The 57,671-nt window shown below is 63.9% G+C and carries 45 protein-coding genes (2 of these 45 running past the window's edge); 29 read left to right on the top strand and 16 right to left on the bottom strand.

Annotation, left to right across the window (positions count from 1 at the left end):
• The 3 genes from L0U84_RS32580 to L0U84_RS32570 form a co-directional block, all read left to right on the top strand.
• On the top strand, positions 1 to 161 hold the end of the coding sequence (locus L0U84_RS32580; protein WP_233856162.1) for an ATP-binding protein. 3,868 nt of this gene lie to the left of the window's left edge; only the last 161 of its 4,029 coding nucleotides appear in the window; its start codon lies beyond the left edge, outside the window; its stop codon occupies positions 159 to 161.
• A gap of 350 nt (positions 162 to 511) precedes the next feature.
• Positions 512 to 1,189 (top strand): heavy metal response regulator transcription factor, encoded by a 678-nt coding sequence (locus L0U84_RS32575; protein ID WP_233856161.1) that lies wholly within the window; start codon positions 512 to 514, stop codon positions 1,187 to 1,189.
• Positions 1,189 to 2,604, top strand: coding sequence for a heavy metal sensor histidine kinase (locus tag L0U84_RS32570; RefSeq protein WP_233856160.1), 1,416 nt, complete (start codon positions 1,189 to 1,191; stop codon positions 2,602 to 2,604). Before L0U84_RS32575 ends, L0U84_RS32570 begins: the two co-directional genes overlap by 1 nt.
• Here L0U84_RS32570 and L0U84_RS32565 read toward each other — a convergent pair.
• The 3 genes from L0U84_RS32565 to L0U84_RS32555 are packed head-to-tail and all read right to left on the bottom strand — an operon-like array spanning position 2,579 to position 8,509.
• Positions 2,579 to 4,057, bottom strand: coding sequence for an efflux transporter outer membrane subunit (locus tag L0U84_RS32565; protein ID WP_233856159.1), 1,479 nt, complete (start codon positions 4,055 to 4,057; stop codon positions 2,579 to 2,581). The genes L0U84_RS32570 and L0U84_RS32565 overlap by 26 nt on opposite strands.
• Positions 4,058 to 4,072: 15 nt before the next feature.
• On the bottom strand, positions 4,073 to 5,293 hold the full coding sequence (locus L0U84_RS32560; RefSeq protein ID WP_233856158.1) for an efflux RND transporter periplasmic adaptor subunit: 1,221 nt from the start codon (positions 5,291 to 5,293) through the stop codon (positions 4,073 to 4,075).
• Positions 5,294 to 5,302: 9 nt separating this feature from the next.
• Positions 5,303 to 8,509, bottom strand: a complete 3,207-nt coding sequence (locus L0U84_RS32555) for an efflux RND transporter permease subunit (protein ID WP_233856157.1) — start codon at positions 8,507 to 8,509, stop codon at positions 5,303 to 5,305.
• 269 nt (positions 8,510 to 8,778) lie between these two features.
• Here L0U84_RS32555 and L0U84_RS32550 point away from each other — a divergent pair, with 269 nt between their 5' ends.
• Positions 8,779 to 9,108, top strand: coding sequence for a DUF4148 domain-containing protein (locus L0U84_RS32550; protein ID WP_233856156.1), 330 nt, complete (start codon positions 8,779 to 8,781; stop codon positions 9,106 to 9,108).
• Between the two features lie 109 nt (positions 9,109 to 9,217).
• Here L0U84_RS32550 and L0U84_RS32545 read toward each other — a convergent pair whose 3' ends face one another.
• The 3 genes from L0U84_RS32545 to ptsP all read right to left on the bottom strand — a co-directional run bounded on the left by L0U84_RS32545 (position 9,218) and on the right by ptsP (position 15,408).
• Positions 9,218 to 10,807 carry an aspartate:alanine exchanger family transporter gene (locus tag L0U84_RS32545; RefSeq protein WP_233856155.1) on the bottom strand — a complete coding sequence of 530 codons (1,590 nt, stop codon included), beginning with the start codon at positions 10,805 to 10,807 and terminating at the stop codon, positions 9,218 to 9,220.
• 235 nt (positions 10,808 to 11,042) lie between these two features.
• A complete protein-coding gene (ptsG, locus tag L0U84_RS32540) occupies positions 11,043 to 12,839 on the bottom strand; it encodes a PTS glucose transporter subunit IIBC (protein WP_233856154.1) in 1,797 nt (598 codons plus the stop codon).
• 22 nt (positions 12,840 to 12,861) lie between these two features.
• Positions 12,862 to 15,408 (bottom strand): phosphoenolpyruvate--protein phosphotransferase, encoded by a 2,547-nt coding sequence (gene ptsP / locus L0U84_RS32535; RefSeq protein ID WP_233856153.1) that lies wholly within the window; start codon positions 15,406 to 15,408, stop codon positions 12,862 to 12,864.
• Between the two features lie 714 nt (positions 15,409 to 16,122).
• Between ptsP and L0U84_RS32530 the strand changes: the two genes are divergently transcribed.
• On the top strand, positions 16,123 to 17,361 hold the full coding sequence (locus tag L0U84_RS32530; protein WP_233856152.1) for an MFS transporter: 1,239 nt from the start codon (positions 16,123 to 16,125) through the stop codon (positions 17,359 to 17,361).
• 87 nt (positions 17,362 to 17,448) lie between these two features.
• On the opposite strand, the gene L0U84_RS32525 is transcribed toward L0U84_RS32530, so the two are convergent.
• From L0U84_RS32525 to L0U84_RS32495, 7 genes are all read right to left on the bottom strand, one after another.
• Entirely contained in the window at positions 17,449 to 17,787 is a 339-nt protein-coding gene (locus L0U84_RS32525; protein WP_129960091.1) for a ribbon-helix-helix domain-containing protein, read from the bottom strand.
• A 66-nt stretch (positions 17,788 to 17,853) separates the two neighbouring features.
• Positions 17,854 to 19,440: a GMC family oxidoreductase gene (locus L0U84_RS32520; RefSeq protein ID WP_233856151.1), complete on the bottom strand. Its 1,587-nt coding sequence runs from the start codon at positions 19,438 to 19,440 to the stop codon at positions 17,854 to 17,856.
• A 16-nt stretch (positions 19,441 to 19,456) separates the two neighbouring features.
• Positions 19,457 to 20,068, bottom strand: a complete 612-nt coding sequence (locus tag L0U84_RS32515) for a tat (twin-arginine translocation) pathway signal sequence (protein WP_233856150.1) — start codon at positions 20,066 to 20,068, stop codon at positions 19,457 to 19,459.
• Positions 20,069 to 20,131: 63 nt separating this feature from the next.
• Positions 20,132 to 20,530 carry a VOC family protein gene (locus tag L0U84_RS32510; RefSeq protein ID WP_129960088.1) on the bottom strand — a complete coding sequence of 133 codons (399 nt, stop codon included), beginning with the start codon at positions 20,528 to 20,530 and terminating at the stop codon, positions 20,132 to 20,134.
• Between the two features lie 11 nt (positions 20,531 to 20,541).
• On the bottom strand, positions 20,542 to 21,120 hold the full coding sequence (locus L0U84_RS32505; RefSeq protein WP_233856149.1) for a DJ-1/PfpI family protein: 579 nt from the start codon (positions 21,118 to 21,120) through the stop codon (positions 20,542 to 20,544).
• A 323-nt stretch (positions 21,121 to 21,443) separates the two neighbouring features.
• On the bottom strand, positions 21,444 to 22,436 hold the full coding sequence (locus tag L0U84_RS32500) for a LacI family DNA-binding transcriptional regulator (RefSeq protein ID WP_233856148.1): 993 nt from the start codon (positions 22,434 to 22,436) through the stop codon (positions 21,444 to 21,446).
• Positions 22,437 to 22,639: 203 nt separating this feature from the next.
• Positions 22,640 to 23,092: a MaoC family dehydratase gene (locus tag L0U84_RS32495; RefSeq protein ID WP_233856147.1), complete on the bottom strand. Its 453-nt coding sequence runs from the start codon at positions 23,090 to 23,092 to the stop codon at positions 22,640 to 22,642.
• Positions 23,093 to 23,316: 224 nt separating this feature from the next.
• Between L0U84_RS32495 and L0U84_RS32490 the strand changes: the two genes are divergently transcribed.
• The 5 genes from L0U84_RS32490 to L0U84_RS32470 all read left to right on the top strand — a co-directional run bounded on the left by L0U84_RS32490 (position 23,317) and on the right by L0U84_RS32470 (position 28,712).
• Positions 23,317 to 24,927 carry an acyl CoA:acetate/3-ketoacid CoA transferase gene (locus L0U84_RS32490; RefSeq protein WP_233856146.1) on the top strand — a complete coding sequence of 537 codons (1,611 nt, stop codon included), beginning with the start codon at positions 23,317 to 23,319 and terminating at the stop codon, positions 24,925 to 24,927.
• Positions 24,924 to 25,748, top strand: coding sequence for a shikimate dehydrogenase family protein (locus L0U84_RS32485; protein ID WP_233856145.1), 825 nt, complete (start codon positions 24,924 to 24,926; stop codon positions 25,746 to 25,748). Before L0U84_RS32490 ends, L0U84_RS32485 begins: the two co-directional genes overlap by 4 nt.
• Positions 25,748 to 26,416, top strand: a complete 669-nt coding sequence (locus L0U84_RS32480; RefSeq protein WP_233856144.1) for a hypothetical protein — start codon at positions 25,748 to 25,750, stop codon at positions 26,414 to 26,416. Before L0U84_RS32485 ends, L0U84_RS32480 begins: the two co-directional genes overlap by 1 nt.
• Before the next feature lie 13 nt (positions 26,417 to 26,429).
• Complete coding sequence (locus tag L0U84_RS32475) at positions 26,430 to 27,296, top strand: fumarylacetoacetate hydrolase family protein (protein ID WP_233856143.1); 867 nt, start codon at positions 26,430 to 26,432, stop codon at positions 27,294 to 27,296.
• A 135-nt stretch (positions 27,297 to 27,431) separates the two neighbouring features.
• On the top strand, positions 27,432 to 28,712 hold the full coding sequence (locus L0U84_RS32470; protein ID WP_233856142.1) for an MFS transporter: 1,281 nt from the start codon (positions 27,432 to 27,434) through the stop codon (positions 28,710 to 28,712).
• Positions 28,713 to 28,791: 79 nt separating this feature from the next.
• Here L0U84_RS32470 and L0U84_RS32465 read toward each other — a convergent pair whose 3' ends face one another.
• Positions 28,792 to 29,277, bottom strand: coding sequence for a MarR family winged helix-turn-helix transcriptional regulator (locus tag L0U84_RS32465; protein WP_233856141.1), 486 nt, complete (start codon positions 29,275 to 29,277; stop codon positions 28,792 to 28,794).
• A 222-nt stretch (positions 29,278 to 29,499) separates the two neighbouring features.
• Here L0U84_RS32465 and mhpT point away from each other — a divergent pair, with 222 nt between their 5' ends.
• Positions 29,500 to 30,729 (top strand): 3-(3-hydroxy-phenyl)propionate transporter MhpT, encoded by a 1,230-nt coding sequence (mhpT, locus tag L0U84_RS32460; protein WP_233856140.1) that lies wholly within the window; start codon positions 29,500 to 29,502, stop codon positions 30,727 to 30,729.
• Positions 30,730 to 30,801: 72 nt separating this feature from the next.
• Here mhpT and L0U84_RS32455 read toward each other — a convergent pair whose 3' ends face one another.
• Positions 30,802 to 31,686 carry an amidohydrolase family protein gene (locus L0U84_RS32455; protein WP_233856139.1) on the bottom strand — a complete coding sequence of 295 codons (885 nt, stop codon included), beginning with the start codon at positions 31,684 to 31,686 and terminating at the stop codon, positions 30,802 to 30,804.
• Between the two features lie 290 nt (positions 31,687 to 31,976).
• Between L0U84_RS32455 and L0U84_RS32450 the strand changes: the two genes are divergently transcribed.
• From L0U84_RS32450 to L0U84_RS32430, 5 genes are all read left to right on the top strand, one after another.
• A complete protein-coding gene (locus L0U84_RS32450) occupies positions 31,977 to 32,804 on the top strand; it encodes a p-hydroxycinnamoyl CoA hydratase/lyase (protein WP_233856138.1) in 828 nt (275 codons plus the stop codon).
• A gap of 38 nt (positions 32,805 to 32,842) precedes the next feature.
• Positions 32,843 to 34,294 (top strand): aldehyde dehydrogenase, encoded by a 1,452-nt coding sequence (locus tag L0U84_RS32445; protein WP_233856137.1) that lies wholly within the window; start codon positions 32,843 to 32,845, stop codon positions 34,292 to 34,294.
• A 112-nt stretch (positions 34,295 to 34,406) separates the two neighbouring features.
• A complete protein-coding gene (locus L0U84_RS32440) occupies positions 34,407 to 36,287 on the top strand; it encodes a feruloyl-CoA synthase (protein ID WP_233856136.1) in 1,881 nt (626 codons plus the stop codon).
• 17 nt (positions 36,288 to 36,304) lie between these two features.
• Positions 36,305 to 38,089, top strand: a complete 1,785-nt coding sequence (locus L0U84_RS32435) for an acyl-CoA dehydrogenase family protein (protein ID WP_233856135.1) — start codon at positions 36,305 to 36,307, stop codon at positions 38,087 to 38,089.
• 268 nt (positions 38,090 to 38,357) lie between these two features.
• Positions 38,358 to 39,437: a porin gene (locus tag L0U84_RS32430; RefSeq protein WP_233856134.1), complete on the top strand. Its 1,080-nt coding sequence runs from the start codon at positions 38,358 to 38,360 to the stop codon at positions 39,435 to 39,437.
• 40 nt (positions 39,438 to 39,477) lie between these two features.
• On the opposite strand, the gene ppk2 is transcribed toward L0U84_RS32430, so the two are convergent.
• The gene (ppk2, locus tag L0U84_RS32425; protein WP_129960080.1) at positions 39,478 to 40,293 is read right to left on the bottom strand and encodes a polyphosphate kinase 2; all 816 of its coding nucleotides are present in this window, start codon (positions 40,291 to 40,293) and stop codon (positions 39,478 to 39,480) included.
• A 235-nt stretch (positions 40,294 to 40,528) separates the two neighbouring features.
• Here ppk2 and L0U84_RS32420 point away from each other — a divergent pair, with 235 nt between their 5' ends.
• The 13 genes from L0U84_RS32420 to L0U84_RS32360 all read left to right on the top strand — a co-directional run.
• Positions 40,529 to 41,209, top strand: a complete 681-nt coding sequence (locus L0U84_RS32420) for a hypothetical protein (protein ID WP_233856910.1) — start codon at positions 40,529 to 40,531, stop codon at positions 41,207 to 41,209.
• A 322-nt stretch (positions 41,210 to 41,531) separates the two neighbouring features.
• Positions 41,532 to 42,119, top strand: coding sequence for a BPSL1445 family SYLF domain-containing lipoprotein (locus tag L0U84_RS32415; RefSeq protein WP_442794068.1), 588 nt, complete (start codon positions 41,532 to 41,534; stop codon positions 42,117 to 42,119).
• Between the two features lie 1,408 nt (positions 42,120 to 43,527).
• The gene (locus L0U84_RS32410) at positions 43,528 to 44,643 is read left to right on the top strand and encodes a PAS domain-containing sensor histidine kinase (RefSeq protein WP_233856133.1); all 1,116 of its coding nucleotides are present in this window, start codon (positions 43,528 to 43,530) and stop codon (positions 44,641 to 44,643) included.
• A gap of 5 nt (positions 44,644 to 44,648) precedes the next feature.
• Positions 44,649 to 45,272 (top strand): response regulator transcription factor, encoded by a 624-nt coding sequence (locus L0U84_RS32405; RefSeq protein WP_233856132.1) that lies wholly within the window; start codon positions 44,649 to 44,651, stop codon positions 45,270 to 45,272.
• Positions 45,273 to 45,434: 162 nt separating this feature from the next.
• Positions 45,435 to 45,821 (top strand): response regulator transcription factor, encoded by a 387-nt coding sequence (locus tag L0U84_RS32400; RefSeq protein WP_129960076.1) that lies wholly within the window; start codon positions 45,435 to 45,437, stop codon positions 45,819 to 45,821.
• A 214-nt stretch (positions 45,822 to 46,035) separates the two neighbouring features.
• Positions 46,036 to 46,428 carry a hypothetical protein gene (locus tag L0U84_RS32395; protein ID WP_233856131.1) on the top strand — a complete coding sequence of 131 codons (393 nt, stop codon included), beginning with the start codon at positions 46,036 to 46,038 and terminating at the stop codon, positions 46,426 to 46,428.
• Positions 46,429 to 46,444: 16 nt separating this feature from the next.
• Positions 46,445 to 47,731: an efflux RND transporter periplasmic adaptor subunit gene (locus tag L0U84_RS32390; protein WP_233856130.1), complete on the top strand. Its 1,287-nt coding sequence runs from the start codon at positions 46,445 to 46,447 to the stop codon at positions 47,729 to 47,731.
• An 11-nt stretch (positions 47,732 to 47,742) separates the two neighbouring features.
• On the top strand, positions 47,743 to 50,961 hold the full coding sequence (locus L0U84_RS32385) for an efflux RND transporter permease subunit (protein ID WP_233856129.1): 3,219 nt from the start codon (positions 47,743 to 47,745) through the stop codon (positions 50,959 to 50,961).
• Between the two features lies 1 nt (position 50,962).
• The gene (locus L0U84_RS32380) at positions 50,963 to 52,477 is read left to right on the top strand and encodes an efflux transporter outer membrane subunit (RefSeq protein WP_233856128.1); all 1,515 of its coding nucleotides are present in this window, start codon (positions 50,963 to 50,965) and stop codon (positions 52,475 to 52,477) included.
• Positions 52,474 to 53,754, top strand: coding sequence for a paraquat-inducible protein A (locus tag L0U84_RS32375; protein ID WP_233856127.1), 1,281 nt, complete (start codon positions 52,474 to 52,476; stop codon positions 53,752 to 53,754). The genes L0U84_RS32380 and L0U84_RS32375 overlap by 4 nt, the downstream gene beginning before the upstream one ends.
• Entirely contained in the window at positions 53,738 to 55,351 is a 1,614-nt protein-coding gene (locus tag L0U84_RS32370) for a PqiB family protein (RefSeq protein WP_233856126.1), read from the top strand. Before L0U84_RS32375 ends, L0U84_RS32370 begins: the two co-directional genes overlap by 17 nt.
• Before the next feature lie 59 nt (positions 55,352 to 55,410).
• On the top strand, positions 55,411 to 55,977 hold the full coding sequence (locus tag L0U84_RS32365) for a PqiC family protein (RefSeq protein WP_442794091.1): 567 nt from the start codon (positions 55,411 to 55,413) through the stop codon (positions 55,975 to 55,977).
• A 274-nt stretch (positions 55,978 to 56,251) separates the two neighbouring features.
• A protein-coding gene (locus L0U84_RS32360; protein WP_233856124.1) for a DUF3141 domain-containing protein crosses the window boundary here: on the top strand, positions 56,252 to 57,671 show its 5' portion. The gene runs 917 nt beyond the window's last position; 1,420 of the gene's 2,337 nt are visible here — the first part of the coding sequence; the start codon lies at positions 56,252 to 56,254; its stop codon lies off the right edge, out of view.

Here is a 57,671-nt window from a genome sequence, read left to right as displayed (position 1 = left end):
TCGTACGGAAAGCCTACGCTAATCAGGGCGCACCGACTGCCGACAAGGGCTACTGGGAATACTTGAAGTGGGCGGAGGATCGCTTTCCGGACACCCGAGACTGCCAGGATCTGGGCAACATGATGCGGCGTGCGATATGTGAGCTGCAGGCCGCCCGTTGATGCCGAGCACCAACCGCTACGATCATTGATCAGGACCGCCGAGGCGGTCTCGGCCGTCGCGAGATTGTTATCCGACGCACGAGCGAACACACGCGTCGCGCGCCACATCACCGCGCGCAGAGTACACGCAAAGAGCAGCATCGCAGCGTACGCTTCAAGATTCGCGCCGACATCAACTGCGCCACCAGGAATGTCTTCAACACTGCGTCCGCCAGGTCCACTCATGAACGCGTATCGGCTTGAAAGCGATCAATTCGTGTCGTAAGCGACTTGAATTGATGAACTCCACAAAGCCCATCGCTGAACGGACCGCATACAATCGTACCGAACACACTGAAAGTTGAACGACAATGCGCATCCTTGTGATCGAAGACGAGCCGAAAACGGGCGCCTACCTGAAGAAGGGCTTCGAGGAATCGGGCTACGCGGTGGACGTCGCGGCGGACGGCGCGGAAGGCCTGATCCTCGCGAAGGAAGCGGCGTACGACGTGATCGTGCTCGACGTGATGCTGCCTTCCATCGACGGCTGGACGGTGCTCAAGACACTACGCGCCACGCAAACCACGCCCGTGCTGTTCCTCACCGCGCGCGACGACATCAGCGACCGCGTCAAGGGCCTGGAGCTGGGCGGCGATGACTACCTCGTCAAGCCATTCGCGTTCGTCGAACTGCTCGCGCGCGTGCGCACGCTCGCCAGACGCGGTCCGCCGCGCGAGAGCGACGTGCTGTCGCTTGGCGATCTCGAAGTCGACGTCACACGCCGGCGCGTGAAGCGCGGTGCCACGCGCATCGATCTCACGCCGAAGGAATTCTCGCTGCTGCAACTGCTCGTGCGCCGCCAGGGCGAAGTGCTCACGCGCACGCAGATTGCCTCGTACGTGTGGGACATGAACTTCGACAGCGACACGAACGTGGTGGAAGTCGCCATTCGCCGCCTGCGCGCCAAAGTGGACGACGAATTTCCCATCAAGCTGATCCACACCGTGCGCGGCGTGGGCTACGTGGCCGAAATCAAAGAGCCCGCCTGATGGCCGCGCGTTCGCTGACCGCCACCCTTGCGCTGAGTTTCGCCGGCACGACGCTGGCCGTGTTCGCGCTGGTAGGCAGCACGCTCTATTTCACGCTCGATCGCGAGGTCAAGCGGCAGGACGATCTCGACATCGTGCTGATCGCGCGGCATACGCGGCGCCTCGCGGAGGAACTGCACAGCGCGCAGGACGTGCGGGAGCACGCGGAGAGGCTGACGAGTCAGGTGCTCGGCCATGCGGCGCTATCCATGAAAATACTCGACGCGGGCGGCACGCAGCTGATCGAGCACAACACGCAAGGCATCGCCGATGCGGGATTTGCGCAAGCCGCGCTCGCGCGGCGTCTCGGCTCGGCGCAACGCATTACCGAAGGCGACGTGGTCGAATGGCACAACGCGCGCGGCGTTCCGGTGCGCGGACTCGCCACGCAAGCGGCGCTCACCGACGGCACGCCGGTGACCATCGTCATCGCGCGCGACATGACCGACCGCTGGCTGCTGCTCGACCGCTATCGCGAGCGGCTCTACGCGTTCGGTTTCGCGGGCATGCTGCTCGCGTTCCTGATGAGCTGGCTGCTGGTGCGCGAGTCGCTGCGTCCGCTGCGCGAGATGGCGGCGCGGGCCGCCACGGTCACGGTCGACCGGCTCGATACGCCCATCGAAATCGAGCGTGCGCCGAGCGAGCTGCAAGCACTGACGAAATCGCTGAACGCGATGCTCGACCGTCTGCACGGCGGCTTCGAGCGCATGTCGCAATACACGGCCGATCTCGCGCACGACATGCGCACGCCGCTCGGCAACCTGCGCGGCGCGACCGAAGTCGCGTTGACGCGCGTGCGCAGCACGGCCGAATACGAGGCGTTGCTCGAATCGAATCTGGAAGAGTGCGAACGGCTTTCGCGCATGATCGAGAGCGTGATATTCCTTGCGCGCGCGGAGCACCCGCAGTTCATGACGACGCTCGGAGAGTTCGATGCCGAGGAGGCGCTCGCGCAGATCGCCGATTATTTCGAAGGTCTCGCGGAGGACGCGGGCGTGCGGATTCGCGTCGACGGGCAAGGTCGCCTGCGCGCGGATAAGGAGCTGTTCAGGCGCGCCGTCGGAAACCTGCTTGCCAATGCGTTGCGCTATACGCCGCGCGGCGGCGAGATCACGATGAGCGTTCGCCAGACGCAAACGACGGTCGAGGTCACGGTGACGAATCCGGGTGCCCCGATCGACGCCGAGTTATTGGAGCGCATCTTCGACCGCTTCTATCGCGCCGACGCCTCGCGGCGCAACGAATCGCGCACGGGCGCTTCGGCCGGGCTGGGGCTCGCCATCGTGCGCACGATCATGGCGCTGCACGGCGGCTCGGCGCGCGCGGAAAGCGATGCGGCGGGCACGCGATTCATCCTGACGTTCGCGCGTCTTTAGGCGTCGTACCCGGGTCGGCCAAAGCCGCGCGATCCCATCCGCCACCCAGCGCCTCGAGCAGATGCACGCTCGCATCGAGCCGTCGACCGGCGATCTGCTGTTCGTTGCGCTCGTTCGTGAGCGCAATGGTCTGAGCCGTCACCACGTCGAGATAGTCCACCGCGCCTGCCTGGTAGCGATTGGTCGTCAGCTTGAGCGAGAGTTGCGCGGCGGCCGTTGCGCGTTGCTGGCTTTCGGCTTCGTCGGCTAGCGTGTTCAGCGCGCTCAGGTTGTCTTCGACCTGCTGGAACGCCGTGAGCACGGTCTGCCGGTAGCCGGCCACCGCCGCGTCGTATTGCGCGTTGGCGCCTTTGAGCGTGGCATGGCGACGGCCGCCGTCGAAGATCGTGCCCGCGAGTTGCGAGCCGAGCGACCAGAACAGGCTCGGCGCGCTCAGCCACGGCGCGAAGAACGTGCTTTCGAGGCCGGCCGAAGCGGAGAGTGTGAGCTCCGGATAGAAGGCGGCATGCGCCTCGCCGATTCTTGCGTTCGCGGCCGCCACGCGCCGCTCGGCCGCGGCGATGTCGGGGCGCCGTTCGAGCAGCGCCGCGGGCATGCCCGCCGGAATCGGCGGCACGACGACCGGCTCGACCTGGGCAGGCAGCGCGAACGACGAGGCGGGCACGCCGATCAGCGTCGCGATCGCGTGCTGGCGTTGCGCGCGTTGCACGTCGACGTCGCTGTCGGCCGTGCGCGCGCTTTCGAGCTGCGTTTGCGCCTGAGCGACGGCGGAGGCGTCGATGGCGCCGTCGGCGAGTTGCTGCTGCACGATGCGCAGCGCGGCGGCGTAGGCCGTAACGGTGTCATCGAGCAGTCGTTTCTGGCGATCCAGCGTGCGCAGATCGAAGTAGTCCGTAGCAAGCTGGGTCGCGACCGAGAGGCGCACCGACTCGAGATCGGCTGCGCTGGCCTGCGCGTTGGCGTGCGCCTCGACGGTGGCGTCCTTCACCCGTCCGAAGAGGTCCGGCTCCCAGCTAGCCGTAACGCCCGTCGAATAGTCGGGAACCGTCTGGCCCGCGAGCGAATGGTCGATCAGATTCTGCGAGGTGCGGTAACGCTGCGCCGCCACGCCGGCCGTGACGGTGGGCGCATAGCCCGCGCGCTGGTAATCGACCATCGCGCGCGCGGCTTCGAGGTTGGCGACGGCCTGACGCACGGTCTGGTTCGACACGTCGACGCGCGCTTCGAGCGTATCGAGTTCGCTATCGCCGAACAGCGTCCACCAGGGGCCGCGCGGGTTCGCATCGGCGGGCGAAGCCACCGCCCAGCCGGAGGCGGCGGATTGCGTCGCAAAGTGCGTGGGCACTTCGACCGAGGGCACGCTGTAATGCGGCAACGTCGTGCACGCGGCGAGCGAGGCTACCGCGCATGCGGCGACGATTCTGCGCAGTGACGTGACAGGGCTGTCGAACATGATGGATCTCATCGCCTAAGCCTTGCTGTCCGGGGCGGCCGTTGTCGCCACGCGCACGCTTTGGCCGTCGGCGATCGCGTCGCCGGGGTTGTCGATCACGCGCTCGCTCGCTGCGAGTCCCGTTGCGACCTCGACGTAGGTGCCGAAGTCGCGGCCTATGGTGACCTTGCGAAGCCGCACCTTGTCGTGAGCGTCAACCACCGCGACCGTCACGCCATCCGGGCGAAACAGCAGCGCGCTCACGGGCAGTTCGAGCGCGGGCATCGCCGTGGTGAGCGCGAGATGCACCTGCGCGTAGGCGCCGGGCATCAATGCGCCGTCGTGATTGTCCACATCGACTTCCACGCGCAACGTGCGGCTCACCGGGTCGATCACGTTCGAACTGCGTGCAATGCTCGCCTCGAAGCGGCGGCCCGGATACTGTTGCGTCGTGACCGACACCGCCGTGCCGGGTGCGACGAGGCTCGCGTCGTCCTGCGGAACGTCGACGTAGACGCGCAGCCGGTCGGTCTGGGCAATGTGGAACAGCTCGCCCGGCATCGTGGCGAGCCCCGGTGTGCCGCCCGCCGTGACGAGCGCGCCCACCTGCACGTTGCGCGCCGTGATGACGCCGTCGAAGGGTGCCGTCACCAGCTGGTACGAAACCAGTTCCTGCAGGCGCGCCACGTTGGCCTGCGCCGCCTGGAGCGTGGCGAGTCTGGCGGCGGCGTCGCTCGTTTTCGCCTGCGCGTCCTGCTGCGACACCGATTGCGTCTGCAGCATCGTTTGCCAGCGCTGTGCCGTGCTGCTCGCGAAGCGATAGTTCGCTTCGGCCGTCGCTTCGTCGGCGCGCGCCTGTTGGAGCTGCGCGTCGAGTTCGGGAGTGTCGATCCGGGCGAGCGTCTGGCCGGCCTTCACGTGCGCGCCGATATCCGCGTACCAGTGCTGGACATAGCCACTCGTGCGCGCGTAGATCGACGCGTCGGCCCAGGAGGTGACCGAGCCGGGGAGCAGCAGGTCTTGCGTCGTCGGCGCGCGCGTAGCGGTGACCGTCGAGACGATCAGCTCTCGTTGCGCTGCGACCTGATGTGCCTGCGTCGTACGGGCTTCGAGGCGCGGTACGATGCCGGCGGCGAGCAACACCACGGCGACGCAGGCGAGGCCGATGGCGAGCCCGGGACGACGCGCCGCGGATCCGGCGCGCGCATATTGCTGTGCCGTGGCGTCGCGAGCCTCGGGCGGAATAGGCGGGTTCATCTGAAATCCTTATTCAACGTAAGTGGTTGCGGCGGCGCGCGCATCGTCTGTGGCGTCGCGCGCGGCGCGGCGCTTCGCGAGCCAGCCGTGCACCATGCCGAAGATCACCGGCACGAACACGAGCGTCGAAAGCGTGCCGATCGCGAGACCGCCGATCACGGCGCGCCCGAGCGGCGCGTTCTGCTCGCCGCCGTCACCGAGGCCGAGCGCCATCGGCAGCATGCCGATCAGCATCGCGAGCGCCGTCATCAGCACAGGCCGAAAGCGACTGAAGCCAGCGTCCAGCGCCGCGGCGAGCGGCGCCATGCCGGCGGCGAGCGACTCGCGCGCCGTGTTGATGACGAGAATGCTGTTGGCCGTCGCGATGCCCACGCAGAGGATCGTGCCCGTCAGCGCCGGCACGCTAAGGGTGGTTTGCGTGACGAACAGCATCCATGCGATGCCGGCCAGCGACCCCGGCAGGCCGCTCACGATGATCAGCGGATCGAGCCACGACTGGAAGTTCACGACCATCAGCAGGTAGACGAGCGCGATCGCGAACACGAGGCCTGCGGCGAGGCCGCTGAACGACGCGTTCATCGATTGCACCTGGCCGCGCATCACGATCGACGAGCCCGGCGGCAACTGCGCCCGCGCGGCATCCACGAGGCGGTTCACGTCCGACGCGACGCCGCCCAGGTCGCGCCCTTGCGTCGACGCGAAAATGTCGAGCACGGGCTGCACGTTGTAGTGCGACACGACCGCTTGCTGCGAACTGCGCGACACGGTTCCGAGCGTGCCCAGCTGGTTCTGCGGATTGACCGACACGGTTTGCGTGGTCACCGGAATATTGGCGAGCGTTTGCAGCGAATGGACGTCGTATTGCGGCACCTCGGTCATCAGCGGATAGCTGACGCCATTCTTCGGATCGAGCCAGAAGTTCGGCGAGGTTTGCGAGCTGCCGGACAACGCGATGAGCAGGTTCTGGGCAACGTCGCGCTGCGTGAGGCCGGCTTGCATGGCCTTGGTGCGGTCGACGTTCACGTTGATCGTGGGCTCGTCGCCGGGCTGCTGGATGCGCGCGTCGACGAGCCCGCGCACGCCGCGCATTTCATCGAGCAGGTGGTTCGCGACTTGCCGGTTCTGCGCGAGCTGGTTGCCGACGATCTGCACGTCGATCGGCGCGGGCAGGCCGAAGTTCAGGATCTGACTGACGATGTCGGCGGGCAGGAACGCGAAGCTCACGCCGGGAAACGCCGCGTCGAGCACATTGCGCAGCTTCGCGACGTATTGCGCGGTGGGCTCGTGCTTCGGCGCGAGCGTGACGAGGATGTCCGAGTCTTCGGGGCCGATCGGATCCGAGGAATCGTAAGTGAGGTTGATGCCGCTCACCGGCACGCCGATGTTATCGAGGACCGAGGCCTGTTCGGCGGCCGGAATGACGCTGCGGATTTTTGCTTCGACCTGATCGGTGATGCGGGCCGTTTCCTCGATGCGCGTACCCGTCGGCGCACGCAAGTGCAACCGGATCTCGCCGGTATCGACTGCCGGGAAGAAGTCGCGCCCAGTGAACGGCAACAACACGAGCGAGCCGAGACAGAGCGCGAGCCACAGCACGACGAAGCGACGGCGCTGCGCGATGGCGGCCTGCAAAATCGCCCGGTAGCGGCTGCGCAGGGACTCGAAGCGCTTCTCGAAGCCGCCCTGGAAGCGCGTCATCGCACCGCTTATACCGCGTGCGGGTACGGTGTTCCGTGAGCGCGCGCGCAGCAGATACATCGCGAGCGTGGGAATCAGCGTGCGCGAGAAGAAGTACGAGGCGCACATGGCGAACACCACGGCCTCGGCCATCGGCACGAACAGATAACGCGCGACACCGGAAAGCAGAAACATCGGCACAAACACGATGCAGATCGACAGGGTCGAGACGAAGGTCGGCACCGCGATCTCGCCGGAGCCGTTGAGGATCGCGTCGTGCAGCGGGGCGCCGCGTTCCAGATGATGCGTGATGTTCTCGATCGCAACGGTGGCGTCGTCGACGAGTATGCCGACGGCGAGCGCGAGCCCGCCGAGCGTCATGATGTTGATGGTTTCGCCGAGCGCCGCAAGTGCGATGAGCGAGGTGAGCACGGCCAGCGGAATCGTCACGGCAATGATGAGCGTGGCGCGCCAGCTGCCGAGAAAGAGCAGGATCATCGCGGCGGTAAGGCACGCGGCAATGAGCGCCTCGCGCACCACGCCCGTAATCGCCGACTTCACGAACACCGACTGATCGCCGAGCGGCGTGATCTTCAGCGCGTGCGGCAAGCCCGCGGCGATCTTCGGCAGCATCGCCTTGACCTGGTCGATGATCGTCAGGGTCGAGGCGCTGCCGGTTTTCTCCACGGTGAGGAGTGCGGCACGCTTGCCGTCGGCGCGCACGATATTGGTTTGCGGCGCGTAAGCGTCGATCACGTGTGCGACATCGCGCACGTACACCACACCGCCGTTCACGGTCTTGATGGGCAGATCGTTGAGCGCGGCCACCGTTTGCGTGCTGCCGTTCATCTCGACGTTGTACTCGCGCGAGCCGATTTTCGCGGTGCCCCCCGGCAAGATCAGGTTCTGCGCGTTGACGGCATTCACGACGTCTACCGGCGCGAGCCCCTTCGCCTGCAGCGCCTTCGGGTCCAGCTGCACCATGATCTGCCGGATCTTGCCGCCGTAGGGCAGCGGCACCGCCGCGCCTTGCACCGTGGCGAGCTGCGTGCGGATGAAGCTGTTGCCGAGGTCATAAAGCGACTGCTCGGGCAAAGTCGTGCTCGACAGGCCCAGTTGCAGCACGGGCACCGTCGAGGCGTTGTACGTGATGATGTTCGGCGGCAGCGTGCCCGGCGGCAGGACGCGCAGAATCGACGCGGAATTCGAGGCCGCCTCGGCGATCGCGCGGTTGATGTCCGCGCCCGGATGAAAGAACACCTTCACGACCGACACGCCGTTGAGCGACTGCGATTCGATGTGCTCGATGTCGTCCACGTCCGAGGTGAGGGCACGCTCGTAGTTCGACGTGATCCGATGCGCCATGTCCTCGGCGGAGAAGCCGTTGTAGCTCCAGACGATGCTGACCACCGGAATGTTGATGTTCGGAAATATGTCGGTGGGCGTGCGCATGACGGCGAGCGGGCCGAGGATGAAGAGCAGCACGGCGAGCACGATGAACGTGTACGGCCGCCTGAGAGCCAGTTTGACGATCCACATGACTTGTCCGGGTTGAGGCAGGGAGAGCCGCGCTCGAGGCGGCAAGGTTGGCGCAAGTATCGGGATTGCGCGCTTACCCGGTGCTGACCTCGACATTACGGATTTGACATCTATGGACGTGACGCCCAGATAACGAACTCGTAATCAACAGGTCAGCTTTGGGTCAGCGCCGCGAGACCAGAATGCAGCCAATCCTTCGCGACATCGCCGAGGGCGGCTGAGGCGGCATCACTTCCGATGCGGCGGCCATTCATTGAGAGGTGAACATCATGAAAGCACTCGTTTCCGCAATGCTCGTTGCCTGCGCGCTGGCCGCACCGGTTGCCGCGTTCGCACAGACCGCCGACGCGCCGGTGACGCACGCCCAGGTAGTGGCGGATGCCGTTCGTCTGGAGCAGGCGGGTTATCGGCCTTCGGCTTCGGAATACAACTATCCCGCTGACATTCAACATGCCGAGGGCATCGTCGCGCAGCAGCAGGCTCAACAGGCGGTGCCGGGAAGCGCCTCGGTTGGTGGCGTGTCGATGAAGGGCAGTTCGGATTCGGGTGCGCCGGCCGTGGCCTCCGCTGGCGGGCGTTCGATTTATGCGGGGCATTGAGCGCGAGCACGGCAGGTCTCGCGACGAGGCCTGTTGCGGCTTTTTCGCATTTGACAGTGGCGGTGCGCTCTCATGCGTGCCGCCGATGTCGGGTGAGGCGCAGGCGCGTCTACCCGGCTGCGATCGCGATGGCGATCTGCACGAAGAGCACCTTGACGATGGTCATCGACGGAAAAATCATCGCGTACATCACGTCGGGCTGATCCGTCGGCGCGATGCGGTTGGCGAAGGCGAGAATCGCGGGATTGCCGGTCGCGCCGCAGATCACGCCGACCGACGTGTCGAAAGACAGTTTGAATACCCACAGGCAGCACACGGCCGTGACGCCGACGAGCACCAGCAGCGTGATCACGCCAAAAAGCAGCAGCAGCGGTCCGGCGGTGCCGACGGTCTCGACGAACTTCGGTCCGCAAGAGAGGCCCACCTGCGCGAGAAAGATCGTGAGCCCGAGATTGCGCAGCACGAGATTCGCCGAAAGCGGCATCACCCAGACGAACGGTCCGTTGCGGCGCGCCTTGCCGAGACACAGCGCGACCAGCAGCAACGCCGCGAGACCCATGCTGAACGCGCCGAGGCCGGGCATGCGCAGCGGGATCGCGCCGACCAGCAGCCCCGCTGCCGCGCCGATGCCCAGACAGATGAAACTGAGGTCGGCCGTGCCCTTGATCGAATCGCCGAAGAACGCGCGGACCGTCGCCCGATGCGCGCTATTGACGAGCAGGCCGACGCGGTCGCCTGCTTCGAGAATGAGCTCTGGCGTCGACAATAGATCGGCGTCACCGCGCCGCACGTGCGCGATCGCGCAGTTCACGCCATCCGGAAAGCGTAGATTGCCGAGCGCCGTGCCGACGACCGACGGACTCGACGCGAACACGCGCATATAGTCCAGGTCTTCCCGATGACTCGTCATACGCCCAGGCTGTAGCTCGCCGCATAGCGCCGTTGCTTCGTCGAGCAGGCGGCGCTCGGTGGCGGTGGCAAGCAGGACGTCGTCGGCGCGCAGCGTGAAGTCGTCGGTGGGCAGCTGATTGTGATGCGCGCGCCGCACGGCCGCTATCGCTACGCCGGTAGGCAAGCGTGTAGATAGTTCCGACAGCCTGAGACCGAACAGACTGGCGTTGCGCAGCGCGATTTCCGCAGTCTCCAGCAATTTCGCGGGCGGCTTGGGTATCCTGGCTTTGAGCGTCGCGTTCAGCAGATAGAGGAATAGAATCGGCCCGGCCACGCCGAACGGATAGGTGACGCTATAAGCCACGGCGGCATTGCTGCTCTTCATCGACGCGATGGCAACCTGCAGGCTCGCCGTGCTCGTGCCGCTGCCGGCGAACATCCCGAGCGCGTCGGCTAGCGTGATGCCGAAATGGATCAGGGCGCACGCGACGAGACCCGAAGCGATGACACCCAGAAATGCGGCCGTATTGGCCTTCGCGCCTTCCCGGCTCGTAAGTCCGCGAAAGAACTGCGCGCCGTACTGAATGCCGATGCCATAAAGAAACAGCAGCAGACCGAGCGTGCCCAGCAACGCCGGCGGCGCGGATTTCGGCGCGAACGCGCCGAGCGCCAGTCCGACGAACAGCACGGCCCCGGAGCCCAGCGCCACACCCTTGATATTGATTTCGCCGATCAGGTAGCCGAGCGCAATGGTCAGAAAAAGCGCGATCAGCGGCTGATTTTCGAGGAAGGTTCTGACTGCTTCCATGCCGCCCCCTATAAGTAGACAAAGCAACGCGACTTCGCGCATCCACGAGGCAGGTATCGCGTTCGATGCGCTATTCATCAACCGGAACAAGGTCCCGCGAACCTGAACGCGACCCGGCGCGTGGCCCGGCGCGTGGCCCGGATCGCGGCCCGGATCGCGCCATGCGGACGCGTCGAGCCCATCTAGCTGCGAGGCGGTGCAGCGCGCGGCACGTGTCGACGATACCTGCCTGCTCCTATCGCATTGCGCCTGCGAGATTTCCCGCGCCAAGACCCACGATCAGATCGACCGCGCCGTTCTTCAACGCTTGCGTTGCGACCACGCCCGCCGCTTTCAATGCGGCCGCGTCGATGCGCGACGCGTCCGATAGCTCGACTCGCAATCGAGTGGCCGCCAGCGCGTCGAGCTTCCTGATGTTGGCCGCGCCGCCCAGCGCCGCACGAATCTTTTCCGCCTGCTCCGATTCTTGCGGCGGGCTTTGCGCCGCGCTTTGCACCGAGGCGGCCGCAGTCGCTGGCGCCGTCGCCGCCGCGCCTTCCACGTGAGGCGCGCCGGCCGCCGGCAGATCCGCGTCGGCGCCCGCTGTCTTCAGATAGTCCTGCATGTCGGTTTTCATGTTCTCCGACAATGGCCCGAAGATCGCCTGCACGCCGTTGCCCACGCGCACCACACCCGCGGCACCGAGTGCCTTGAGCTTGTGTTCGTCGACGCGCGCCGGGTCTTTCACGGAGATGCGCAGCCGCGTGATGCACGCGTCGAGACTCGTGATATTGGAGCGGCCGCCAAAGGCGAGCACGAGTTCGCGCGATCGTCCGCCCGCGCCGCTCGCGACAACCGGCGCCGTGTCCGCGGTGTCGTCTTCGCGGCCGGGTGTCTTGAGGTTGAAGCGCGTGATCACGAAGCGGAACACGCCGTAATAGATCACCGCGTAGATCGGACCGAGAATGAACACGTACCACGCGTGCGTGGCCTTGCCGCCGATCAGGTTGAACATCAGAAAGTCGATGCCGCCTTGCGAGAACGTGAAGCCCATGCGCATGCCGAGTGTGTTCGCGACGAACTGCGCCGATGCCGCGAGGCATGCGTGAATCAGGTAAAGCACCGGCGCGACGAACAGGAAGGCGAATTCGATCGGCTCGGTGATGCCGGTGAGGAAAGAAGTCAGCGCGGCCGACACCATCATGCCGCCAACGGCCACCTTCTTCTCCGGCTTCGCGCAATGCCAGATCGCGATCGCCGCGGCCGGCAGGCCGAACATCTTGAACAGGAACGCGCCTGCCAGGATGCCCGCGGTTCGGTCGCCCGCGAAATAACGGGTGATGTCGCCGTGAACCGTCTTGCCGGTAGTCGGGTCGAGGTAGCTGCCCATTTCGAAGAAGAATGGCACGTTCCAGATGTGATGCAGACCGAACGGAATCAGCAGACGTTCGACGAAACCATAGACCGTCGCGGCGGTGCGCGGGTCCGAAACCGCGGCCCAGTGAGAGAAGGCCTTGATCGCGCTGCCGATCGGCGGCCACACGAAGGACAGGATCGCGCCGAGCACGATCGAGCCGATCGCGGTCACGATCGGCACGAAGCGCTTGCCGGCGAAGAAGCCGAGATACGGCGGCAACGTGATCCGGTAGTAGCGGTTGAACATCCATGCCGCCAGACCACCGGCGAGGATGCCGCCGAACACGCCGGTCTGGATCGACGGTATGCCCATGATCGTGTCGGGTTCGATGCCCTGTATCTTGGCGATTACGCCCAAGGTGGCCGTCATCACCAGATACCCGATGGTTGCGGCGATGCCCGAGACGCCATCGTTCTCGGTGAAGCCGAGAGCGACGCCGATCGCGAAGATCAGCGGCAGGTTGCCGAAGATCACGTCGCCCGCATTCTTCATCAGCGCGAGCACGACGGCCGGCACGTAACCGTGAAAGTCGGTGGCGCCGAGACCGAGCAGCAGGCCGGCCACGGGGAGCACGGCGACGGGCAGCATCAGCGATTTGCCGATCTTCTGCAAAACTCCGAAGGCATGCGAGAACATGGCTGATCTCCTGTTGATCCGCTCAGTCGGCAAAGCGCGACAGATGCGCGCGGACTTCCGCGGCGGTGCCCAGACGCAGCACCTCCGCGGCGAGCTGCTTGGCTTCCTCGGTCGTCACGCGCGCAAGCTGGGCCTTGATCGAACCGACCGCGGGAATGCTCACGGAAAGCTCGTCGATGCCAAGGCCGACGAGCACCGGCACCGCCATCGCATCCGATGCGATGCCGCCGCAAATGCCGACCCATTTGCCGTGCTGGTGCGCACCGTCGACCGTCATGCCGATCAGACGCAGCACCGCCGGGTGCAGCGCGTCGGCCTGCTTGGCGAGCTGCGGATGGCCACGGTCCATCGCTAGTGTGTATTGCGTGAGGTCGTTCGTGCCGATCGAGAAGAAGTCGACTTCACGTGCGAGCGGCTCGGCGATCAGCGCGGCCGCGGGGACTTCGATCATGACGCCCACCTTCACGCTCGCCGCGCGATCGCCGGCCTCTTCGAGCAGGATCTTGCGCGCCGCGCGCACTTCCTCGACCGTGGCGATCATCGGGAACATCACGTGCAGATTGCCGAGCGGCGCCGCGCGCAGGATCGCGCGCAACTGCGTGCGGAAGATGTCGGGACGCTCCAGGCTCACGCGCACACCGCGCAGACCGAGAAACGGATTGTCTTCCTTCGGCAGCGGCAGATACGCGAGCGGTTTGTCGCCGCCGACGTCGAGCGTGCGGACCACGAGCGTCCGCTCGCGGCCGAGCGCTTCGGCGACGGCGCAATATTCGGTGGCCTGTTCGTCTTCGGTTGGTGCGGTGTCGCGCGCGTCGAACAGGAACTCCGAGCGCAACAGACCCACGCCTTCGGCGCCGGCCGCGACCGCGTCGCGCGCTTCCTGCGCATTGCGGATATTCGCGACGACTTCGACGCGGTGGCCGTCGGCCGTCATCGCGAGCTTGCTTGCCGCGAGCTTTTCGACTTCCCGTTTGGCGGCCTGGCGGCTGATGCGTTCGCGCGCCTTGTCGAGTTCCTCCGCGTTCGGGTTGCGCCGCAAGCTGCCGCGCGAACCGTCGAGCACGACGGGCGTGCCGTCCGCGAGTTGCAGCGCGCGCGCGTCGATACCGCAGATCGCCGGAATGCCGAGCGAACGCGCGAGGATCGCGACGTGGCTGGTCGCGCCGCCGGTCGTCGTGCAAAAGCCGAGCACCTTGCTGCGATCGAGCGACGTGGTGTCGGACGGCGAGAGTTCCTCGGCAATCAGGATCGACTCTTCCGGCACGTCGATCTGCGCCTGCTTCACGCCGGCGAGCAGCGCGAGCACCCGGCGGCCGACGTCGCGGATATCGCCGGCGCGTTCGCGCAGCAGCGGATTGTCGAGCCTTTCGAGCATGCTTGCCTGGTTCTGGAATGCTTCGCGCCACGCGAAACCCGCACCCTTTCCCGCGCTGATGCTGCCGATCGCCGCGTCGTTCAGATCAGGATCGTCCAGCAGTTCGAGATGCGCGTCGAGAATCTGCGCTTTCGACGGATCGGTGAGCGTCGCCTTGAGCGCCTCGATCTGCTGACGCGCCTGATGCTGGGCCGCTTCGAGTTGTGCCCGTTCGCGTTGCGGCGACTCGCCCGTTTCGTTCACCTCGATGACCTGCTGGCGGAACTGCACGATCTTGCCGACCGAAAGCCCGGGCGAAGCGGATACGCCGATGAATTCGTCGGTGTCGGCGGGAGCCGCCTCGTTCGGTGCCGGCACCGGCGCGGCCGGTGCGGTTGGCGCGGCCGCGGCGGGAGCGGGCGCATCGCCCGGCTTTTCGCCCGAGCCCTCGGCGAGCAGACGCGCGACCGCGCTGGCCGCCTCTGCCGCGTCGGGACCGCGGGCCTCGACGCGCAGCTTGTCGCCGAACTTCGTTGCGAGCCCCATGAGCGCGACGACGGACTTGGCATTACCGCTGGCGTCGCCGCGCAGCAGCCGAACCTCGGACTTGTATTTCTTCGCTTCGACCGCGACGACCGCGGCGGGCCGTGCGTGCAGGCCCGCCGGATTCGGCAACGTGATCTCGCCGGAGAGGATCGCACCGGTGGCGCTGGCCGTATCCTTGTCCTCGATGCCGCCGACTAGCTCGACGTACAGCGCGACGTCGGTGCCGGCGACGACGAGCCCTTTCGCGGGAACGTAGCGCGTGACGAGATCGCCATTGGCGATCACCATTTGCGTGAGTAGGCTGGCCGCTTTTGCGCCGACCACGATTGGATCGAAGCGGATCAGCGGCGTGCCCACTGCGACGGTGTCGCCTTCCTTGACCAACGGCATGAAGCCCTCGCCGCGCAGCAACACGGTGTCGAGCCCAATGTGCAGCAGCACTTGCAGACCGTTGTCGCCGGTGATCGTGGTGGCGTGAGCCGAGCTATGGAGTTGCGTGACCGTGCCGGCAAGCGGCGATAGCAGTTCATCCGAAGTCGGATCGATCGACACGCCATCGCCGACCATCTTCTGCGCGAACACCGGATCGGGCACGGTGTCGAGAGGAACCAGTACGCCCGAGAGTGGCGCCATCAACTCGATGCGCAGAGGACGCTGAGGAGCTTTCATCGCCACGACTCCTTGTACATTGACGCTCGCCCGAGGTGGTTCGATGCGAGCCGCATGAGCGCGGCATTCAAACCCGCGGTCGGCACCATTGCCGCTTACGTCGCTCACCCCTATGCGAGCGGCGCACGTCACGAAAGCATCGGTGACAGAAACTCAGGAAAGCAAAACAAGGTCGCGCTCCTCACCCGTATGCGCACTGATTCTGTCCGCGCGCGACATCCCGGCTCCCGCGATGGTTGCCGGCGACACAGCTTCGACCCGGGGTGAAAGGGCAGACATCGGGCGCGCTGCGACGGCGCGGTTTGGGTCTGCGGGTCGCCTCGCGCTCGTGGACGACCTTTGCACCGTGGCCGCGAAAAAGGGATCTGAAGCGCGCTCTGAAAAGGAGCATATGTTACTGAGCGCAGATTGCAAGACGAGACGATTTCGCGCCTGAACTCCTGAAATTGCCGATTTCTCGGCAGGAGATGGGCGCTGTCGTTACCGATTGGGCTGTGACGCCTTCTTTTAGTCTGTGTTTTATCCGCTTAGCGAAGGCGAGCCCTTATTGCCTTTGCCATCGGTCACTCGCGCGAATAGCAATTCAGTCACGCCGCTGCCTCTCCCGCCCACGCATTGTTCAGCCACGCCTTCTAGTCTTTTCAGCGGACGACTCTTTTTCCAAAGTGAGACCCCACCTAAAGTGTCAGACTTCATCCTGGCATCAAGGCCATCATGCAAATCGACACACCTACCACCGCAGCATCCCTGGAAGGAGATTCAACGTCCGCGGCCCAATGGCTATCCGTCATAGCTGTGGCGGTGAGCGCATTCGCGTTCGTCACGGCCGAGTTTTTACCTGTGGGGCTGTTGCCGCAAATCGCGCATGACCTTGGCGTGTCGACCGGTGTCGCCGGTTTGATGGTCACCACGCCGGGCGTGATGGCCGCAATATCGGCGCCGACGCTGATAGTCAGCGCGGGGCGCATGGACCGCCGCTACGTCTTTCTGCTTCTCACCGCGGTACTGCTGATCGCGAACGTCGTGTGCGCCATCGCACCGAACCTCGCGATCATGCTCGTGGGACGGGCTCTGCTCGGCGGCGCGCTGGGCGGCTTCTGGACCCTGGCGACGGCGGCGGCTCCCCGACTCGTGCAGGCGAAGGACGCGGCCAAAGCGACCGCGACCATTCTGACCGGCGTCACCTGCGCGACCGTGATCGGCGTGCCGCTCGGCACGTTCATCGCGTCGTTTGCCTCGTGGCGCATGGCGTTCGCTGCCACTGCGGGCCTCGTGTCGCTCGCCTTGCTGGCGCAGGCGTTCCTCGTGCCTTCGTTACCGTCGGCATCGGCGTTGCGGATCGCCGATTTCAAAACGCTGCTTGGCCGGCCTCATACGAGACTGAGCATGGTGATGGTCGCGCTCGTGTTCGGCGCGCATTTCTCGACCTACACGTACATTGCTCCGCTGCTCGAACATGACTTCTCGCTGAGCGCCATCACGCTGCTGCTGTTCGGATTCGGTCTGATCGGCTTCTTCTCCAACGCGTTGACGTCGATGGTGATTTCGGAGCATCTGAAGAAATCGGTTGCCGCGATGGTGCTGCTGCTATTGGGTGCAATGTCGTCGATGTTGCTGCTCGAACATTCGCCGATCGGCGAGACGGCGGGAATGCTGCTTTGGGGAATCGCGTTCGGCGCGCTTCCGCTTTGCTTTAGCGTCTGGATTCAACGCGGCACGACAGACTTGCCCGAAGCGGGGTCGGCGATGTTCGTCAGCATCATCCAGGTGGCGATCGCCGTGGGCTCGGCAGTGGGGGGCACGATTGTCGACCGTGCGGGGGTTCACGCCGACTTCACGCTGGGACTCGGGCTCGCGCTGCTGGGCCTCGTGGCGCTGCAACGGCTTGCCATGCTGGAACGGCCGGTTAGCGTGTCTTCCCTCGATTGCGCCTGCGATGCATCGGCTGACTGACACGTCGAGGCAGTACGGTGCGTGACTGAACCGCACCGCACCGCACCGCACCGCATTAACCAGCCACGGCGACGCCGCGCAAATCCCTCACACGGTCGCCTTCACGACTCTGGGCTGAAACGGAGCAGTGCGCGGCAGGTCGCCAGCGGCCTCGTCGCGCGCGGCGCTGGTCGAAAGATAACGCAGACAGCACACGCGCAAAAACGACGCGAAATTCAACGGTTCTTCGCCGCGCAAGGCGAACAGTTCGTCATGGAGCTTCACCGCGAACTGGGTCGTCGTCATGTTCTCGCGATTGGCGATTTCCTGGAGTACATCCCAGAAGAGATTTTCGAGCCTTACCGTGGTCACGGCGCCATGAATGCGCAGAGCGCGCGTACGCGACTCGTAGAGGATTGGATCAGCGTTGACATAGACATTGCACATTCGATCAGCCTCCCTCGCAAGTGATGACGTAGCGGGGTGCGCCCTGCACCCCGCTACGCGAACCAACTAGATGACGCGCCGGTTCATCTGCCGGGCGATATAGTCGGCCTGGCGGATCGCCAGCGTCACGATGGTCAGCGTGGGATTCTCGCCCGCGCCCGTCGTGAACTGGCTGCCATCCGATACGAACAGGTTCGGAATGTCGTGCGTCTGCCCGAAGCGATTGCACACGCCGTCCTGCGGCCGGGCACTCATGCGCGCAGTGCCGAGATTGTGCGTGGACGGATAAGGCGGCACGCGATACACCGTCTTCGCGCCCGCCGCGTCGTACACGGCCGTGCCCTGTTTGAAGCCGTGTTCACGCATGGCCTGATCGTTCGGGTGGTCGTCGAAATGAACATTGGCGACCGGCAAGCCGTATTGATCCTTGACGTCGTGATTCAGAGTAACACGGTTGGTCGCGCGCGGCATGTCCTCGCCGACGATCCACATGCCGGCCGTGTAAGCGTACGCATCCATCGCCTGCGTGAAATCGGGGCCCCACGCGCCGGGGTTCAGGAACGCTGCGTAGAACGGCAAGCCGAGCGAGACCGTTTCCATGTGATAGCCGCCCGCGAAGCCGCGCTTCGGATCGAAGCGCGCTTCGTCCTCGATGATGCCGGCCATCGTAGTGCCCTTGAACATCTCGACCTTGTTCTCGAACACGGCATAGACGGAGCCCGTCGTGTGGCGCATGTAATTGCGTCCCACCTGATCCGACGAATTGGCGAGCCCGTTCGGATAGCGGCTCGACGCCGATGCGAGCAACAAGCGCGGCGTTTCGATCGAGTTGCCCGCCACCGCCACGACGCGCGCCTTCTGGCGTTGCAGCTTGCCGCTTTCGTCGTAGTAAAGCACGGCGTTCACCTTGCCTTTCGCATCGTGCTCGATACGAGCGACGTGCGAGTGCGGCCGCAATTCCATATGTCCCGTCGCCTGTGCCTTCGGGATTTCGGTGTACAGCGTGGACCACTTCGCGCCGAACCGGCAGCCCTGAAAGCAGAAGCCGCGTTGATAACAGTGGCTGCGATCGTCGCGAATCACGCTGTTGATCGCCATGTGCCCCGTGTTGCATTCGCGATAGCCCACCTTGGTCGCGCCGGCGAACATCACCTTGAAGTTGTTGTTGCCCGGCAGGCCCGGCCAGCCGTTCGTGCGCGTCACGCCCATCTTCTTTTCGGCGCGGTCGTAATAAGGATCGAGATCCTCGCGCGTCACGGGCCAGTCGAGCAGCGTCGCACCGTCGATCGCGCCATAGGTCGTGCGCGCCTTGAATTCGTACGGCTTGAAGCGCAGGCTCGCGCCCGCCCAGTGCGTGGTCGTGCCACCGACCGTCTTGCAGATCCACGCGGGGAGATTGGGGAAATCGTGCGCGACGCGCCAACTGCCCGAGGTCGTGCGCGGGTCGAGCCAGGAGAGCAGTTTGAAAGCGTCCCATTCTTCCGTTTTGAAGTCGGACTGCGTGTTGTGCCCGCCCGCCTCGAGCACGACCACGTCGACGCCCTTCTGGGCGAGTTCGTTCGCAAGCGTGCCGCCGCCCGCTCCCGATCCGATGATCACGACGACGTTGCTATCGTTGAGCGAAAAGCGCTTGCTGCTTTGTGAGGTTGCCATGTTGGGTCTCCCGATGTCACGCCGCCGGAACCGGGCCGCTGTCCTGCTCGGGCGGATTGGGCAGCCAGGCGAGATTGTTGAAGCCCTTGAAGAGATAACCGCCGTCGCCCTCGCTCGCGCCATAGCCGAAGTGCTGGTACGCGAGCGTGTTGCTGTAGAGCGAGACCACCGCCGTGCCGCGCACCGTTTGGAAGAACGGCGTGTCTGTGATAGCGGCGACGTCGCGCGCCTGCGCGTCGGCCGGCTGCCTGGTCCAGTCTCCGCCGGGCGCTTTCTGGTCGAGCGCCGCCACGCCGTCGGCCAGTTGCTTGCCCACGGCCGCATTACTCTGCGCCTTGGCATCGAGGTCTTTCACCACGAGCGCATAGACTGCGTCGTCGAGTGTCTTGTGCGGATAGAGCTGCTTCGTCATGGCGAGCAGCACGGCGCCCTGATGCGTGTCGAGATGTTGGAGTTCGAGCGCCCAGACGCGGCTAGGTGCGAATAGCGCGAGTGAGGAAGATACCGCGAGCGTGCCGATCAGAATGCCCGTGCCCTTCAGCCATTCCCGGCGCGTTAGCGCGATGCGCGCGCGCGTCTCACTTGCCGCTCGCTTGTCGAGGGCAATATCAATGGTCTTGCCAGTCATCGTCGTCTCCTACCATGTTGGCGCGCGGACTGTGGGCATCCTTGCGCGCGGGCGAGTGCCGGACTAACGATAGTGTCCGTGCTTCTCCAGCACCTCGATCTTGTAGCTGTCCGGGTCCTCGATAAAGAAGTAGCGCGCGAGCAGTTCGCCCGTGTCGTTCTTGAACTCGCGCAGATCCTTCGGCGCGAAGCCGAGACCGAGCAGGCGTTCACGCTCGGCGCGCGCATCGTCGACCGCAACCGCGACGTGGCCATAGCCGTCGCCATGCGTGTATGGCGTCTCGTGGCCCTTGTTCCATGTCAGTTCGATTTCGGCATCGGCTTCGGCATTGCGCAGATAGACGAGCGAGAAGTCGTCGAAATCGAGCCGATGGCTCGGCGTCATGCCGAGCACGGTCTCATAGAAGGCGAGCGAGCGATCGAGATCGCGCACGCGGATCATCGTGTGAATGAGCTTGGCCACGTCGTACTCCTTCAATGCGTGATGCGCGTACCGAGCAGTGTAAGGAACTGCGCGAGCCAGTTCGCGTGCGAGGTCCACGCGGGCGCGGTGACGAAATTCTCGTCGGTGATGGCGTCGGGCCAGTCGAGCGCCACGTACTCTGCGCCCGCGAGTTTGACTTCGGGCGCGCAGGCGGGATAAGCCGAGATGCGCCGGCCTTCGATCACGCCCGCCGCGACCAGCAATTGCGCACCGTGGCAGACGGCGGCAATCGGCTTCTTCGCTTCGGCGAATTGGCGCACCCAGCCGACTATCTTGTCGTTGAGCCGCAAGTATTCGGGGGCGCGGCCGCCGGGAACGAGCAGCGCGTCGTATTGAGCGGGATTCACCGATGCGAAATCCGCATTCAGCGTGAAGTTGTGGCCGCGCTTTTCCGTGTAGGTCTGATCTCCTTCGAAGTCGTGGATCGCGGTGCGAATCGCGTCGCCCGCGCGCTTGTCGGGCGCAACGACGTCCACCTTATGCCCGACCGCCGCAAGCGCCTGGAACGGCACCATCAGTTCGTAGTCTTCAACGAAATCGCCGGCGATGATCAGAATGCGTTTCGACATGGTTTGTATCCTCTCGAATCGGGTGGGGAATGGCGGGTGGACGTGCAATTGCGGCGCGCGTAAGGTGGCGGCCGTTGTGAAGCAATATAGCGAGCGACGCGCTGGGGGAGGTAATACGCGGCTAAATGCCGACCAGGGATTTCACCGAGTCGGAACCTGCGTGTGACGATGCCGTCGAATGAGTTCGCCTTCGGCGAATGCCGCCAATGCGGCAGCCGCGGCCGCCGTTGCTGGCATCACCGTGGCGGACGGATAGGTGCGCAAATCTTGAACCGCTCACACCGGGGTTAGCGTGTGGCTTTGAGTGTGCAGGTGAACGGGACTCAGCCCGAATGCGGCGGCGCGCAGGACTCACGCACGATCAAGGTCGCCGTGCATTCGACGCTCTTCGCCTCCTCTTCGCCACTGAGCTGCGCGATCAGCAGTTCAGCCGCGCGTTTGCCGATTTCCGCGCTGGGTACACGAACGGTCGTAATAGGAATGGGCAACTCGGCCATCACTTCGAAGTCGTCGAAACCGATCAGGCTGAGCTTGCCCGGGACATCATAGCCCGCGGCCATCGCTTCGAGCATCGCGCCCGTTGCGAACGATCCGTTGCCGCAGACGATCGCGGTAGGCGGAGCGATCGGTGCCGCCATGATCTGGCCGAACAGCCGCCGTCCTTCGTGCACGCCCCAATAGCCCTCGGCGACGTGCGCCGGATGGATCGCGATGCCGTGTTCGGCCAGCGCATCGCGAACGCCGTCGCGGCGCGCGGCGGCGCGGTCGTTGGTATCGGCGTTCTGCGCGATCATCGCGATGCGTCGATGGCCGAGGCCGAGCAGATAATTGGTTGCGTCGTAGAACGCGCGGTAGTTGTCGACACCCACGCAGATCGAGCGTTGCTTCGCGGCGAACGTGAAGGTGCTCACGCACGGCACGCCGCGTTGTTCCAGCAACGGGTAGAGGTCGGAGTGGTGACCTTCGCCGACCACAGCGATTGCATCGACGCCACGCTCGAGCATCTTGCGAACCTGCCGGTACTCGCGATCGAGGTCGTATTCCGAGCAGCCGAGCAGCAGCGTATAGCCACGCTCTTCCAGTTCGTCCTGCAGCACCTGAATTGCGGTGGCGAAGTGCTCATTGGCCAGCGTGGGCACCACGGCGCCCACGGTGCCCGTGCGTTGCGTGGCGAGCGCGCGCGCGGCCGCGTGAGGTACCCAGCCCAGATGATCGATGGCGATCTGGATGCGCTCGCGCACGCTCGGCGACACGATCTCGGGCGAATTGATGAAGCGCGAGACGGTGGCCTTCGATACGCATGCAAGCTCCGCCACGTCGCGTAGCGTTGCGGTACCCGGCCGGCCTGCATCGGATGATGCCGGCGGCAGGTCAGTTCGGGTGGGGCGCGCGGCCTTTGCCATATCGATTGCCGTAGTGTTTTCCGCATCGATTATACCGGCCGGTCCTTTGGGCAGACGGTTGGGCAAACGCATCGCCATGACCGCGCGCGGGCGCGCCGGGCGCCCGTTTCGCCGCATTATTTCGACGCGAGCTTTTTCGCCCACTTCATCAGATGACGTCCCGCCGCGACGACTTCGCCGCGCTGGTTCACGACCTCCATGTCCGCGGTGCTGCGGCGTTTCTCCTCGTCGATTTCGGTGACCTTGTAGATCACCGTGACGGTGTCGCCGAGCAGCACCGGACGGATGAAGCGAATCCGGTCGTAGCCCGCCGACACGGGGAATTCGTCGAGATCCGTGCGATGGATCACATGCGCGATGCTGATCGTCGATGCCGTCGACATATAGCCGACCAGCAACGCGCCGTGGGCGATGCGCGTTCCAATCGCCGACTTTTCCTGCATGTACTGCTCGTTGATGTGGGTGTCGCTGAAGTCCCCGGTCAATCCGGCGAACAGCGTCACGTCGGCTTCGCCGACGGTCTTGGCGAATCTGAATTCCTGTCCGATCTCCACGCCTTTGATGGCCATGCTCGTGCTCCTGATGGGTATGTGTGAAACCGGTTACAAAATGGCCGGTTACGTGCAATGTACTCGAAAAAATGGGCTTCTGTAGCGTAATTAGTGGTTTTCCCTGGAGCTTGGTGAAACCGTTTTGCATCTTTCGTGAAACCGGTTACATTCAAGTGACTGGTTACACGCATGCAGACCACCGCAACGCGGCCGGTTCAACTCAACGAGGCAGGAAACGCGACATGCACATCATTTCAACGACCGAAGCGGCTTCGCTGGTGCGAGACGAGGACGCTGTTCTGATCAGCGGCTCAGGCGGCGGCCATGCGGTGCCCGAGGCCTTGCTGGCCGCGGTGGGAGCACGCTTCGCCGACGCGGGACAGCCGCGCAATCTCACCTCGATCAGCGTGGTCGGCGTAGGTGACCGGGCGGCACTCGGCGCGAGTCATCTCGCGCATGAAGGACTGCTGCGGAGGGCGATCACGAGCGCGCTGGTCGATTCACCGGGCCTCGTCACACTCGCCGCCCAAAACAGCATCGAGGCCTACACGTTTCCGCAAGGCGTGCTGTCGCAACTGATGCGCGAGATGGCGGGCGGCCGTCCCGGTCTGATCACGAAGACGGGGCTGCACACGTTCGTCGATCCCCGTCAGCAGGGGGCGAGACAGAGCCCGAGGACGCCCGCGGAGTTCGTCGAGTTGATCGAACTCGACGGCGAAGAGTGGTTGCGCTTCAAGCCGGTGCCGATCAACGTCGCGTTTCTGCGCGGCACGACGGCCGACGAAGACGGCAACATCACGATGGAACAGGAGGCCGTGCTCGGCGAAATGCTAGCGATGGCGCAGGCAACGCGTCGCGCGGGCGGCATCGTGGTCGTGCAGGTCAAGCGCATGGCCACGCGCAATACATTGCCGCCGAAGCAGGTGAAGATTCCGGGCATCCTCGTCGATTTCGTCGTCGTCGTGCCCGAACAGCGGCAGACCTATGCGACGGATTACGACCCGAGCTACGCGGGCGAACTGCGGGTGCCGCTGTCGGAAATCAGGCCGCTGCCGTTCGGGCCGCGCAAGGTCATCGTGCGGCGCGCGGCGCTGGAACTGTATCCGGGCGCGGTCTGCAACCTCGGTGCGGGCGTGTCGACGGGACTGTCGACCGTTGCCGCCGAGGAGGGCCTGCTCGACAAGGTGGTGCTGACCAACGAGCAAGGACTGATCGGCGGCGCGCCGATCACGGGCCGCGACTCGGGCGGCGCGCAGAATTTCGCCGCGATGATCGAGCAGCCTTCCCAGTTCGACTTCTATGACGGCGGCGGTCTCGATCTCGCGTTTCTGTCGTTCGCTGAAGTCGACGCGCAGGGCAACGTGAACATCAGCCGTTTCGGCGACAAGATCATCGGCGTCGGCGGCTTCATCAACATCAGCCAGAACGCGAAGTGCGTGATTTTCAGCGGCACGTTGACGGCCGGCGGACTGGATATCGGCTGGGAAGCGGGGCAGACCTTCATTCGCGAGGAGGGCCGTCACAAGAAGTTCGTGCGCAAGCTCGAACAGGTCTGCTACAACGCGACGTTCGCGCGTGAGCGCGGACAAACCGCGCTCTATATCACCGAGCGCGCGGTGTTCAGGATCGGCGCGCAGGGGCTCGAACTGATCGAAGTCGCGCCCGCTGTCGATGTCGAACGCGACGTCTTCGCGCAGATGGAATTTCGCCCGCACGTGTCGCCGGATCTGAAGGCGATGGATGCGCGTCTGTTCGATCCCGCGCCGCTCGGCATTCGTGACGAAGTGCTCGCGCGTGCGCGCCGGTTTCGCTCCGAGCGCATTGCGCAGTGGTACACGGAGACGCAGTCATGACGATCGACGGCGCTACCCGGCTCTTTGCGATCGTCGGCGATCCGGTCGTGCAGGTTCGCTCGCCTTCGGTCTATACGGCGTGTTTCGCGCAAGCCGGCCTCAATGCGGTGCTGGTCGCGGCGCAGGCTAGCCGCGAGAACTTCGATACCGCGATGCGCGGCCTGATGTCGCTCGGCAATCTCGACGGCCTGCTCATTACGTCGCCGCATAAGGCGGCCGCGCTCGGCTTTGCGAGCCGTGTGTCGACGCGGGCGCGTGTCGTCGGTGCGGTCAATGCGTTGCGTCGTGAACCGGATGGAAGCTGGACCGGCGACATGTTCGATGGCGTCGGCTTCGCGCACGCGGCGCAGCGGCTTGCACCGATCGCGGACAAACGCGTGTTGCTGTTCGGTTGCGGCGGAGCGGGCGCGGCAATCGCCGCGGAGCTTGCCGCGCAAGGCGCGCGCTCGATCTCGCTGGTCGATCCGGAGGTGAATCGCGCGCAGCGGTTACTTGCCGCGTTGACCGAGCACTTTCCTCATTGCACCGTCGCGCCCGCTGGCAATGGCGAGCAATACGATTGCGTCGTCAATGCTTCGGTGGTCGGCATGAACGAGGGTGATGGCTTGCCGGGCGACCCCGGGCCACTCGGCGCGCAAAGCCTCGTCGGCGACGTCGTCTTGCGTCCGCCCGCGCAGCCCACGGCGCTAGTCGCGCTCGCGCGGTCTGCAGGCGCGCGCATCGTAACGGGACAGGACATGCACGCAGGCCAGGTCGAAGCGATCCTGAACTTCTTCACGCCTACGCATGACCGCGCTTCACTGAACCAGGGAGAACGCTGATGGCCCTGCTTGGCAACGCAGCGGTGCTGATCTGGAACGACGTGATCGAATCGGCACGCGATGCGTTCTATCGATGGCACGACAAGGAACACATACCCGAGCGGCTCGCGTTGCCGGGCTTCGCGCGAGGCCGGCGTTACCGCGGCAGCGGCGTGACCGAATGGCTGACGATCTACGAAGCTGACGACGTCGCCGTTCTGACGAGCCCGGCCTATCTGGAGCGGCTCAACAACCCGACGCCCGCGACCCGCGAGACGGTGCAGGCGTTTCGCAACACCGCGCGCTCGATCTGCAAGGTCGAGCGAAGCACGGGGTCGAGTACCGGTGGTCATGTGATGACGATGACACTGCCCGCCGGCTTCGACGCCGTTTCGCTGTTCGACGGCAAGTCACCGCGCATCACTGCGGACACCGGCGTGCTCGCCGCCCACCTGTTCATCGCGGACGAGGCCGCCAGCAACATCGATACACGCGAAGCTCGCGAGCGCGCGTTCGTGGTGCCGCCACGTGTGTTGCTGGTCGAGACATCGACGCTCGAAGTCGCGCGCCAGCAACTGAATGGCTTGCTGGCGGGAATCGCCGCGCGCGAGCGCCAGGCTGTCGGCGCTCGCGCCGGTGTGTACACGCTCGAAATCAGCCGGCTTGCGAGCCGCAATCACGCCACTTGATAAAGGAACGTTCATGAAGCTATTGAGGTTTGGACCCGCCGGCCACGAAAAACCCGGTCTGCTGGATGCGCACGGCAACTTGCGGGATGCGTCGTCCGTGGTCGACGACTACTCGCCCGCGTTCTTTGCGCAGGGCGGGATCGATACGCTACTGCGCACCGATCCCGCGAGTCTTCCCGTGGTGCCCGGCACCCCCCGGCTCGGGTCGTGCATCGCGCAGCCTGGCAACTTCATCGCGATAGGTCTCAACTACGTCCAGCACGCGATCGAGACCAACGCGCCGATCCCCGAGGAGCCGATCATTTTCAACAAGGCGCCGTCGTGCATTTCCGGACCTGACGATCCGGTGATTCTGCCGCGCGGCTCCGTCAAGTGCGATTGGGAAGTCGAGATCGCGCTGGTGATCGGCAAGCGCGCGCTGTATGTGCCGGAGGAACGCGCGCTTGATCATGTCGCGGGCTATTGCGTGTGCAACGACGTTTCCGAGCGCGAAATGCAGCTCGAACACGGCGGCCAGTGGGTGAAAGGCAAGATGTTCCCGAGCTTCGGCCCGCTGGGCCCGTGGCTCGTGACGCCCGACGAACTCGGCGACGTGCAGAACCTCGCTCTGTGGCTCGAACTGAACGGCAAGCGGATTCAGAACTCCTCGACGTCGGACATGATCTTCCGTCTCGCCACGATCGTGTCCTATGTCAGCCGTCACGTGCTGCTGCAACCGGGCGACGTGATTACCACGGGCACGCCACCCGGCGTCGGTCTAGGCATGAAGCCGGAGCGCTACCTGAAGCCTGGAGACGTGATGGAACTCGGCGTCGAAGGACTCGGCACGCAAAAGCAGACCGTCATCGCGTTCGACGATTCGTCGCTCGCGAGACGCTGATCGATCGCGAGGTTCCCGCAGACATCGACACAGCCCCCGAGCCATTCGACGCAAAACAACCAGGAGACACGGAATGGGCAATCCGACAGACATGCGCGGCGCACAGTTCGACTGTAGCGCCTGCAAGGAGACGCAATGAAAGCTACCGACATCGCAAGCGAAGGGTCACGTGCCGTGCCCTGGTACCGGGAAATAAGCTGGCCGCAATGGCGCGTGCTGATCGCCGCATGGGGCGTATGGGTGATGGATGCCGTCGACTTTCTCGCCATCACCTTCGTTCTGGCGGACATCGCGAAAGAGTTCAACGTACCGCTCAGCACGGCGTCGTTGCTGCTGTTCGCCACCTACGGGGTGCGCTGGATCGGCGGTCTGATGTTCGGCAGTCTCAGCGACCGCATCGGCCGGAAGATCCCGCTCGTCATCACGCTTGCCTGGTTCACCGGCGGCGCGGTGTTGACCGGCCTGTCGTGGAGCTTCGTTTCGCTTGCGGCGTTCCGGCTGCTGCTCGGCTTCGGCATGGCGCCGGGGTTCTCGCTCGGTGCAACGATGGTGGCCGAGTCCTGGCCCGAGCGTCATCGCGCGATCGGCATTGGTATTCTCGATACGGGTTGGGGGCTGGGTGCGATCGGCGCGGCGATTGCGTACGACCTCGTGTATCCGCACTTCGGATGGCGCGGCATGTTCTTCGTCGGCGTCATTCCCGCTCTGCTGCTCGCGGTATTCATTCTCGCTTGCGTGCCTGAATCGCAGGCGTTTCGCGAGGGCGGCAAGAAGCTGCGCGTGGGACTGCGCGATAACCCGGCGGTCGTGCTGTTCAGGCGCTATCCGCGCAGGGTGGGTTATCTCGCGCTGCTGATGATCGTGTTGTGCTTCGGATCGTGGCCGTTTCAGGGACTCTTCCCAACCTATCTGAAGTCCCTGTCGTTCGATCCGTTGACGATCACGTGGCTGACCATGACCTCCGCGACGGGCCAGGTATTCGGTTTCTTCGCGTCGGGCTTCATCGCGGAGCGGCTAGGCCGGCGTGCCGGCATCAGCACGATGCTCGTTGCCGGTTCGCTGTGTGTGGTCGGGCTCGTCTATAGCGTCAATCAGTTCCTGCTCGCGGAGTGCCTTGCGTTTCTGAGCGGCTTCTTCCTCGTTGGATCGTCGGGCATCTGGGGCACGATATTGACCGAGAACCTGCCGCGCGACGTGCGCGCCTCGGGCGTCGGCTTTCTCTACAACGTCGGCGTGGTGGGCGGCGGTATTGCGCCGTATATCGTGCTGTCGACCGTCAAGGCGGCCAACATGACGATCGCACTCGGCATCGCGGTTTTCACCGTGGTTGCGGCACTGGCGGCCATCGTAATTCTGCGCTCGGTCAGGGAAACCAAGGGCATGCGACTCAGCGAGATCGACGCGGGCGGCCATTGAGCTTTCCTGTTTCGATCAGGTGAAAGCAAAAGAGTCGCGCTCTATTCGAGCGCGACTCTTTCTTATTGGGGAGATCAATTCAACCGCGCAGATTCGACACACATCGCTGCAGCACCTTGCGTAGTGTATCGACCGGGATTTCCGTCACGCCGTCCAGCATGGACGCTTCGAGCGTGTCGATCGCCGAATCGCATTCCTTTAGCACCCGACGCCCCTCGTCGGTCAGAAACAGATGAATCAGTCGACCATGGGTGGGATGCCCAGCGCGTCCGACCCAGCCGTTGGCCTCCATCGTCTTGACGACCTCGTTGGCCGACTGTGGCGTGATGAACGAGCGTTCGGCGAGTTTCGCGTTGGTCATCGCGCCGCTGGCGCTGATCACGGAGAGCGCGGTGAATTGAGGCAAGGTCAGCCCGAATTCGCCCAGCACATCGATAAAACTGCGTTTCAGCAAGCGGTCCAACTGGCCGACCACATAGGAAACGCGGGCGGGTGGCGCACCGGTTTTCGTTGAACCGGCCTGTTTGGCAACGGGCGTTCGCCCTTTCTCCATTGTCTTGATCATTATCAGGTTGCCTTAGGTGTTTCTACCAGGCATATCATATTCTACTTTCAATATCAGGCATCCTGAGACTAGACTCCTCATCAATTCCGGGGGCGCTGTGGGAAGGATTCTGATAAGTGGCGCAAGACCATTGTCAGAATTCTTCTTCTTCCCATGGCCGCTTCGTCGAAGAACGCAGCGTAGCTCGCCACCGGCAATTCAATCAAAGGTGAAGGAGACGTCATGTCGAGTATTGCTAACCGGTCGAGTGCCGCGAGTTCTAGTACTGCATTAACGTTGGCGCTGTGCTTTCTCGTCGCGGTATTGGAGGGTGTCGACCTGCAGTCCACCGGCGTTGCTGCGCCTCGAATGGCGCACGAGTTCGGCTTGTCGGTCAGCCAGTTGGGGATCGCTTTCAGCGCCGGCATGTTCGGGCTTTTGCCGGGCGCGATGATCGGCGGCAGACTCGCCGACAGGATCGGGCGCAAGCGCGTTCTGATGATCTCGATGGCGGTTTTCGGCATCTTCTCGATTGCAACCGCGCAAGTCTGGAGTTTCGAAAGTCTGCTGATTGCTCGCGTGCTGACGGGCATCGGCCTCGGCGGCGCGATGCCGAACCTGATTGCGTTGTCTTCCGAAGCGGTCGATTCGCGTCATCGCAACACGGCGGTCAGCGTCATGTATTGCGGTATGCCGCTCGGCGGCGCGCTTGCCGCGTTGATCGCCGTGCTGAGCGCGGGTGCTGCCGCGTGGCGTCATATCTTCTACGTGGGCGGAGCCGGGCCGCTGATCATCATTCCGTTGCTGATGGTGTTGCTGCCTGAGTCGCGCGAATTCGCCACCGAATCGCAGGAATTCACTACGGCGGACAAGCCGCTTCTGTCGACGCGCGAAGTCCTGTTCGGCGAGGGGCGCGCAGCGGCGACGATCGGTATCTGGATCAGCTTCTTCTGCACGCTGATCGTTCTGTACTTCCTGCTGAACTGGTTGCCTTCGTTGACCGTGGGGCGCGGCATGAGCCGTTCGCAGGCCGGGGTCGCGCAGATCTTCTTCAACGTCGGCAGTGTGATCGGCGTGCTGGGCATCGGTCTGCTGATGGACCGCTGCAGGCAAGGCCTGTCAGTCGCGGCGATCTATGCGTGCATCGTCGGTGCATTGGTTGCGCTTTCGCAGGTTGCCAGCATCGAGACGCTCTCCGTTGCCGTGCTGTTTGCCGGGATGGGTGTGGTCGGCGCACAGTCGATGCTGTATTCGCTGTCCGCCGCCAGCTATCCGACCAGCGTACGTGGTACCGGTGTCGGCGCCGCGGTGGCGGTGGGGCGCGTCGGCTCGATTGTCGGACCCGTTGCCGCCGGGCAATTGCTGTCGATGGGAAAAAGCTCGGCCCTCGTGATCGGCGCGAGCGTGCCGGTGACGATCATCGCCGCGATTACTGCATTGCTCGTCATCCGCTCGAACGCCGCGAAACGCTAACTATTCGTTGATGGTCCCAGCTGGCCCGGCGTTCTCGCGCCGGGCCGTTTTTCATGCGTCATTCGTGATTCGTCATGCCTCGGCCCGCAGGCCAAGCAACCTGATGGCGTTCTCTTTCAGAACGAGCGGTTTCACTTCGGGCTTGATGTCGAGCGTGTCGAAGTCTTCGAGCCAGCGGTCCGGACGGATCAGCGGGAAGTCGGACGCGAACAGCACCTTGTTGCGCAACAGCGTGTTCGCGTACTTGACCAACTCGGGCGAGAAGTACTTCGGCGACCAGCCCGACAGATCGATATACACGTTCGGCTTGTGCAGCGCGATCGACAGCGCCTGCTCCTGCCACGGCCAGGAGGGATGCGCGATCACGATCTTCATGTCGGGAAAGTCGGCGGCGACATCGTCGAGGTAGATCGGCTCCGAGTACTTGAGGCGCAAGCCACCGCCGCCGCGCATGCCCGAGCCCATGCCCGAGTGCCCACTGTGAAAAACCGCCGGCAACCCGTACTCGGCGATCACTTCGTATAGCGGGTATGCCATGCGATCGTTGGCGAAAAAGCCCTGCATCGTGGGGTGAAACTTGAAACCGCGCACGCCGTGCTCGTCGATCAGCCGCCGTGCTTCACGTGCGCCGAACCTGCCTTTGTGCGGATCGATGCTGGCGAACGCGATCATGATGTCGGCGTTGTTCTGCGCGAACTCCGCGACCTCTTCGTTCGAAATGCGCCGGCGCCCGATATTCGCTTCGCAGTCGACGGTAAACATCACGAAGCCGATATTGCGTTCCCGATAGTGTTCGATCGTTTCGGGAATGGTGGGGCGGCGCCCTTGTTTGAGTACGGTGCCGAAGTATTTGTCGGCGGCTTCGTCGAATTCTTTTGCGAACAGGTCCGGGGGTTGGCAGCATGACACTTCGGCGTGCACGTGGGTGTCGATGGCCTTGAGTTGATCGATGTTCAATGAAGTCTCCTAGATGTAGTTGAAGCTGATGCGTCAGGCTGCGCGCAGATTGCGCACGCAGGTCAGCAGCAGGTGTTGCGGCATCTGTGAAGCGTGCGTATCGATTTCGCCAAGCATCGATTGCTCGACTCTGTCAGCGGCATCGTTTCAGACGCTGACGGCTTTCTCGTGATCGTCGGCGTAGGGGTTAGGGGTTTGTACCAAGACGGCCATATTGTACTTTACTTATCAGGGTGCCTGATATTAAATTGAGCTCAAGCCGCGAGGGCGGCATCGATACGGAGAAGCAGATGAGTTACGAAGGACGCTGGAAAACGGTGAAGGTCGCGGTGGAAGGCGGAATCGCCTGGGTCACGTTCAATCGTCCGGACAAGCGCAACGCGATGAGCCCGACGCTGAACAAGGAAATGATCGACGTTCTCGAGACGCTCGAACTCGACGCCGAAGCCCAGGTACTCGTGCTGACCGGCGAAGGTGCTGCGTGGACGGCGGGCATGGACCTGAAGGAATATTTCCGCGAAGTGGACGCGGGTCCGGACGTGCTGCAGGAGCGGATTCGCCGCGATGCGAGCCGTTGGCAATGGCAATTGCTGCGAATGTACTCGAAGCCGACGATCGCAATGGTCAACGGCTGGTGCTTCGGCGGCGGCTTCTCGCCGCTCGTCGCCTGCGATCTGGCGATCGCCGCGGACGAAGCCGTGTTCGGCCTGTCCGAAATCAACTGGGGCATCCCGCCGGGCAACCTCGTCAGCAAGGCGATGGCCGATACGGTCGGGCATCGCGAAGCGCTGTACTACATCATGACGGGCGACACCTTCACGGGACCGCAAGCCGCGAAGATGGGTCTCGTGAACAAGAGCGTGCCGCTCGCGCAACTGCGCGACGAAACGATCGCGCTCGCGGCGAAACTGCTGAACAAGAATCCGGTCGTGCTGCGCAATGCGAAGCACGGCTTCAAGCGTTCGCGCGAACTCACGTGGGAGCAGAACGAAGACTATCTGTACGCGAAGCTGGATCAGGCGAACTATCGCGATCCGGAGGGCGGCCGCGAACAGGGCCTCAAGCAGTTCCTCGACGACAAGAGCATCAAGCCGGGCTTGCAGACCTACAAGCGCTAAGCGGCGCAATCCAGCGGGACGACCGAGGAGACGAATACATGCATCAAACGAACCTGTTGATTGGCGGCGCGAAACGTGCCGCGTCGAACGGCAAGACCTTCGAGCGCATCAATCCCGCGACGGGCGCGGTTGCCACTCGCGCCGCCGCGGCCACCGTAGAGGATGCCGATGCGGCGGTCGCCGCCGCGGCGCGCGCGTTCCCGGCATGGGCGGCGCTCACGCCCACGGAGCGCCGCAAACGCCTGCTCGCCGCCGCCGACCGCATGGACGCGCGCACGGCCGAGTTCATCGCGATCGGCGCGGCCGAAACGGGCGCGATGGCGAACTGGTACGGCTTTAACGTGATGCTCGCGGCCAACATGCTGCGCGAGGCCGCGGCGATGACGACGCAGATCGACGGCGCGGTGATTCCTTCCGATGTTCCGGGCAGCCTCGCCATGGCCGTGCGCCAGCCGTGCGGCGTCGTGCTCGGCATGGCGCCGTGGAACGCGCCCGTGATTCTCGCGACGCGTGCGCTCGCGATGCCGCTCGCGTGCGGCAACACGGTCGTGCTGAAGGCATCGGAGGGCTGTCCCGGCGTGCATGCGCTGATCGGCGAAGTGCTGAACGAAGCGGGTCTTGGCGAAGGCGTCGTCAACGTGCTCACGCATGCGCCGGAAGACGCGCCGGCGATCGTCGAGCGTCTGGTCGCGAATCCCGCGGTGAAGCGTGTGAATTTCACCGGGTCGACGCGGGTCGGCCGCATCGTCGCCGAGTTGTCGGCGCGCCATCTGAAACCCGCGCTGCTCGAACTGGGCGGCAAGGCGCCGGTGCTCGTGCTCGACGACGCGGATCTCGACGCCGCCGTCGAAGGCATCGCGTTCGGTGCGTTCTTCAATCAAGGGCAGATCTGCATGTCGACGGAACGCGTGATCGTAGATCGGAAGGTTGCCGATGCGTTCGTCGACAAGCTCGTCACGAAAGCGCTCACGCTGAGGGCCGGCGATCCGACCCAGCCGGGCTCGATCCTCGGCACGCTGGAGAGCGAAGCCGCCGCGCGGCGCATTCGCGCGCTCGTCGAAGACGCCCGCGAAAAGGGTGCGAAGCTGCCGCTCGGGTGCGAGGTGAACGGCGCAATCATGCAGCCGGTGATCGTCGAGAACGTTACCCGCGAGATGAAGCTCTATGCCGACGAATCGTTCGGCCCGGTGGTGACGGTGCAGCGCGTGGACGGCGATGAAGAGGCGCTGGCGATCGCCAACGATAGCGAGTACGGCTTGTCGGCCGCCGTGTTCAGCCGCGATATTGCGCGCGCGATGAGCGTGGCGAGACGCATCGAGTCGGGGATCTGCCACATCAACGGCCCGACCGTGCACGACGAGGCGCAGATGCCGTTCGGCGGCGTGAAGGCGAGCGGGTATGGACGCTTCGGCAGCAAGGCGTCGATTCCCGAGTTCACCGAGTTGCGGTGGATCACGGTGCAGACGAGTCCGCGTCATTATCCGATCTAGGCGTTGGCTCGCGGCCGCAGCGAATGCGGCCAACCCATATTGCATGACATAGCGACGCCGTTTCTCCGCGCCCCCTGGGCGCGCGAGGAATGGACCACATAGGAGACAGGTTTTGGAATCGGAGCACAGCCACGCAAGCGCCCTGCCGACCGGATACCGGAGCGTCGCCATCGGAGCGCCTTCATCGCGAATCGAGAAACGCGGCGACTGCTGGTACCTCGAGACACTCGAGCCTCTGGGCCCGTTTCCGGAGCGCTTTACCGACCGCTTGCTGAGCGGCGCACGTACGCATCCCGAGCGGCTGCTCGTCGCGCGACGCGATGCGAGCGGCGAGTGGCAGGGCATCACGTATGCGCAGATGCTCGAGCGCGTGCGGGCGATCGGCCAGGCGCTGCTCGATCGCGACCTCAGCGCGGACCGTCCGTTGGTGATCCTGTCGGGCAACAGCGTCGAACACATGCAGCTCGCGCTCGGCGCGATGTGGGCGGGTATCGCTTATGCGCCCGTGTCACCGGCCTATTCGTTGATGTCGGGCGATTTCGGGAAGCTGCGCCATGTCCTCGAACTGCTCAAGCCGGGCCTCGTCTACGCGGACGATATCGGCGCATACACAGCGGCGCTCGATGCCGCGCTCGGCAGCGACGTCGAACGCATCAGCGCGGCGCCCACGCCACACGGTTCGAGCGTAACGCGCTTCGACGCATTGCTCGACACGGCTGCGCGCGACGTCGATGCGGCCAACGCCCGCGTGAATGGCGACACGATCGCGAAGTTCCTGTTCACGTCCGGTTCGACGAACCTGCCGAAAGCCGTGCCGACCACGCATCGCATGTTGGGCGCGAACCAGCAGATGCTGCTCGAAACGTTTCCTCAGTTCGGCATCGAGCCGCCGGTCCTGGTCGACTGGCTGCCGTGGAATCACACGTTCGGCGGCAGCCACAACGTCGGTATCGTGCTGTACAACGGCGGCACGCTCTATATCGACGACGGCAAACCGGTGGCCGGCAAATTCGACGAGACGCTGCGCAATCTGCGCGACGTCGCGCCGACCATCTACTTCAACGTGCCGAAGGGTTGGGAAGAACTGACCATCGCGCTGGAAAAGGATGCGGCGCTGCGCGAGCGGTTTTTCTCGCGCGTGAAGATGTATTTCTTCGCGGGAGCCAGTCTTTCGCAGGCGGCGTGGGAGCGTCTCGAGCGCGTGACGCTCGCGCATTGCGGAGAGCGCATCCGCATCATGGCCGGGCTCGGCATGACCGAGACCGCGCCATCGTGTCTGTTCACGACCGGACCGGTATCGTGCGCCGGCTATATCGGCTTGCCGCCGCCGGGGTGTCAGGCCAAGGTTGCACCCGTCGATGACAAATTCGAAGCGCGCTTTCGCGGCCCTCACGTGATGGGCGGTTACTGGCGCGCATCGCCGGCGCTTCAGAGCAGCGTGTTCGACGACGAAGGCTACTACCGCACTGGCGACGCCGTGCGTTTCGTCGACCCGCAACGTCCCGAACTGGGCCTGATGTTCGATGGCCGCATCGCGGAAGACTTCAAGCTGGCCTCGGGAACCTTCGTCAGCGTTGGGCCGATGCGCGCGCGCATCATCAGCGAAGGGGCTCCCTACGTTCAGGATGCCGTTATTACGGGGATGAATCGTGACGAAGTCGGCGTGATGATTTTTCCGCGACTCGACGCGTGTCGCGCTTTGGCGGGTTCGCCCGCGGATGCGAGCGCCGATGACGTGCTCAACACGGCGGCCGTACGCGATTTTTTCAGCGGGCTCGTGGCGCGGCTGAACCGGAGCGCGACAGGCAGTGCCTCGTTCATTGCCCGCCTGCACCTGCTGAGTGCGCCGCCGTCGCTCGATCTCGGCGAGATTACCGACAAAGGCTCGATCAATCAGCGCGCGGTGCTCCAGCACCGCGCCGCGCTGGTAGAAGCACTGCACGAAGCCGACGCCGCCGACACGACGGTGATCCATGCGCGCAAAGGCAGCTAGTCCGGGGACGGGAAGAAATGACGTTGACTTATAAGGCGCCGCTGCGCGACATGCGCTTCGTGATGGACGAGTGGCTCGACGCCGCTTCATGGTGGCGTGACGTACCCGACTGGCAAGACCTCGATTCGCAGACGGCGCAGCAGGTGCTGGAGGAAGCGGCGCGATTCGTCGAGGAGCGTGTCGCGCCGCTCAACGCGAGCGGCGATCTCGAAGGATGTCGTTTCGATGCAGGCAAGGTGACGACGCCCGCGGGCTTTCGCGAGTCGTACGCGGAATTCGTCGAAGCGGGGTGGCCGACGCTGTCGCTCGACACCGAGCTTGGCGGACAGGGCCTGCCGCAGCTTCTCGACGTTGCGCTGCAGGAAATGCTCGCGGGCGCCAACCACGCGTGGCTGATGTCGCCGGGGCTCACGCACGGCGCGACTGCATGCTTGCAGACGCATGGCAGCGAACGCGTGAAAACAGAATTGCTGCCGAAAGTCGCGAGCGGGGAGTGGCTATCGACGATGTGTCTGACCGAGCCTGAGGCTGGCAGCGATGTCGGCCTGATCCGCTCGCGTGCGACAGAAGCGGTCGACACCGACGGGTATTTCATCGACGGCAGCAAGATCTTTATCAGCGGCGGCGCGCACGATCTGACGGAGAACATCGTTCATCTGGTGCTCGCTCGTTTGCCCGATGCGCCGCCGGGTACGAAAGGGTTGTCGCTGTTCGTCGTGCCGGATTGGCTCGAAGCCGGCGACGGCGGGCGCTCGCGCAATGGTGTCCATTGCGAAGGCATCGAAAAGAAAATGGGCCTGAAGGGCAGCCCGACTTGCACGATGCGCTTCGAACGCGCATTCGGCTGGCTCGTCGGTGAGCCGCATCGCGGCCTCGCCTGCCTGTTCGTGATGATGAATGCGGCGCGCCTGCAGGTCGCGATGCAAGGCCTCGGGCATGCGCACACCGCGTGGCAACGCGCGCATGCTTATGCGCAGGAGCGCGCGCAGATGCGCGCGGTCAGCGTGCCGCCCGGCGTGACCGTCGCGCCGGGGCAGGCCGCGCCAATAGCGTTTCATCCGGCCATGCGACGGATTTTGATGGAACTGCGGGCGATCGTTGAAGGCGAGCGCGCGATCGGTTACTGGACCGCGCATTGGCTCGACATCGCCGCACATCATGCCGATGCCGCCACGCGGGAACAGGCGGCTCAACTGGCATCGCTGCTCACGCCGGTTGCGAAGGCGTTTTTTACGGCCAACGGTTTCGACGCCGCCTCCAATGCGCTGCAGGTGTTCGGCGGCTACGGATACATCCACGAATACGGCATCGAACAGACGTTGCGCGATAGCCGGGTGTCGATGTTGTACGAAGGCACCAACGAAATACAGGCGATCGATCTGCTGATCCGGAAGGTGCTGCCGGACGGCGCGGGAGCCCTCGATGTGCTGCTTCGCCACCTGCGCGCGGAAGCGCGCTTGTGCCGGAAGTCCGATCCGCTGGTTGGTTCCGCCGGCGCAAGGCTCGAAGAGCTCGCGCAGAAAGTGGAGAGCACGACACGGGCGATCAGGGCACGCCAGGCGCAAGACCCGGAGACGGCATACCGGGTCGCCGACGACTATCTCGCGATGCTTGGCTGGATGCTGCTGGCGTTCGCGTGGGCGCGCGCGCTGCGAATTGCAACGCCGCAATGCGAGGCGGAAGCGTTCTATGTGGAGAAGCGGGAGACGGGCCGCTTCTTCTTCGACTATCCGCTCGCGGCTTTCGCTTATCGCCGCAGCCTCGTTGAAGCCGGTTGCGAGGAAACGCTGCCGCACGTTTGAAAGTACCAGTGTGCCGTCACGTCGCGCGGCATCAAGGCCTCAGGGCCGCGTATCTGTCTTCACCCATTCCTGATTCTACCCATTGCGTAGCGCCGCGGATGTCTGGGCTTCTCTGCCCGTTGACATCTAGTGATTACCCGAAATTGCTAAATCAGGTAGCCTGATAGTAACCTGAACATTCGATGTTGATGTGAACGGCAACCGAGGAAAGCTTTCGAAATCCTCTAATTAGTAAGCAAAACTACATATAGGTTTCTGGAGACTGGAGATGCAAAAGAAGATCGTCGCGGCTGCGGCCATGAGTCTTATTACGTCGGCCTCATACGCGCAGAGCAGCGTGACATTGAGCGGTCTGATCGACGCTGGTGTGTCGTACGTCAGCAATCAGAACGGGCACAGCAACTTCAAGTTCGATGACGGCATTGCGGTGCCCAACCTGCTGATCTTTACCGGCTCGGAGGATCTGGGTGGCGGGACGCACGCGATCTTCGATCTGCGAAATCAGTTTTCCCTCGGGACCGGCAGCTTCATGCCCGGCCAAAGCCTCTTTAGCCGTACCGCATTCGTCGGCCTGGACAATGCGTCGTATGGTCGGCTGACACTGGGTAATCAGTATGACTTCATGACCGACTCGTTGTTCTTCGGTATGAACGATGCGGCAATCTTCACGGGCGGACTGTATGGGTTCCGCAACGGGCCGTTCGCTGGCCTCGCGCTGCCGAACAATCCGACTGGCGCTTTCGACTGGGACCGGATGGCGGGCGAACGCGTCACGAACTCGGTGAAATACGAGTCGCCGTCGTTCAACGGTTTTTCGGCGGGCGCGATGTATGGCTTCGGTGGCGTCGCGGGCTCGATCGGCTCGAATAACGCAACCAGCTTTGGGCTGAACTATGCCGGTAAGCAGTTCGGCGCGAACGCCGCCTATACGAACGTGAAATCCGACGTGGCCGGGGCGCAGGTGAGCGTGCGCAATTGGGGTGTGGGTGCGCACGCGAAGTTTGGCGCGTTCACCGCGAATGCGCTATTCACGACCGTCCACAATAGTCTGAATGGCGCTTCGATCTGGGAAGCACAGGCTGGCGGGCTATATAACGTGCTCCCCGATCTGGCCGTGGGTGCGTCTTATATGTACATGAAGGGCAACGACGTTCTGGAGAATCAACACGCGCACCAGATTGCGGCTCAGGTCAGCTATCTGCTGTCGAAGCGCACGACCGTCTACGCAAGCGGCATCTATCAGCGCGCGGCAAGCGGCGGCCAGGCGCTGATCAACGGCGTGTTCGACGGCGCGTCGAGCAGTCCTACGCAAGCGATCGCGCGCGTCGGCCTCGAGACGAAGTTCTGATCGGCGGTTGACGGCCCGAGGCGGTAAACGCTGACCTTGATCAATACCTCTCGGCCACGTATTTAAACGGATAGTCTGGTTCCTTATAACCGTCCGCCTTTTGCCGTTTCGGTAGTGAGACCTTCTTGCGGGCAGGCTGCTTGTACGGAATCCTCTGAAGCATGTCGCTGATGATGTTCAGCCGCGCGCGCCGCTTGTCGTTCGAATTCGCTATGTACCACGAAGCATAGTCGGTGTCCGATGCCGCCAGCATCTCATCGCGGGCACGCGAGTAGTCGTACCATCGGCTATAGGATTTCAGGTCCATGTCGGTCAGTTTCCAGAGCTTGCGACCGTCGTGGATACGTGACTCGAGCCGGCGGGTCTGCTCCTCGGGGCTGACCTCCAGCCAGTATTTGAGCAGGATGACGCCGGATTCGACGATGGCCCGCTCGACCAGCGGCACGGCCCTGAAGAACGTCTGCACGTCCTGCTCGGAGCAGAATCCCATCACACGCTCGACGCCCGCGCGGTTGTACCAGCTGCGGTCGAAAATGACGATTTCGCCCGCGGCCGGCAAATGCGGCACGTAGCGCTGCATATACATCTGGCTTTTTTCGCGTTCGCTCGGTGCGGGCAGCGCGACCACGCGGAACACGCGCGGACTGACGCGCTCGGTCATCGCCTTGATCGTGCCGCCTTTGCCGGCGCCGTCACGTCCCTCGAAGACGATGCAGATCTTGCTTCCCGTTTGCACGACCCATTCCTGCAGCTTGACGAGCTCGACATGCAGATCGAAAAGCGCCTTGCGATACTCCTTGTACGACAGCGACTTGTCTTGCTCGGGCTGTGCGTTTTCCGACTTCGTTCTGGCCATATTCCTCTCCCTAGCGCGAACTGTTCCAGGGTACCACGCAATGCTCCACTCCCAAGGTAGAGCGTGACGCGAAGCAGGGCCATACGACCTTGGTCCAATATCGTCGGCACAGGGCGCGCTGTACGCTGTGGGCGTCTGCTCGCGCGTGCCCGATCCGGATGTCCGTCGCCGCACCCGCATCCGTATGCCAGCAAAGCGCGCGGGTTCGATCGACGCCATCGCCACGGGAGGCCTCATGGATGTCACCGGTCACACGGAGCGGGACAGCGGGGGCGATAGGGAGCCGGTTCTCGACGTCGTCGATCGAGTGTGCGAGTTATGTTTCGGCCTCTTTATGGCGCTGACGTTCGTCGGCACCGTCTCGGCGGTGGGCGCGGGTGCGGACGCGGGGCACAAGATGTTCTTCACCGCGCTGGGCTGCAATCTTGCATGGGGTCTCGCGGACGCGGTGATGTACCTCGTGCGCACGCTGGTGTCTCGTGGCAGACGTGTGACAGTTGCGCATTCCGTGCGAAGCGAGCTGGATGCGGCCGCGGGCGTTCGGGCGCTTCGCGATGCGATGGCGGGGTGGCTCAAACCGTTGGTCGGCGATAAGGAGCTCGAGTCCATCCGCAGCCGTGTTGCCGCGCGGCCGGATCTGCCGCAGCGAGCAGTATTCGTGCGCGACGATTTCATCGGCGCCGTGGCTATCTTCGTGCTGGTGGTTTGCTCGACGTTCCCGGTCGCGTTGCCCTTCATATTGATCGCGAACGTCCCGACGGCGTTGATAGTCTCCCGTGTATTGACCATTGCGATGTTATTCGGCAGCGGCGTGGCGCTGGGCCATTACGCGGGATTTCGCGGCTGGCAAGCCGGCCTTGCGATGGCGGCGGTCGGCGTGCTGCTGACCATGGCGATCATCGCGCTCGGCGGGTGATCGATGTCGGGCGGGCCCGGTCCGCCAGCTTCGCCGGATTCGCGTTTCGCGCATCGTCGGCATCCCGCTAACTGTAAGACCAAGGTCCGATTCCGCATCGGATCCAGCGTGACATCATGTATCTGCGCGCGTTGCAGTCGTCGCTCCGGTTGTCGAGGAGTCGACGCTTCCAATGCTCGCGGCGTGCGGCCGGAAGATCGACGCGCGGTGATGGCATTGAGGGTTCCTTGGGCGGCTATGCCGCTTCACGGCAGAGAAAAAAGATCGAGGCTTCCAGGTATCAGGACTGGCGACTCGGATCGTAACCAGAACGGAGTCGATAGTGAACAGACGGAACTTTGTGCATACGCTCGCGCTTACGACCATGGCTGCGAGTCTGGCTTTGGCGGGTTGCACGACGACCGGAAGCAGTGGCGAGAGTCCCGCTACCGACGCCGCCAAACGGCAACAGATCGACGCGGGCGTGGATGGTGCAATCTCAAAATTGTACGATACGGTCAAAGGCTCGCGCGAACTCGTAGGGAAGGCGCAGGGCGTGCTGGTGTTCCCTGCGGTGAAGAAGGCGGCGTTCATCGTCGGTGGCTCGTACGGTGAAGGCGCGTTGCGTGTCGGTGGAGCGTCGGTTGGCTATTACAGCACCGCAGCGGCTTCCTTCGGATTGCAGGCCGGCGCGGATTCGAGTGCCGTGTTCTTCCTGTTCATGACGCAGGATGCGCTCACGAAATTCCGCAGTTCAGCGGGCTGGTCGGCGGGTGCCGATGCGTCGGTTTCGCTCCTGAAAGTCGGCGCTAACGGCACGATCGATACCTCGTCGATAAACTCCGAGGTCATCGCGGTGGTGTTGACCAATGCGGGCTTGATGGCCGACGTGTCGGTGGCCGGCACCAAGGTTACGCGCATGAATCTGTAGCAGGGCGCCGCAAGCGGCGGCATTGGATCGTCATTGCGCTGTCAAACGGCGGCGCATCGCCGCTCTTTGCGGCGTGCTTCCGCATTCGTATTGACGCGCACCTCGTTCATCGCGTGATGTCGCGGCTTCGTTACAGCGATGCCGCGGGTCGCGCTTCACATGCTTTGGCGTCGCGACGCCAGGCGCATCGCTTTTGGCGGATTCCCCCCGCCCGGCTTCCCTATCATCCCTCCCATTGTCCCTACGAAACGCTGCACGCCAGAGTCGTGTGTATTCAACACCGGTATAAAAGGCGCAGCGAAACACGCGCTCTCGCCGCGGCGCCGCGGTTACTCATCTGCCTGGCATAAATCTATCTTTTGAGTATTCCTTGAACGCTAATGATTCGCAGTGAAAATGACGTGCGATAAAAGCGTTGGGTGTGTAAAAATAAACCAGTTCACTGAGGAATTAATGCAATCAGGCAATATGAATCGGTATACCTTATGTGTTTGCGATTCACGATGCACGAAAGCTCCAGGAACATGACATTCGGTTGAAAGCGGTGTCGCGCCGGACGTCGCGGCCATAGTGCGAATCCGCCACTGGCAGCGGAATATTGCGGCTCGATACTGTGACGGTGTACGTTTGCTAACGTTCTCCAGAGTGCGAAGGGGCGGCGGAGAGACTGCCTGCGCAGCAATAATTAATTGCCTAACGAGGATTGCCGCTATTGGCCGAGGCTGTGTCAAAACGCGCGACTTTGACGTCGAGCGCGAAAGTCGACTCACCAGAACGCTCTGTATCGGCTTCGCGGCACTTCGGCAAGGGCAAAGCGACACCCGAAAACCGGGTAGTTTCGAGTTTTGACACAACCTCGGCCGGTTGATGGCGGACAATGCAGAAAGCTATTGAGTAGTTTCCCGGGTAAGCGGCACAAATTACGGTCATCGGTCGGTAATTGATTCTGGATAGCCTATACTGAGTTCCAGCCACCAGACGTGCGAAGTACGGATTGTGAAGTCAATTATGCGGTTCGAAGCCCAAAGATAAAGACGTCGCAGTTGTACGGAATCCGTTCGCACTGGACCCGGAGGTGCCAATGATTAATCTGTTCGAGCATGGCAGACAGCTGGCGATCGGGGTAGCGGGAATTCTTACGGCGCTGTCCGCGCAACCGCGCCAACGCAGCCCATCACAGATCGACACTGCGCGTAACGACGGCCCTCCACTATCCGGGCACGACCCTTCCAGACAGTCTTCACCCAGGCATCACCGGTTTCAGCGCGCTCGCGGTATTCCCGGCGTGTCGAGCCGACCGAGTACCCGCGAATTTTACGAGCCGCCGCACACGTTGCCGGCACGGCGGCGTTGTGTCGACGCGTGCACATCGTGGCTGCGAGGCGAGGGCGATCGCGGTACGCGGTACATGCTCGACGCGAGAATGCCGCTGCGCGAGATGCTCGAAATGATGCCGGTCCCGATCGTCACCGTCGATCAGCGCGACCAGATCATCTTCGCGAACGCGCACGCGGCGAAACTGTTCGACTACACGAGGGAAGAGCTGATCGGCGCGCCGGCCGCCAAGCTGTTTCCGATCGACGGCATCGACGCCGATCGTTCGGGTCCGGGCAATCATGGCGCGAAGCAGCAAATCCCCGGCGTCACGACCACGCAGATTCTGATCGCGCGGCGGCGCGACGGCGGCGGCTTTCACGCGGAAGCGGAAACCACGCGATGCCGCGTGCACAATCAGGAATTGCGGATCACCGCGATATCGGATTGCAGTGCCTGCGGCGAAGTCGATGGAAATACGAGGGATCTCGCGCATATCGCGCGGGTTTCTTCATTGGGCGAGCTGGCCGGGTCGCTCGCGCACGAGTTGAAGCAGCCGCTTACCGCGATCCTGTTCAATGCGCAAGCCGCACGCAAATTCATGGATTCGGGGACGGCCAACGTAGTGGAGCTGCGCGAGGCGCTCGAAGACATCGTGGCCGACAATTGCCGCGCGAACGACGTGCTGCAGAAGATTCGCGCGCTGGTCCGCAAAGGCGATGTCGAGTTGCAGTTGCTGGACGTCGGCAACGTCGTGCGCGACATCGCGATGCTCGTGCACAGCGACGCGTTGACGCGCAGCGTGCGCACGAGCTTCGACATCCCGGAGAATCTGGCGGTGATCTGCGGCGACAAGGTTCAGCTTCAGCAGGTGATCCTGAACCTGCTGCTCAATGCGTTCGACGCAGTCAAGGATTGCCCCGCCGCGGACCGTCTCGTCGACACGACGGTGCGTGAGGAAGCGGGCGGACTGATACGGATAACGGTAAAAGACCGCGGCCAGGGCCTTGACACCGACAGCATGGAAAGGATTTTCCGGCCATTTTTCACTACCAAACCGCAGGGGCTCGGACTGGGTCTTTCGATCAGCCGCACGATCGTCACGGCGCACCGCGGCCGGCTGTGGGCGGAAAACAACGAGGGCAAAGGGGCATCGTTTCACGTCACGCTTCCCGTCGCGACCGATATCCGACAGACACGCGTGCCCTGATCACCATGAACCAGACCAACACTCGCGTCTTCATCGTCGACGACGACGACAGCGTGCGCAGCGCGCTCGGCCGCCTGCTGCGCGCCTCCGGCTACCAGGTCGAATGCTTCGATAGTCCTGGGGCGTTTCTCGAACGGGCCGATTTGACCAGCATGCCGGCCTGCCTCGTGCTCGATCTGCAGATGCCGGGCATGACGGGACTCGAAGTGCAGCGCAAGCTCGATCAGCTGCTGCCGATCGTCTTTCTGACCGGGCACGGCGACATCAGCTCGAGCGTCGACGCGATGAAGGGCGGCGCGGTCGACTTTCTGCCCAAGCCGGTGCCCGACTCGCTGTTGCTCGCGGCGGTGGATCGCGCGCTCGCGCGTGCGTGTGCGGAAAGCAGACGGCGTCACGAACGCGAGGAAATCGAAGAGCGGATGCGGCACCTGACGCGCCGCGAACGCGAAGTCATGGAGCTCGTCGTGACCGGCCGCCTGAACAAACAGGTTGCGAGTGATCTGGGCGCGGCCGAAAAAACCATCAAGATTCATCGGGCCCGCGTGATGGAGAAGATGAAGGCCCGATCGATCGTCGAACTCGTTCATCTGGTGCGAAAGGGCGGCGTTTGTATCGCCGACGAAGAATAATCGCCTGAATCCGCCACCAACTCCCGCGTTGCGCCGCCACTCTGCGCGGTGCTGGCCGACACCGCTAGTGGACCAAAGTCTTATATCTCATCGGGCTTTCAACCATTACGCTAAGGCATCAGTGGTCCCCTTTCCGGAGCGACCGCGCGTGCGCGCTGTCATATGGTCAACCCTAACCAATTCGTTGCGGTGGTCGACGATGACGAGTCGGTGTGCCGAGCCATCAAGCGTTTGCTGCATTCCGAAGGTATCAGGGCGGAGACGTTTTGCAGCGGCGACGAGTTCTTGAATGCGCTTGTGGCGATTCCGTCGTATCGGCCCGCCTGCGTGATTCTGGATGTCCAGATGCCGGGAAGCAACGGCCTGGAAGTCCAGCGTCAGCTCGCGCAGATGGGCGTGCCGGTCATCGTGATTACCGCCTACGACGATCTCTCCGTTCGTCAGGCCGCGCTTGCGGCGGGAGCGGCTGCGTATCTACGCAAGCCGTTCACGAGCGCGATCCTGTTCAAGGCGGTGGAGATGGCCATCAACGGTCCGCCGACACCGTGAGGACGCGACTTCGCGCCGGACGATATGAGACCAAGGTCCGATTGCCGCCGTTTCACCGGGCCACCAAACTGAATTCAGCCAACGCGTAGAACCGGACGCCGGCTGCTCCGCACTGCACGCGAGACCAGACAACTCGGGGCGCGTGCATGCGTTTGCGCGCGTTGTGCTGCGTGGAGTGCGAAAGCGTTCAAGGAAAAAAGCGGGAGCGCACGTGATGAAATCAAGCTCGGTTTGTCTTGCGATTCTTCTCGGCACCGTTGCGACGCAGGTCGGCGCGGCGGACTTCGACGGCAGCAAGCGGCTGATGTGCGCGACGATCGACGCGCACGCCTGTGATCCGGGCATCGCCTGCACGCGCGCGTTACCAGCGGATCTCGGTCTGCCCAAATTCCTGACGCTCGACTTCGACAAACGCGTAGTGGTGGGTCCCGCGCGCACGACGCCGATGCTGTCGGTCAACAAGGACGCGGATCAGGTCATCATCCTTGGCAACGAGTTGGGCTTTGGCTGGACGCTGGTCGTCGATTCGGCGGACGGCGACATGACGCTGACCATCGCGAACAGAAACGATGCCTTCGTGCTGTTCGGCAATTGCACGCCCTTGTGATCTGGCGGAACTCGCGATGAAAACCGTCCCCGTCTCCCGTACTTCGCCGCGGCCAGAAGCTCGCGGCGCTTTCACGCTGCCCGTCGTCGTCGCGATGCTGGCGCTGCTGACATCCCTCGCCGGCTGCAAGAAGGCAGAGGGGCCGCCCAAGCTCGGCGCGCCGGAAGTCACGGTGATGCAGGTCGTTGCTCAGGACACACCGGTCTCACTCGAGTTCACCGCACAGACGCAAAGTTCGCGTGAAGTCGAGATTCGTGCGCGTGTGGACGGCTTTCTCGACCGGCGGTTGTACTCCGAAGGCGACAAGATAAAGGCCGGCCAGGTGATGTTCCTGATGGACCCGAAGCCGTTTCAGGCCGCGCTGCAGACGGCGCGGGGGCAGCTTGCGGCGCAGCAGGCGCGGCTCACGGTCGCGCAGCAGAATCTTGCGCGGGTCAAGCCGCTTGCGGCGCAGCAGGCATTGAGCCAGAAGGACCTCGACGACGCCATCGGCAATGAGAAGCAGGCCCAGGCCGCGGTGATTTCCGCGCAAGGGCAGGTGGAGACGGCGGAGCTCAACCTCGGCTACACGACGATCAAGTCGCCACTGAGCGGTGTCGCGAGCTATGCGAGACAGCAGGACGGCAGTTACCTGATCGCCAATGCCTCCGGGCTCCTTACCTATGTCTACCAGATCGACCCGATCTGGGTGAATTTCAGCGTTTCCGAAAACGAAATGCTCCACTTTCAGGACGACATTTCGGCAGGCAAGCTGCGCTTCCCGCCAAACAGCGAGTTCGTCGTGACATTGATACTCGCCGACGGCACGGAATTTCCGCAGCAGGGCACCATCAGCTTTGCGAATCCGGCGTTCAGCACCGACACGGGCACGTTCCTCGTGCGGGCCGTGCTCGCGAATCCGAAGGGTACGTTGCGCCCCGGGCAGTTCGTGCGCGCGCGCGTGTCGGGCGCCTCGCGGCCGAATGCGATCCTCGTGCCGCAACGGGCAGTGCTGCAGGGCGCGAAGAGCCACTTCGTCTGGGTCCTGGACAGTGAGTCGAAGGCGAAGCAGCGAGTGGTCGAAGTCGGCGACTGGAGCGGCGACAACTGGTTCATCAACGATGGCCTGAAGGCTGGCGAGCGCATCGTGGTCGATGGCGCGATCCGTGTCATACCCGACGTGGCGCTCAAGATTACCAGCACGCTCCCTTCCACGCAGAGCGGCGGCACGCCGATCGTCGAAAAAGGCGGCGCGTCGGCGCCGCAGGTAAGCGAGGGCGGCCGGGCGATGGCTCCGGCCGCGGCCAGCGGCGCATCGCAGTAAGGGGCGACTCGATGAACATCTCGCGTTATTGTATCGACCGGCCCATCTTCGCCACCGTCATCTCGATCGTGATCACGCTCGGCGGCGCGTTGACGCTGTTCTCACTGCCCATCGCGCAGTATCCGGACGTCACACCGCCGCAGATCACGGTCTCCGCGACCTACCCGGGCGCGAGCGCCGACGTCGTGTCGAACAACGTGGCAGCGCCGATCGAGCAGCAGGTCAACGGCGCGGACAACATGATCTACATGTATTCGTCCGGCTCGTCGACCGGCAACTACACGCTCAATGCGTTCTTCCAGATCGGCACCAATCCGGAACTGGCGCAGGTCGACGTGCAGAACCGCGTGAACCTCGCGCTGCCGCAATTGCCGCAGCAGGTTCAGTCGCAGGGCGTGCAGGTCCAGAAGAAGTCGAACGCATTCATGATGGTGATCGCGATCTACTCGCCGGACCAGCGATTCGATCCGACCTATATCGCGAACTATGCGAACGTCTACGTGCTCGACACGATCAAGCGGATTTCGGGCGCGAACCAGTCGTCGATCTTCGGTACTCCGGATTACGCGATGCGGATCTGGTTGAAGCCCGATCGCATGGCGCAGCTGAGCATCACCGCCGGCGACGTGCAGAACGCCGTGCGCGCGCAGAACGAGCAATTCGCGGTCGGCACCGTCGGCCAGTCGCCCACCGGCAACCCGGTCGAGCAGTCGTTCGCGGTGACGACCACCGGACGGCTCGCGACGCCCGCCGATTTCGACAACATCATCATCCGCGCAGCGAGCAACGGCGCGGCGATCGTCCGCCTGAAAGACATCGGCCGGGCCGAACTGGGTCAGAAGAGCTATTCGAACCGCACCACCTTCCAGGGGAAGCCCGCGACGGTCATCGCGGTCTACCAGCAGCCGGGCGCGAATGCGCTCGACGTCTCGAAGCAGGTACACGCGACGCTCGCGGAGCTCAAGAAGTCGTTTCCTGAAGGGCTCGACTATCAGATTGCGTTGGACACGACGGATTTCACACGTGCGTCGATCGCCGACGTGATCCATACGTTCTTCGAGGCGCTCGTGCTGGTGGTGATCGTCGTGTTCGTGTTCCTGCAGAGCCTGCGCGCGACGATCATTCCGGTGCTGGCGGTACCGGTGTCGATCGTCGGCACGGCGATGGGGATGGCGGCGCTCGGTTTTTCGATCAACATGCTGACCTTGTTCGGGATGGTGCTCGCGATCGGCATCGTCGTGGACGACGCGATCGTCGTGATCGAAAACGTCGAGCGCAACATGACCGTCTTCAAGCTCAGTCCGAAAGACGCGGCCAAGAAGGCGATGGACGAAGTGTCGGGCCCGGTCGTCGCGATCGTGCTCGTCATGTGCGCGGTGTTCGTGCCGGTTGCGTTCCTGAGCGGGATCACCGGGCAGTTATACAAGCAGTTCGCGATCACGATTGCGATCTCCGTGGTGCTCTCGGGCATCGTGGCGCTCACGCTGTCTCCGGCGCTTGCCGCGATTCTGCTCAAGCCCACGCACCATGAGAAAAAGGGCTTCTTCAAGTGGTTCGACCGTCAGTTCGAGCGGATGACGGCCGGCTACGGGCGCGCCGTCCAGTTCATCATCAGGCGTTACGTGTTGGGGCTCATCGTTTTCGGTGTCGTGATCGCGCTCGCGGTCATGATGGGTAAATCGATCCCCGGCGCCTTTCTGCCGCCCGAGGACCAGGGCTATCTGCTTGGCGCGATCATCATGCCCGACGCGGCGAGTCTCGACCGTACCTCTGACGTGGGCGACAAGGTCACCGACTATTTCATGAAGCAGGACGCGGTCAGCAGCATTACGATCGTGAACGGCTTCAGCCTGCTCGACAGTCAGAACAAGAATAACGCGGGTACGTTCTTCGTCGGCCTGAAAGGTTTCGACGAACGGTACAAGTTCTCGAACATCCGGGAGCAAAACGCGCGAGCAGTACTGATCAAGGCTTACGAGACGTTCTCGAAGATTCAGGAGGGCCTTGTCGTACCGGTGAATCCGCCGGCCATTCCGGGCCTGGGTACGACGGGCGGCACCGAGATGTGGATCGAAAGCCACGGCGACGGCTCTATCCAGCAGCTCGCGGGAGTCGTGCAGGACTTCATGACGAAGGCGAAGGCGCGCCCCGAACTTACCGGCGTGACCACGACGTTCAACGCGAGCTCGCAGCAGTTGCTCGTGAACGTCGACCGCGACCAGGCGGAGACGCTCGGCGTGCCGGTCGAAGAGGTGTACAGCGCGATGCAGACGATGTTCGGCTCGCTTTACGTGTCGCAGTTCAACAAGGACGCGCGGCTCTGGCAGGTGATCGTTCAGGCCGATCCGCGCTACCGGCTCACGCCCACCGACCTCGACCAGATCTACGTGCGCAGCCGCTCGAACAACATGGTGCCGATCAAGGCGGTGATGACTTACAAGTACGTCACGGGGGCCGACCTGATCACGCGCTTCAACAACTTCCCGGCGGTGAAGATTACGGCGAACGCGGCGCCGGGCTACAGCTCGGGCCAGGTGATCTCGACCTTGCAGGAGCTCGCCGCGCAGATGCCACCGGGCTACGCCGTCGGGTGGAGCGGCGAGGCGTTCGAAGAGATCAAGTCGGGCTCGACCGGCGGCCTCGTGTTCGGGTTCGGGATCATCATGGTGTTCCTGATTCTCGCCGCGCAATACGAGAAGTGGTCGCTGCCGTTCGGCGTGCTGATGGCGGTGCCATTCGCCCTGTTCGGCGCGCTGTTCGCGATTCTGCTGCGCGGCCTGAACAACGACGTGTACTTCCAGATCGGGCTGACCATGCTGGTCGCGCTCGCCGCAAAGAACGCGATTCTGATCTTCGAGTTCGCGGTGCTGAACCGGGAACAAGGCAAGACGCCGTACGACGCGGCGCTGGTCGCCGCGGAAGAGCGCCTGCGGCCGATCGTGATGACCTCGCTCGCGTTCATCCTCGGCTGCGTGCCGCTCGCCATCGCGGTAGGCGCCTCGCAGAACAGCCGCCATTCGATCGGCACAGGCGTGATCGGCGGGATGCTGGGTGCGACCGCGATCGCCGTGTTCTTCATTCCGATGTTCTACTGGGGGATCGAGTCGCTCGGCTCGCGCAAGGGTGGCGGCAAGCAAACCCCCGCGCCGGGCGGCGGAACGCCGCCGCCCGCTTCTGGCGGCTCCGGCTCGCCGACCACCACGCCGTCCGCGCGGCATGAGGACGACTGACATGCGAGCCGCTGCCATCGCGCGCGTGGCCGCGCCAGTCCTGCTCACCGGGTTGCTGAACGGCTGTCTGCTCGGCCCCAACTACGAGCGGCCCAAAGTGGACGTGCCGGCAACGTACCGCTTCGCGTACCCGGATGTCGCCGACGTCGCCAACACCACGTGGTGGCAGCAGTTCGACGACCCGGTGCTGAACGACCTGGTGAAGACCGCGCTCGAGAACAACCTCAACGTGAAGCAGGCGGCCGCGCGTGTCGACGAGTTCATGGGTCAGTTCGTGAGCACGCGTTCGGCACTGTTCCCGCAGGCGAGTGCCGGTTTCAGCGCGGCGCGTGAGCGCGCGTCGCAGAACGGCCCGACGCCGATACCGGCCGGCGTCTCGCCGGTCTTCAACGAGTTCCAGCCGAATCTGTCGGCCTTCTGGACCATCGACCTGTTCGGCCAGGTGCGGCGTGAAACCGAGGCGGCACGTGCAAACACGAATGCGGCCGAACAGAGCCGCCGCGCGACGATCCTGACGCTCGTCGCATCGGTCGCATCGTCCTATATCACGCTGCGCAGCCTCGACGCGCAGCTCCAGATCGCCCAGGACACGACGGTGAGCCGCGCCGATTCCGTGCATGTGTTCACGCTGCGCCAGCAGTTCGGACAGACTTCGGATATGGAGCTTGCCCAGAGCCAGTCCGACTATGCGGCGACCAAGGCGACCATCCCGCAATTCGAGCAGCAGATCGCGCAGCAGGAAGACGCGATCGCGGTGCTGCTCGGCAGCAATCCGGAGCCGATCCTGCGCGGCCGCGCTTTGGTGGATCTCTCCACGCCAGCCGTGCCTGAGGGCATGCCGTCGGACCTGCTTGAACGCCGGCCTGACCTGCTGCAGGCTGAGCAGAATCTGGTCGCGCAAAATGCGCTGATCGGCGCGGCGCGCGCGTTGTATTTCCCGCAAATCTCACTCTCGGGGATGTTCGGCTCGGTGAGCACGCAGTTCTCCAGTCTCTTCACTGGACCGGCGCGGGTCTGGGCGTTCGCCGGCTCGGCAACGATGCCGCTCTTTACGGGCGGCAACATCTACGGTCAGAACAAGCAGGCCGACGCGCGTCAGCAGGAGGCGCTATTCGCCTACGAAAATGCGATAAGGCTTGCGTTCCAGCAGGTCGACGACGCGCTGATCTCGGTGCAAAAGTCACGCGAGCAGTTAGAGATCCAGAACGATCAGGTCGCCTACCTGCGCAAGTATCTGAGGCTCGCGCGGCTGCGCTACGAGGGCGGCTATACGAGCTACCTGGAAGTGCTGGATGCCGAGCGCAACCTGTTCAACGCGGAACTGCAGCAAACCCAGACCCGGGCCGCGACGCTGACGAACCTCGTCAACCTGTACATGGCGATGGGCGGCGGCTGGGTGACCGAGGCGGAAAAAATGACGGTGCCTGCACCCGCGTCGCAACCGGCGGCGATGGCGCCGGTCTCGCAAAACGCGCCCGCGCCGGGTGGACCGCCGGGTGAAGTGGAGGCGAGATGACGCGCAACGAGCTGATCGCGTGCGAAGAGTGCGACCTGCTTCAGCTCGGCGCGCCGCCCGCGCCCGGCAATGCGTTGCGCTGCCAGCGCTGCCGCGCGGAGCTCAGACGCGGACGCTCGAACGGGCCCGAGTATGCGCTTGCCTTCACGTGCGCATCCGCCGTGCTGATCGTGATCTCGAACCTGTTTCCAATCGTCGGTCTGTCGCTGAACGGCCACGTCGTGAATACGACGCTCGCGGGCGCGGTGCGCATGCTGTACGAATTCGGCACGTGGCCGCTCGCGATTCTGGTCGGCCTCACGACGATCGTCACGCCGGTGCTGCAGACCCTGGCGATGCTCTGGCTGCTGGTGCCGCTGCATTTCGGTCGCGTGCCGTGGCGCCCGGCCGAGGGCTTTCGCCTGTTTCAGCTCGCGCGGCCGTGGGGCATGACCGAGGTGCTGATCCTCGGTCTGCTGGTCGCGCTCGTCAAACTCGCGCATATCGCGAAGGTGGTGCCCGGTACCGCGCTGTGGTCGTTCATCGCGCTGATGCTGCTGCTCGCGGCCGCGGCGGCGACCTTCGATCCGCGCGAGGTGTGGACGCGCATCACGGAGCGAGGCGGCGCCCGGGCATTTCAATTGCCGACCCTGCGCCTGCGCCGCAATGCCATCACGGCCGCGGCCTACGGGCTCGTGCTGTGCGAAGAATGCGGCCTGCTGCTCAAGCAGCCCGGCGGCGCCGGCAAGCATGTCTGCCCTCGCTGCAAGGCACGGTTGCATCAGCGCAAGCCCGCCAGCCTGTCGCGGACCTGGGCGTATCTGGTCGCAGCGATGGTGCTCTACATCCCGGCAAACGTGTTGCCCGTGATGGACACGAGCTCGCTGTTCGGCTCGCAGAAGGACACGATCCTGAGCGGCGTGGTCTATCTGTGGGTGTCCGGTTCGTGGCCGCTGGCGCTGCTGGTGTTCATCGCGAGCATCGCCGTGCCGATGCTGAAGATTCTCGGCCTCGGGTATCTCGTGGCGTCGACGCAGTTTCGTTCGCAATGGCTGCCGGGTCAGCGCACGCGGATCTATCGCGTGATCGAGCTGGTCGGGCGCTGGTCGATGCTCGATATCTATGTGATCACGATGCTGGTCGCGCTGGTGCAGTTTCAGGCACTGGCGACGATCAAGGCGGGGCCGGCGTCGATCGCATTCGGTGCGGTCGTCGTGCTGACCTTGCTCGCCGCGATGTCGTTCGATCCGCGCCTGATGTGGGACGCAATGGAGACGGAACGTGTCCACTCCGACTGAAGAGCCCGAACTGCCCGCCGCCGAGCCGGTGCCGCGCTCGCGCTGGAGGATGCAACTGGTCTGGCTCGTGCCGATCGTCGCGGTACTGATCGGCGGCTGGCTCGCGGTGAAGGCGGTGATGGAGCGCGGGGAGCAGATCACAATCACTTTCAAGACGGGCGACGGTCTCGAAGCGGGCAAGACGAAGCTCAAGTTCAAGGACGTCGATATCGGCGTGGTCGAAGCAGTGTCGCTGTCGCGGGACCACAAGCGCGTGGTGGCCAAGGCCGAGGTGACGCGCGACGTCGCGGACCTGCTCGTCGACAACACGCGTTTCTGGGTCGTGCGTCCGCGCATTTCGGGCGGCACGGTGTCGGGTCTCGGCACGCTGCTGTCGGGCTCGTATATCGACGTCGACGTCGGCAATTCGCCGACAGCGCGCCGCAGTTTCGTCGGCCTCGAGGAGCCGCCCGTGATCGCGAGCGACGTGCCGGGGCACGAGTACACGTTGCGCGGAGTCGGACTCGGCTCGCTCGACGTGGGCACGCCCGTCTTCTTCCGCAGAATTCAGGTGGGTCAGGTCGCGTCGTATCAGTTGGACCCGGACGGCCGCGGCGTCACCGTGAAGGTGTTCGTCAATGCGCCTTACGACAAGTTCGTCAAAACCGACACGCGCTTCTGGCACGCCAGCGGTGTCGACATGTCGTTCGACAGCGGCGGCTTGCGCCTCGAAACGCAGTCGATCGTGTCGATCATCATCGGCGGGATTGCGTTCGAATCGCCGCCCGACTCGCAAGTAGAGACGAACGCCGATAACGGCGCCTCATTCGAGCTTTACACGACGCGCGCCGAGGCAATGAAGAAGCAGGATCGCATCGTCATCAAATACGTGGTGAATTTCACGGATTCGGTACGCGGTCTGACGGTTGGCGCGCCGGTCGATTTCCGCGGCCTCGAAATCGGCGAAGTGACGGCCATCTACACGCGCTTTGATCGGGAAACGCGCCGCTTCAGCATTCCGGTCGAGATCAATCTCTATCCGGAGCGCTTCACGTCGCGCTATCAGAGCGACGGTGCTGGCGGACACCTCACCGACGACCCGCGCGGTCTCGCGAACTACCTGGTCGAGCATGGCTTCCGCTTCCAGTTGAGAAGCGGCAATATTCTGACCGGCCAGCAGTATCTCGCACTCGACTATTTCCCCGACGCGCCGAAGGCGTCGATCGACTGGAGCAAGACACCGCCCGAAATACCCGCGGTCCCGCGCGCGCTGCAATCGCTGCAGGACTCGGTCACGCGGCTGATGGCCAAGCTCAACAACGTACCGCTCGACGATATCGGCAAGGACGTGCGCTCGACACTGCGCACGACCAACGCGATGCTCAACCAGCTCAACACGCAGGTCGTGCCGAAAGCGCACGACACGCTGCAGTCCGCGCAAACCACGCTCGATTCCGCGAACGCCGCGCTGCAGCCGGATTCGTCGCTGCAGCAATCGACGGAAGACGCGATGCGTGAATTGACCCGCACCGCGGCCTCGCTGCGCACGCTGGCCGACTATCTGGAACAGCATCCGGAATCGCTGGTGCGCGGCAAGTCGGAGAACAAGAAACCATGACAGATGCGACGGTCCCGCGCCCGATAGGCCGCCCCACAGTCCGCTGCACGGCCTGCCTGATGATCGCGCTCGCGGGCGCAATGCTCGGCGGCTGCAAGTCGCCACCGACGAACTTCTACACGCTGAGCCCTGATCAGTCGCTGAGCGCCACGGGCGCGAGCCGGCCGATCGCGGCGGTAATCGGTCCGGTCACGATCCCCGGGGTGGTGGATCGGCCGCAGATCGTCACGCGGATCGGTGACAACGAGGTCGCCGTCAACGAATTCGACCGCTGGGCGCAGCCGCTCGGTGGCGACATCGGCCGCGTGATCGCGGCCGACCTCGGCGTGCTGCTGAACTCGCCGGAGATTTCGGTGTTCGATGCGGTGCGCGATCCGGCCGTGATGTGGCGCGTGCGGATCGACGTGATGCGCTTCGAGTCGGTGCCGGGGCGCGACGTCACCGTCGACGTGCTGTGGGCCGTGCGGCCGCCACCCGGCAAGGGCCAGGTCGTCACCGGCCGCTCGGTCGCGCGCGAGACCGTGTCCGGGCCCGGCTTCGAACCGCTGATCGCCGCGCACGATCGCGCGCTCGCCTCGGTCAGTCGCGACATCGCCGCCGCGGTGCAGGCGAACCCGCCTCAGTGACGCGCTCAGTGACGCGCTCAGTGAGGCGCTCAGTGAGGCGCTCAGTGAGGCGCTCAGTGAGGCGCTCAGTGAGGCGCTCAGTGAGGCGCTCAGTGAGGCGTCGTATTGCGCCATGTCAACGCGCACCACGCCCTAACCCGTGCGCTGCACCGGGTCGCGCGCATAATAAGACCATGGTCCGATTGCCGCGGGCCGGCGTCAACTCCACGATTCATTCGATGCACGGCGCGCGCCTTCGCAGCGATCGTGACGCGCACCTTTCAGGAGTCTCCCGATGGACGCTGAAACGTTGTTGTCACAAAGCCAGGACATTGCCTCGAAAATCACCCACGTGCTGCAAAAGCGCACGCAAATCGCCCAGCGACATCTGAACGAACGGGTCGCCGAAACGTTCAAGCTCGATCACGATGGCGCCCCGACCACGAGCGCGATGCCGGCGCCTTTCGATCCGTTCAGCGCGTGGCAATACACGGTGGATGCTGCGCAGCGCTCGCTGCTGTTCTGGGACACGCTGTACCGGCGCGGCAACGAGTTCGTCCAGCGCAGCGCCAGCGGTCCCACGCCGGTGCTGCATTTCGACTACGACACGGTGCTGGACGGCCGCACGTTCGAGAGGCCAGTCAACTATGCGCTGCTGCAACTTCGTCCGCTCGAAGGGGTGGGCGTCGACGTGCGCAAGCGCCCGTATCTGATCATCGATCCGCGCGCGGGGCACGGCCCCGGCATCGGCGGCTTCAAGGACGATTCGCAGGCGGGCATCGCGCTGCGCGCGGGTTATCCCGTCTACTTCGTGGCGTTCTTTCGCGACCCCGAGCCCGGTCAGACGCTGCTCGACGTGTGCAATGCCGAGCAGATATTCGTGCGCAAGGTGCGCGCGCTGCATCCCGACAGTCCGAAGCCCGCGATCATCGGCAATTGCCAGGGCGGCTGGGCGGCGATGATGCTCGCCAGTTCCGACCCCGACGAAACCGGCCCGATCGTCATCAACGGTGCGCCGATGTCGTACTGGAGCGCGGCCTGGAGCGAAGGCGAGGGCGACAACCCGATGCGCTACGCGGGCGGCATGCTGGGCGGCTCGTGGCTCGCGTCGTACGCGGCGGATCTCGGCAACGGCAAGTTCGACGGCGCGTATCTGGTGGAGAACTTCGAGAACCTGAACCCCGCCAACACGTTCTGGGACAAGTACTACCACCTGTTCTCGAACGTCGACACCGAGCCGCCGCGCTTTCTGGAATTCGAGCGCTGGTGGGGCAGCTACTACCTGATGAATCGCGAGGAGATCGAATGGATCACGCGCAACCTGTTCGTCGGCAACAAGCTGTGGTCGGGCGGCGTGACGAACAGCAGCGGTCAGGCTTTCGATCTGCGTCAGATCCGCTCGCCGATCGTCCTGTTCGCGTCGATGGGCGACAACATCACGCCGCCTCAACAGGCGTTCAACTGGGTGGCGGACCTGTACGGCAGCACCGAGGAGATCAAGTCGCGCGGCCAGGTGATCGTCGGTCTGACGCATGAAAACATCGGACATCTAGGCATTTTCGTGTCCGGGAAAGTCGCGAAGAAGGAGCACAGGCAGATCGTCTCCGTGCTCGAGACCATCGAAACGTTTCCGCCTGGACTCTACGGCATGACCATCAACGAGGCGAGGAACGCGGCCGGAGAGATCGAATACGAAGTGGAGTTTCATGAGCGGC

The organism is Paraburkholderia sp. HD33-4, from assembly GCF_021390635.1.
In the GTDB taxonomy this organism is placed as follows: domain Bacteria; phylum Pseudomonadota; class Gammaproteobacteria; order Burkholderiales; family Burkholderiaceae; genus Paraburkholderia.
Note: the sequence above shows the minus strand (reverse complement) of the source record. Positions and strands in the feature narration are given on the sequence as shown.

What these genes read in the sequence shown, in the direction of transcription:
- L0U84_RS32380 (WP_233856128.1), top strand. Translation starts at nt 50,963, where the DNA reads ATGCGAGCCGCTGCCATCGCGCGCGTGGCCGCGCCAGTCCTGCTCACC.
- L0U84_RS32505 (WP_233856149.1), bottom strand. Translation starts at nt 21,120, where the DNA reads ATGTCGAAACGCATTCTGATCATCGCCGGCGATTTCGTTGAAGACTAC.
- L0U84_RS32450 (WP_233856138.1), top strand. Translation starts at nt 31,977, where the DNA reads ATGAGTTACGAAGGACGCTGGAAAACGGTGAAGGTCGCGGTGGAAGGC.
- L0U84_RS32480 (WP_233856144.1), top strand. Translation starts at nt 25,748, where the DNA reads ATGGCCCTGCTTGGCAACGCAGCGGTGCTGATCTGGAACGACGTGATC.
- L0U84_RS32465 (WP_233856141.1), bottom strand. Translation starts at nt 29,277, where the DNA reads ATGATCAAGACAATGGAGAAAGGGCGAACGCCCGTTGCCAAACAGGCC.
- L0U84_RS32555 (WP_233856157.1), bottom strand. Translation starts at nt 8,509, where the DNA reads ATGTGGATCGTCAAACTGGCTCTCAGGCGGCCGTACACGTTCATCGTG.
- L0U84_RS32410 (WP_233856133.1), top strand. Translation starts at nt 43,528, where the DNA reads ATGCTCGACGCGAGAATGCCGCTGCGCGAGATGCTCGAAATGATGCCG.
- L0U84_RS32375 (WP_233856127.1), top strand. Translation starts at nt 52,474, where the DNA reads ATGACGCGCAACGAGCTGATCGCGTGCGAAGAGTGCGACCTGCTTCAG.
- L0U84_RS32365 (WP_442794091.1), top strand. Translation starts at nt 55,411, where the DNA reads ATGATCGCGCTCGCGGGCGCAATGCTCGGCGGCTGCAAGTCGCCACCG.
- L0U84_RS32435 (WP_233856135.1), top strand. Translation starts at nt 36,305, where the DNA reads ATGACGTTGACTTATAAGGCGCCGCTGCGCGACATGCGCTTCGTGATG.
- L0U84_RS32560 (WP_233856158.1), bottom strand. Translation starts at nt 5,293, where the DNA reads ATGAACCCGCCTATTCCGCCCGAGGCTCGCGACGCCACGGCACAGCAA.
- L0U84_RS32490 (WP_233856146.1), top strand. Translation starts at nt 23,317, where the DNA reads ATGCACATCATTTCAACGACCGAAGCGGCTTCGCTGGTGCGAGACGAG.
- L0U84_RS32565 (WP_233856159.1), bottom strand. Translation starts at nt 4,057, where the DNA reads ATGTTCGACAGCCCTGTCACGTCACTGCGCAGAATCGTCGCCGCATGC.
- L0U84_RS32400 (WP_129960076.1), top strand. Translation starts at nt 45,435, where the DNA reads ATGGTCAACCCTAACCAATTCGTTGCGGTGGTCGACGATGACGAGTCG.
- L0U84_RS32545 (WP_233856155.1), bottom strand. Translation starts at nt 10,807, where the DNA reads ATGGAAGCAGTCAGAACCTTCCTCGAAAATCAGCCGCTGATCGCGCTT.
- L0U84_RS32550 (WP_233856156.1), top strand. Translation starts at nt 8,779, where the DNA reads ATGAAAGCACTCGTTTCCGCAATGCTCGTTGCCTGCGCGCTGGCCGCA.
- L0U84_RS32395 (WP_233856131.1), top strand. Translation starts at nt 46,036, where the DNA reads ATGAAATCAAGCTCGGTTTGTCTTGCGATTCTTCTCGGCACCGTTGCG.
- L0U84_RS32485 (WP_233856145.1), top strand. Translation starts at nt 24,924, where the DNA reads ATGACGATCGACGGCGCTACCCGGCTCTTTGCGATCGTCGGCGATCCG.
- L0U84_RS32405 (WP_233856132.1), top strand. Translation starts at nt 44,649, where the DNA reads ATGAACCAGACCAACACTCGCGTCTTCATCGTCGACGACGACGACAGC.
- L0U84_RS32420 (WP_233856910.1), top strand. Translation starts at nt 40,529, where the DNA reads ATGGATGTCACCGGTCACACGGAGCGGGACAGCGGGGGCGATAGGGAG.
- L0U84_RS32495 (WP_233856147.1), bottom strand. Translation starts at nt 23,092, where the DNA reads ATGGCCATCAAAGGCGTGGAGATCGGACAGGAATTCAGATTCGCCAAG.
- L0U84_RS32430 (WP_233856134.1), top strand. Translation starts at nt 38,358, where the DNA reads ATGCAAAAGAAGATCGTCGCGGCTGCGGCCATGAGTCTTATTACGTCG.
- L0U84_RS32385 (WP_233856129.1), top strand. Translation starts at nt 47,743, where the DNA reads ATGAACATCTCGCGTTATTGTATCGACCGGCCCATCTTCGCCACCGTC.
- L0U84_RS32530 (WP_233856152.1), top strand. Translation starts at nt 16,123, where the DNA reads ATGCAAATCGACACACCTACCACCGCAGCATCCCTGGAAGGAGATTCA.
- L0U84_RS32520 (WP_233856151.1), bottom strand. Translation starts at nt 19,440, where the DNA reads ATGGCAACCTCACAAAGCAGCAAGCGCTTTTCGCTCAACGATAGCAAC.
- L0U84_RS32470 (WP_233856142.1), top strand. Translation starts at nt 27,432, where the DNA reads ATGAAAGCTACCGACATCGCAAGCGAAGGGTCACGTGCCGTGCCCTGG.
- ppk2 (WP_129960080.1), bottom strand. Translation starts at nt 40,293, where the DNA reads ATGGCCAGAACGAAGTCGGAAAACGCACAGCCCGAGCAAGACAAGTCG.
- L0U84_RS32570 (WP_233856160.1), top strand. Translation starts at nt 1,189, where the DNA reads ATGGCCGCGCGTTCGCTGACCGCCACCCTTGCGCTGAGTTTCGCCGGC.
- L0U84_RS32475 (WP_233856143.1), top strand. Translation starts at nt 26,430, where the DNA reads ATGAAGCTATTGAGGTTTGGACCCGCCGGCCACGAAAAACCCGGTCTG.
- L0U84_RS32515 (WP_233856150.1), bottom strand. Translation starts at nt 20,068, where the DNA reads ATGACTGGCAAGACCATTGATATTGCCCTCGACAAGCGAGCGGCAAGT.
- L0U84_RS32575 (WP_233856161.1), top strand. Translation starts at nt 512, where the DNA reads ATGCGCATCCTTGTGATCGAAGACGAGCCGAAAACGGGCGCCTACCTG.
- L0U84_RS32390 (WP_233856130.1), top strand. Translation starts at nt 46,445, where the DNA reads ATGAAAACCGTCCCCGTCTCCCGTACTTCGCCGCGGCCAGAAGCTCGC.
- mhpT (WP_233856140.1), top strand. Translation starts at nt 29,500, where the DNA reads ATGTCGAGTATTGCTAACCGGTCGAGTGCCGCGAGTTCTAGTACTGCA.
- L0U84_RS32525 (WP_129960091.1), bottom strand. Translation starts at nt 17,787, where the DNA reads ATGTGCAATGTCTATGTCAACGCTGATCCAATCCTCTACGAGTCGCGT.
- ptsG (WP_233856154.1), bottom strand. Translation starts at nt 12,839, where the DNA reads ATGTTCTCGCATGCCTTCGGAGTTTTGCAGAAGATCGGCAAATCGCTG.
- ptsP (WP_233856153.1), bottom strand. Translation starts at nt 15,408, where the DNA reads ATGAAAGCTCCTCAGCGTCCTCTGCGCATCGAGTTGATGGCGCCACTC.
- L0U84_RS32445 (WP_233856137.1), top strand. Translation starts at nt 32,843, where the DNA reads ATGCATCAAACGAACCTGTTGATTGGCGGCGCGAAACGTGCCGCGTCG.